The organism is Citrobacter sp. wls708 (genome assembly GCF_005281255.1).
Lineage (GTDB): Bacteria > Pseudomonadota > Gammaproteobacteria > Enterobacterales > Enterobacteriaceae > Citrobacter > Citrobacter werkmanii.
In genome coordinates, this window is the sequence record NZ_SZXE01000002.1 from 173,014 (window position 1) to 227,891 (window position 54,878).

A 54,878-nucleotide genomic window follows, 5' to 3' on the forward strand; every position below is an offset into this window, starting at 1 on the left:
CCCTAAAAATTACGCTCGTCTGGAAGTTGGTTACCGGGAAAAAGCCCTTAAGCTCTTCCCCTGGGTCTGCGGACGCTGTTCCCGCGAGTTTGTCTATTCAAATTTGCGCGAGTTGACGGTACACCATATCGATCACGATCACTCCAATAACCCGGAAGATGGTAGCAACTGGGAAATGTTGTGCCTGTATTGTCACGATCACGAGCATTCTAAATATACAGAAGCGGACCAGTATGGTTCAACGGTGGTTGCCGGAGAAGATGCGCAGAAGGCTGTTGGCGAAGCGAAATATAATCCGTTTGCCGAACTGAAGGCTATGATGAACAAAAAATAACAGCGACTGCGGGCCCGACATCATGACTGCCGGGCCAGGATTATCAGGATTTGAACGTTGCTATAGGCTCAGGCGTAATACCAAATTCAACCTTTAGCTGCTGCTTGCTCTTCATCACCATCTCACCGTTGGTATCAATCGTCATATGTTGCGCATCAATGTTGTTGCGCGCCTGCCATAACATCACCAGTTGTAAGCTGTTCTCTTTTTGTTCTGCCGTTAGCGCCACGCCATCCGGCCATTTTCCGAGTTCAACGGCGGTAGATAAGCGCTGATAAACTTCCGGCGTCATGCTGTTGATCATCTCATCAAGATTCATGTTAAATCCCCTCTCCGTAGAATAATTTGCTGAATCGTTTCTTCAGCCCTTAATTTGTTCACCGTTTTCGCCATCGGTAAAGTTCAAAGAGGCTGAGTTGACACAGTAGCGCTCACCGGTAGGTTTTGGGCCATCCGGGAAGACGTGTCCCAGGTGCGCATCACAGTTCCCACAGCGGATTTCAATGCGCTGCATACCATGCGAGGTATCTTTTATGTAACGGATAGCCTCTTCGCTGACCGGCTCGTAAAAACTGGGCCAGCCGCAGCCAGAGTCATATTTTGTCTCGGAACGAAATAGCGGTTTATCGCAGATCAAACAGTGGTAGATGCCGTCACGCTTGTTATGCAGCAAACGCCCGGTAAATGGCGGTTCTGTCCCGTGATTCTGCGTCACGTAGAACTGCATTTCTGTTAAATTTTTTTTCAGTTCTTCTGGAGAAGGTTGATTAGCCATTTGCTCACATCTCGCTTTATCTAAACTCACATCGCGAGACAGATTCTAACAAAACATTAACACCGGAGTGCGAACTTTTGTTCTAAACTTGATCCTTGCGAAATGGCAGCCTGCAATTCGTGATCAGAATCACGTTTTTATCTTGATTGCCCTTTAAAATTCGGGCCGCCGACCCCATGTGGTTTCAAGCCCAAAGGAAGAGTGAGGCGAGTCAGTTGCGCAAAGCTTAGGCAGCAGATTGATTTGTCGCAATGATTGACACGATTCCGCTTGACGCTGCGTAAGGTTTTTGTAATTTTACAGGCAACCTTTTATTCACTAACAAATAGCTGGTGGAATATATGACTATCAAAGTAGGTATCAACGGTTTTGGCCGTATCGGTCGCATTGTTTTCCGTGCTGCTCAAGAACGCTCTGACATCGAGATCGTTGCAATCAACGACCTGTTAGACGCTGACTACATGGCTTACATGCTGAAATATGACTCCACTCACGGCCGTTTCAACGGTACCGTTGAAGTGAAAGACGGTCATCTGATCGTAAACGGTAAAAAAATCCGTGTTACCGCTGAACGTGATCCGGCTAACCTGAAATGGGACGAAGTTGGTGTTGACGTAGTAGCTGAAGCTACTGGCCTGTTCCTGACAGATGAAACCGCTCGTAAGCACATCACTGCTGGCGCGAAAAAAGTGGTTCTGACTGGTCCGTCCAAAGATAACACTCCGATGTTTGTTAAAGGCGCTAACTTTGACAAATACGAAGGTCAGGACATCGTTTCTAACGCTTCCTGCACCACTAACTGCCTGGCTCCGCTGGCTAAAGTTATCAACGACAACTTCGGCATCATCGAAGGTCTGATGACTACTGTTCACGCGACCACCGCTACTCAGAAAACCGTTGACGGCCCGTCTCACAAAGACTGGCGCGGCGGCCGCGGCGCATCCCAGAACATCATCCCGTCCTCTACCGGCGCTGCTAAAGCTGTAGGTAAAGTACTGCCAGAACTGAACGGCAAACTGACTGGTATGGCGTTCCGCGTTCCTACTCCGAACGTATCCGTTGTTGACCTGACCGTTCGTCTGGAAAAAGCTGCTTCTTACGAAGAAATTAAGAAAGCAATCAAAGCTGCTTCCGAAGGCCCGATGAAAGGCGTTCTGGGTTACACCGAAGACGACGTAGTATCTACCGATTTCAACGGTGAAGTTTGCACTTCCGTGTTCGATGCTAAAGCAGGTATCGCACTGAACGACAACTTCGTGAAACTGGTATCCTGGTACGACAACGAAACCGGCTACTCCAACAAAGTTCTGGATCTGATTGCTCACATCTCCAAATAAGTTGAGATGAAACAGTAATCTGTAAGAGCGACTATGGTCGCTCTTTTTTTTGCCTGAAGATACCCGTCATACTTCGAGTTGCAGGTGTGTTGGCTACGCTCTCTCACCCGAATCACTTACTACAGTAAGCTCATCGGGGTTCGTTCACTTGCCGCCGTCCTGCAACCCGAATTATTTAGGGTTAAAAAGGATTGCGTAATGATTAATAAAATTTTTGCACTTCCGGTAGTCGAACAAATTGCCCCGGTACTCTCCCGCCGTCAGCTTGATGAGCTTGAGGTCATTGTTGTCGATCACCCGCAGGTTAAAGCCTCTTTTGCGCTGCAGGGCGCACATCTTCTTTCCTGGAAACCAAACGGTGAAGAAGAAGTCCTGTGGTTAAGTAACAATACGCCGTTTAAAACCGGTGTTGCGCTGCGTGGCGGCGTACCGATTTGCTGGCCGTGGTTTGGCCCTGCCGCTCAGCCAGGCCTGCCGTCTCATGGTTTTGCACGTAACCTGCCCTGGACGCTGAAGGCGCATAACGAAGACGAGAAAGGTGTCGTACTGACGTTCGAACTGCAAAGCAGTGCTGAAACGCGTCAGCTTTGGCCGCACGAGTTCTGCCTGCTGGCCCGTTTCAAAGTGGGCGCCACCTGCGAGATGGAGCTGGAAGCGCACGGTGAGTTTGAAACCACCTCCGCGCTGCATACCTATTTCAATGTGGGTGATATTGCGGCGGTAAAAGTCAGCGGTCTTGGCGATCGTCTGATCGATAAAGTGAATAATGCCAAAGAAGACGTACTGGCTGATGGTATCCAGACCTTCCCGGACCGTACCGATCGTGTCTATCTGAATCCGGAAGCGTGCAGCGTCATTCATGATGATGCGCTGAATCGCAATATTGATGTAATCCACCACCACCATCTGAATGTCGTGGGCTGGAACCCAGGCCCGGCGCTGTCTGTCAGCATGGGCGACATGCCGGATGACGGTTACAAAACATTTGTTTGCGTAGAAACGGCTTACGCCACGGCACCGCAGAAAACCACCGAAGAAAAACCGTCTCGTCTGGCACAAACGATTCGTGTTGCTAAGCGCTAAGATCGTGTCAGTTGCCTGATAGTGTTTGCGCCATCAGGCAACTCAGCGCGCCATGCGGCAAATCAGACCATATCCAGCGCCGTTTTACCTTTTGGCGCCGGATATGCCTTATCTAACTGCGTCAGCTCATCGGTAGAGAGCGTTATCTCCAGTGCCGCGGCATTCTGTTCGACATGCGCCACATTCGCGGCTTTCGGAATGGCTATCACCCCCGAAAGACGAATAACCCATGCCAGTAAAATCTGCGCAGCGCTGGCATTGTGGGCGCGCGCAATGTCATTGACCACTGGGTTAGAAAGCAAGTCCCCCCGGAGCCGCCCTGCCTGAGCCAGCGGACTGTAGGCCATAACCGGCATCTGCTGTTGCTGGCACCATGGCAGTAAATCATATTCAATGCCGCGCGATGCTAAATGATAGAGCACCTGATTAGTTGCACAGTGTCGTCCACCTGCAACCTGCCATAATGCCTGCATATCATCGTAATCAAGATTAGAGACGCCCCAGCGGCGGATTTTGCCCTGCGCAATCAGCGTTTCCATAGCGTCGACGGTGTCAGCAAATGAAAAGTCTCCCGTCCAGTGCAACAAATAGAGATCCAGATAATCGGTTTTCAAACGACGCAGGCTGGCTTCGCAGGCGGCAATCGCTTTCTTGCCCGCGGCATTCCATGGATAAACCTTCGAAACTAAAAAAGCGCTATCACGCCGACCTGACAGCGCCTCGCCAACAACCTCTTCCGCTGCACCATCTGCGTACATTTCGGCTGTATCAATCAATCGCAGGCCAAGATCCAGCCCAGCCCGTAACGCGGCGACTTCATCCCGACGTCGGGCTGAATCCTCACCCATGTACCATGTTCCCTGCCCAATCGCAGGAAGCGATACCTGCTCCGTAAACATCACCTGTTTCGCTGTCATCGCACCCTCCTGTGTTAATGCACCACAGTAAAGCAAAACAACAGACATGTGTCCTGTTATGGTGCACAAATTGCACCATCATAGTTTGGCGTGTCGCCCGTTAATGCGATTAAAGTCAAAGGCCCGGGATCTGATGCAGATCCCGGACCTAAATAATGCAAAATTTTCACTAGCCAGCGCTTATTTCAACCGACCTAAATATTTGCCCTCTTTCATGGCGTTAATTTTTCCGTTTTTATAGACAATGACGGAAATCAAACCCGCACTGTAAGTTTGTGCATCGGCATTATTTTCATCATTTGCCGCAGGGTTGCCATTAATATATGCAATACCATCAGCGCCACGTTTAAAGTCCACGCCCAGCTTATTCACATGCACGGATGTGGTTTTGCTGGCGTGCACCGGGGCATTAGCGTCGCTGACCTGAGTTTTGTGTTCATGCTGTAATTGCTGACGATATGCTTCGCTGATAGCATAAGCAGGCGCAGCAGATGAAGCCACCAGCGCAGCGATAATAATCAATTTCTTCATGAGTTAAACCTTAGTATTTATCGTGTTTGTGGTGATGGTCGGGATGGGTGCCATCAGAGCTATACAGATTTTGCGCGTTTTCCAGGGCCTGTTTTTCAGCCGCGGCATTGATTGTCGCCTGACGGTTTTGTTCGGCGATGTAGCAGGCATCGCGGCTGATCCCTTTGTTTTCGCATGCACTCATGCGTGAAGCCTCGCTGGTGCATCCAGCCAGGACCCCGCCCATCACAGCTATCATGATTAACTTTTTCATTATTTATACCAGGTTTTTACTCAAGATATCCCCGTGGCATATCTAAGGCCTTACCACGAGAGTTGCTATCACTACTTTTAAAGTTTAATGAATATCGGCAATAGGATATTTAATGTCAATTTTAATTTTTTCAGACAAATACCTAAAGGATGTAAAATAAAAACAAATGATTAATTTTTTATTTTTTCACCTGAAAGTTAACATTCGAAATAAGCCAAAATAGTTATCAGTTATCTTTATGCCACTTGAGAATAAATACCCCGCGCATCGCGACACAATAAACCACAGTATTATCAATAAATTATGAACCCAGAAAACAACAGACCACAACAATAAATCATTAAGGCATGACGATATTACCTCATGAAAAAAAACAATAGCTATCAGGCTAATCAAATGAGAGGTTTATTTTTAGTAACGGCAAAAGAAATACCTGGTTAAATAATCGTTGCGGCCAGGCGAAACATAAAACCACTATAAAAATGCAATCTCATGTTTTAGATCAATATTCATCCCCACGAAGCATAAAAAAGCCCGCATCTCTGCAGGCTTGTATTTGACACGCAATAGCATCAGAACTTGTAGGTCACACCCACCGAGAAGATGCCAGACCAGGATTTATCGACCATCGGGCTATCCTTCACTTCATCACTCAAACGCACATAACGGCCAGTGCCGTATACGTTCCAGTTGCCAAGGAAGTTATAGCTTGCAGTCAACTCCAGGTATGGATCCCATCCATCGTCAGCGCTGTAGCTTTTCAGACCACTGCGGCGAGACTCGTGATTGGACACGCCATAATAATAGTCGTTGTAGTTTTCGCTGCTGTACTGCACACCGATACCCGGCGTCAAAGTCAGCGCACCGTTAGTGTAACGGTAGAGCCAGGCCAGATCCCAGATAAAGCCGTTGCTATTATCCAGGGTATCACCCGCCAGAGCGGTACGCAGGAAACCATACTGGGTGTTATGTACATACGAGAGGCCAGCCATCAGGCTGCTTTTACGCTTGTCGAGTTGGCGCAAAGCATGGCTGTCGCTGTCACCCGGCTTGAAATGCGTCGGATCATAGTACGCCATGATGGAGAGCTTATCTGCCGTATCATTCCACAGATAGTAGCCGCCACCCAGACCGTGGAACCAGACGTTATCGCCTTCATAGGTGACAACCGGAACGGGATAAACATCGCGGTCATACTGTTTGTACGGGCTGTTAATCACGCCGACACCTGCACCAACAGTCCACTGACTTTCCGCGTGTGCGGTGCTAACTGCGGTTGCGGCAAGCACGCCAAGTGCCAGAAGTTTGAGTTTGGTCACAATCCATAATTCCTTATTCAAATGTGTAGCGGTCAAAGTGTAACCGCCAATACGCTTCAGCCCAACTATTTTACGTATTAGTCCAGGAATGTAACCCCCTAATTTCTCAGCGAGTGATGACATTTTGCTTGCAGGATAGTGAACACCACATGAATCCCGCCCCATTTCTTTACATAAGATGTGCTTTTTTTGCTGATGAGTTATTGATATGCCATTGAAATTCATTTGCGCACCCAGGCAAGTTTTGCAAATGCCATCTACGCTTAATTTTAGAAGGTGTATCACCGAATACGTTGATCTCCTGACCATCAAAATGGCATGAGAGTTGCTTATTTCTTCAGCAGCGACGTCGTTCAGTTTACCTCTTCAGGGGCCTCTACTATTCATATGAACGGCTCTTAACATGTGCTAAAAAACGAAAGGACGGCATACCATGAATATATTCGATCACTATCGCCAGCGTTACGAAGCTGCCAAGGACGAAGAGTTCACGCTGCAGGAGTTTCTTACCACTTGTCGGCAAGATCGCAGTGCTTATGCCAACGCGGCAGAGCGGCTATTAATGGCTATTGGTGAGCCTGTCATGGTTGACACTGCCCACGAACCTCGTCTTTCTCGACTCTTTTCGAATCGGGTAATTGCACGCTATCCCGCTTTCGAAGAGTTTTACGGCATGGAAGATGCCATTGAGCAGATTGTTTCTTATTTGAAACATGCAGCTCAGGGGTTAGAAGAGAAGAAACAGATTCTGTATCTGTTGGGGCCTGTGGGAGGGGGGAAATCATCTCTCGCTGAGCGACTCAAGTCGCTGATGCAGAGAGTTCCGATTTATGTCCTGAGTGCCAATGGCGAACGTAGCCCGGTTAACGATCATCCGTTGTGCCTGTTTAATCCACAGGAAGATGCGCAGATCCTGGAAAAAGAGTATGGGATCCCGCGTCGTTACCTCGGGACGATCATGTCGCCATGGGCGGCGAAACGCCTGCACGAATTTGGCGGGGACATTACAAAATTCCGCGTCGTCAAAGTCTGGCCGTCTATTCTGGAGCAGATCGCTATCGCCAAAACGGAACCTGGCGATGAAAACAACCAGGATATCTCTGCGCTGGTCGGGAAAGTGGATATTCGTAAACTCGAACACCACGCCCAGAACGATCCTGATGCCTACGGTTACTCGGGGGCGTTGTGCCGCGCTAACCAGGGGATTATGGAGTTCGTAGAGATGTTTAAAGCACCGATTAAAGTGCTGCATCCTTTGCTGACCGCCACCCAGGAAGGTAACTACAACGGGACGGAAGGTATCTCTGCCCTGCCGTTTAACGGAATTATTCTTGCCCACTCGAACGAGTCCGAATGGGTGACGTTCCGCAACAACAAAAACAATGAGGCGTTCCTTGACCGTGTTTACATTGTCAAAGTGCCTTATTGCCTGCGGATCTCCGAAGAGATCAAAATTTACGAGAAATTGCTTAATCACAGTGAGCTGACCCATGCGCCTTGCGCGCCAGGCACGCTGGAAACGCTCTCCCGTTTCACCATTCTTTCTCGTCTGAAAGAACCTGAGAACTCGAGCATTTACTCGAAGATGCGCGTTTACGATGGCGAAAGTCTGAAAGATACCGATCCAAAAGCGAAATCCTATCAGGAGTATCGGGATTACGCCGGGGTCGATGAGGGAATGAACGGTCTGTCCACGCGTTTCGCGTTTAAGATCCTCTCTCGCGTCTTTAACTTTGATCATGCCGAAGTCGCGGCGAACCCGGTGCATCTGTTCTACGTCCTGGAACAGCAAATCGAGCGTGAACAGTTCCCTCAGGAGCAGGCAGAACGTTATCTTGAGTTCCTGAAAGGCTACCTGATCCCTAAGTATGCTGAATTTATTGGCAAAGAGATTCAGACAGCTTATCTCGAATCCTATTCCGAATACGGACAGAACATTTTCGACCGTTACGTCACCTATGCGGATTTCTGGATTCAGGATCAGGAGTACCGCGACCCGGATACCGGTCAACTGTTCGATCGCGAGTCGCTGAACGCAGAACTGGAGAAAATTGAGAAGCCAGCGGGTATCAGTAACCCGAAAGACTTCCGTAACGAGATCGTCAACTTTGTTCTGCGCGCCAGAGCGAATAACAGCGGTCGCAATCCAAACTGGACCAGTTACGAAAAACTGCGCACGGTGATTGAGAAGAAAATGTTCTCCAATACCGAGGAGTTGCTGCCGGTTATTTCGTTCAACGCCAAAACCTCGACTGACGAGCAGAAAAAACACGACGATTTTGTCGACCGTATGATGGAAAAAGGCTACACGCGTAAACAGGTGCGTTTACTGTGCGAATGGTATTTGCGCGTACGTAAATCGTCTTAAGAGCATAAATGGCCCGGAAAATTTATTCGTTTACCGGGCCAATATTTCTTCTGTACGCGAAATCATTCAAGAGGTATCAAGGCGGCAAATGAGTGAATTCCCAGGAGCGTACATAAGTACGTGACTGGGTGAGCGAATGCAGCCAACGCGGAGACAACTTGAAGGATGAAGCGTAAGTTGGCAAATGCAGTACGGGGGGCTTATGACCTGGTTTATTGACCGGCGTCTTAACGGCAAAAACAAGAGCACGGTAAACCGCCAGCGCTTCTTACGCCGTTATAAATCGCAAATTAAACAGTCGATCTCCGAGGCCATTAACAAGCGTTCGGTGACTGATGTGGATAGCGGCGAATCTGTCTCTATTCCGACTGATGATATTAGCGAACCGATGTTTCATCAGGGGCGCGGTGGCTTGCGCCATCGTGTGCATCCGGGTAATGACCATTTTGTGCAGAATGACCGTATTGAACGTCCACAGGGCGGAGGCGGCGGTTCGGGAAGCGGGCAAGGCCAGGCGAGTCAGGATGGCGAGGGTCAGGATGAATTCGTCTTCCAGATTTCTAAAGATGAATATCTCGATCTGCTTTTCGAAGATTTAGCACTGCCAAACCTTAAACAGAATCAGCAGCGTCAGCTAACGGAGTACAAAACGCACCGGGCTGGTTTTACCTCTAACGGTGTGCCGGCCAACATCAGCGTGGTGCGCTCCCTGCAAAATTCACTGGCGCGTCGCACGGCAATGACGGCAGGTAAGCGTCGCGAACTGCATGCGCTCGAAGCGGATCTTGAGACCATCGAGAAAAGTGAACCGGCTCAGTTGCTGGAAGAAGAACGGTTACGCAAAGAAATTGCCGAACTACGGGCAAAAATCGAACGCGTGCCGTTTATCGACACCTTTGACTTACGCTACAAGAATTATGAAAAACGGCCCGATCCTTCCAGCCAGGCGGTGATGTTCTGTCTGATGGACGTCTCCGGTTCGATGGATCAGTCGACCAAAGATATGGCAAAGCGTTTTTATATTCTGCTGTATCTGTTCTTAAGCCGCACCTATAAGAACGTGGAAGTGGTTTATATTCGCCACCACACCCAGGCGAAAGAGGTAGATGAGCATGAGTTCTTCTACTCTCAGGAAACCGGGGGAACTATTGTCTCCAGCGCGCTGAAGTTAATGGATGAAGTGGTGAAAGACCGCTACGACCCTGCTCAGTGGAATATCTATGCCGCGCAGGCGTCGGATGGTGATAACTGGGCGGATGATTCACCGTTGTGTCATGAGATTCTGGCGAAAAAACTGTTGCCGGTAGTGCGATATTACAGCTATATCGAAATTACCCGCCGCGCGCACCAGACCTTATGGCGTGAATATGAACATCTACAATCAACCTTTGAAAATTTTGCGATGCAGCATATCCGCGATCAGGATGATATTTATCCGGTATTCCGCGAACTGTTTCATAAGCAAAGTACCACCAGCAATAATTAAGTAACCACTTTCGGCCGAGGCTCAGGCTTCGGCTGATTACATTACCCTGTATCATGATCGTGACATTTTGCAATGGTTTATCCCGCCGCTTCGTTAGAGCGAATGTGGAGCATGTGGTAAAATCGCATCTCTAACCTATGGGCTGTAATTCATTATGAAGTTGCATCATAAAGCGCTCAGGCTCTTTATCTCAGTCAGCGTTGTTGTTTTGACATCTTCTTTTTTAGTTTATGAACTCATTGCCAGCGATAAGGCAATGAATGCCTATATGCGCTATATCAATGAGAAAGCCGACTCCTCCTTTCTCTATGATAAGTACACCAATCAGAGTATTGCAGCCCATCTGATGCGCACATTTTCATCCCCTAAGGGACCCGCATCTGTCGAACAACAAAAAGCGTTCTGCGATGCTTTCGATAGCGTTAACGGTACACATGGGCTCAATCTCACAGCGCATAATTATCTGCCATTACACGGTACGTTGCAGACCACCTCTACGAAATGTAGCGGGCAACTTGAAGACGTATTCCTGTTACCCTCTTTTGACCGGGCGGTGAACGTCAATCGCCTGCAAAAGGATTATGGGCAGGGATTAGGGACGCTGGAGTATAAATTTCGCTACTACGTCGATCTGAAAAATAACTACGTCTATTTCTATGACCTGATCGATTCACGGAAATTTGCGATACACAACTGGACATTTTTGCAAAAAGGCTCGCTGGGAATCGATCAGAATGATATTGACGGTATTTTCACTGGTCGTACGGTGATCTCCAGTATTTATGAGGATAACCTGACCGAGAAAAAGGTGATGAGTTTTTTAACGCCGGTCTACTATGCCGGTAAGCTAAAAGGCGTGGTGATGGTGGATATTAACAAAGAAAATTTAAAAAATATCTTTTATACCAGCGACCGCCCTCTCGTCTGGCGTTTTCTTAACGTGACGCTCTCGGATATCAGCTCAGGAAAAGAGATTATTGTTCACCAAAGTGAGACCCATTTATTCCGCTACGTTCACTACGAAAAGGACATCCCTGGCGGCATACGCGTCACGTTATCTCTTGATTTTATGTACTTTATCGTCTCATCATGGAAAATATTTGCCTTTTATCTTCTGGCAACGATATTGCTGCTGAATATGGTCAGAACTCATTTTCGGTTGTATCACAACGTCACGCGGGAAAATATCAGCGATGCGATGACCGGACTCTATAACCGTAAAATTTTGACGCCGATGCTCGAACAGCGTTTGCAGCAGTTGGTCAACACGGGAACCCTCGTGACCTTTATCGCCATTGATTGCGATAAGCTTAAAGTGATTAATGACACATTGGGGCATAAGGAAGGCGATCGCATTATCACCCTTCTGGCTAAAGCCATTCAAACCTCGATTCGCAAAAGCGACTATGCCATCCGACTCGGCGGGGATGAATTTTGCATTATCCTCATCGATCATCCCAGTGAATTAACGCACCGCGTGCTGGAACGGATTCGCTACAACTTACAAATTATTGCGCAAGATATATCAATCAGCTTCTCTGCCGGGATTTATAATATGCAGCCAAACGACACCATTGATGATGCTTACAAAGCATCGGATGCCCAACTCTATCTGAACAAACAGAAAAAACGCACCGATGCGTAATCATTTTTCAGCCAGGATTTTCATTGTTGTACCAGGAGCAAGTCATGACGGAAGTGAACAAAGGTAACGCAACGCATCAGCGTTTAATTTCGTTATTATCAGAACAAGGCGCGACGTATCGCGTGGTTAGCCATGAAGCCGTCGGCAAATGTGAAGCGGTCTCTGAAATTCGCGGTACTGCACTGGGCCAGGGCGCAAAAGCGCTGGTCTGTAAAGTAAAGGGTAACGGCGTTAATCAGCATGTTCTGGCGATTCTCTCTGCCGACCAGCAGGCCGACCTGAGCCTGTTGGCCGGCCATATCGGTGGGTTGAGAGCGTCGCTCGCCAGCCCGGCGGAAGTCGATGAACTGACGGGTTGCGTATTTGGCGCCATCCCACCATTTAGTTTCCATCCGAATCTCAAACTGGTCGCCGATCCGCTGTTGTTTGAACGTTTTACTGAAATTGCGTTCAATGCCGGAATGCTGGAAAAATCCGTGATCATGGATACTGCTGATTACCTGCGAATTGCACAACCGGAATTAATTTCGTTCCGCCGCGTTCAATAACAGCCGAGTTAGCAGCAAATAACGCCGCATCGTGCATTAGCTCAAAAAAATCATAATTATTAAATAAAGCCTGTTCCGTCACGCGTTTACGCGTACAGTAAGCAGGCTTATTTTTTCTTTTGGCAAGGAAACTACGATGTTTGATGTCACTCTGCTGATCCTCCTCGGACTGGCAGCTCTGGGCTTTGTCAGCCACAACACCACTGTCGCTGTTTCAATTCTGGTGCTGATCATCGTCCGTGTAACCCCTCTGAATACGTTCTTTCCGTGGATTGAAAAACAGGGACTGACCATCGGGATTATTATTCTGACTATCGGCGTAATGGCACCGATCGCCAGCGGAACGCTACCGCCCTCCACGCTCATGCACTCTTTTGTAAACTGGAAATCACTGGTCGCAATTGCCGTCGGCGTGGTTGTCTCCTGGCTTGGCGGGCGCGGCGTCACGCTGATGGGCAGCCAGCCCCAGCTTGTAGCCGGTTTACTGGTCGGTACGGTGCTGGGCGTGGCGCTGTTTCGCGGCGTACCGGTGGGGCCGCTTATTGCGGCAGGTCTGGTCTCGTTGATTGTTGGGAAGCAGTAGCAAGTCAGCTCAGATAACGGCCAGGGGTCTGCCCCAGGCCTTTTTTGAACATCGTGATAAATGCGGTGGTTGAATCATAACCGAGCATTTGCGCGACCTGCTGCACATTATGACCATCGATCAGCGCCTGCAGCGCCAGAATCAACTGCAGCTGATGACGCCAGCGGCGAAAGCTCAATCCCGTTTCCTTGACGACCAGCCGGGCAAGGTTGCGCTCACTCATCGCAAATACGTCGGCCCACTGCCCCAGCGTCTGCCATTGGGCTGGCTCTCGCGCCATTGTCGCGACCATTCTGCGGATTTTCGGATGATCGGAAACCGGTAACTGCAGTTGCTCCTGCGGCTGCTGCGGGAGTTCATCAAACAACACCTGCGTCAGTCGCTGAGTTGACGGTTCCAGTCGTTGGTCGTCCGTTTTCGACGCCAGCGAGAGAATGAGCTCCCGGCACAAGGGAGATATCTTTAGCGTACAACAACGCTCAGGCATCACGACGGCATGAGGTTCAATAAACAAGAAACACAATTGTGCGCCTACGGTTACATAGTTACTGTGCGGAATTTCACCAGGGATCCACACCGCATATTGGGGAGGTACCATCCACATGGCATTTTCGACCTCGCAGGTAATCGCGCCATGCAAAGCCAGAATCAACTGCCCCTTACGATGCTGATGCAGCGGACTAAAGAGTTCATCTTCCCGGGCCTGAATGCAGAACGCCACCGCGGCATCATGGTGAAGGTCAGGTTCATACCCATCCAATCTTAGTCCCAACATAAGAATGTCCGATTTTAGCGATAAACTGTCATTTTAGCTTGATTCACTCATGGCGTAAAAACGCTAAGGTATCGCCTCGCCTGACAAGATGAGAAAAAAATGATAAATACGCCTTCCTCCCGCGGTAAAAACGCTGCTTTGCTGATCGCGGGTATCCTGATGATTGCCACCACGCTGCGCGTTACCTTTACCGGCGCCGCCCCGCTGTTAGATGCAATTCGTGCCGACTACGGTCTGAGCACTGCCCAAACGGGACTCTTGACCACCCTTCCGCTGCTGGCCTTCGCGCTGGTATCCCCTCTGGCCGCAGCCGTTGCGCGCCGCTGGGGCATCGAACGCAGCCTGTTTGCCGCTATGCTGCTGATTTGCGCAGGTATTACGATACGCTCGCTGCCCTCACCGGGATTGCTGTTTAGCGGCACCGCCATCATCGGGTGCGGAATAGCCCTGGGAAATGTCCTGTTGCCAGGGCTGATTAAGCGTGATTATGCCCAGCATGTGGCAAAACTTACTGGCGCTTACTCGCTGACCATGGGCGCAGCGGCGGCGCTGGGTTCAGCCATGGTTGTTCCGCTGGCGTTAAATGGATTTGGCTGGCGCGGCGCACTGATGGTACTGATGGTTTTTCCGCTGCTGGCGCTGGTTATCTGGTTGCCCCAGTGTCGTCAGACGGGCAATGCCAGCCTGAGTAACTCACGCGCATTACATTCCCGTGCTATCTGGCGCTCCGGCCTCGCCTGGCAGGTGACCCTGTTTCTGGGAATCAACTCGCTTATCTATTACGTGATCATCGGCTGGTTGCCCGCCATTTTAATCAGCCACGGCTACAGCGAGGCGCAGGCCGGTTCGTTGCACGGTTTACTGCAACTGGCGACCGCCGCGCCAGGGTTATTGATTCCCCTCGTCCTGAACAGATTTAAGGATCAGCGTGCCATCGCCGCCCTGGTTTCAGTAATGTGCGCCGTTGGCGCGGCGGGATTTGCCATAATGCCCGACCAGGCTTTACTGTGGACCATTCTGTTTGGCTTTGGCTCAGGTGCGACCATGATCCTCGGCTTGACCTTCATTGGCCTGCGCGCAAGTTCCGCACATCAGGCCGCGGCGTTGTCCGGAATGGCGCAGTCTGTCGGCTATTTACTGGCCGCCTGCGGGCCGCCCTTGATGGGTAAAATTCACGACCTCAACGGTAGCTGGCTGATTCCATTAGCGGGTGTAGCCGTGTTAGCGATGCTGATGGCCGTGTTTGGTCTGTGCGCTGGGCGCGATCGGGAGATCGCGAACGCATAATGTAGCGGGCAGGTGAGCTAACGTCCTGCCCGGCATTTTATCCCCGCGCCGCGCGGAGCATCGCCTGGACTAACGGCACGGGTTTTCCCGCCAGCGCGCCACGTTCATGTTGAAAGAGTGTGCCAACAAAGAAAGGATGCGTTACCAGTTCAATGGCGCGAATATCCCCGGCGTCATCCCAACCGGTCACCCGGAGATCGCCGCTCTCAAGCTCGGTGGCAAAAGCGTCCGACACACCATAGTTGCAGTGATACCCCTCCGTGATAGCATCGCGTCCATAGGCTTTCGCAATCAGCGTATTGGCCCGGAGCTCAATATCATCCGTTTTTTCAACCAACGAGCAGGTCAACGGCGCGATCACCATTCGCCCAGCGGTATCCGTTTCAGCATGCGCGGCATCACTCCAGCCCAGCACGTTTCGGGCATACTCCAGTATGGCGTGTTGGAAACCACCACAGGTGCCTAAAAATGGAATGCTGTTCTCGCGTGCGTAGCGTATCGCAATCAGCGCCCCTTCCGGGTGTCGATAGGGGCTGCCTGGCACGACCCAGATGGCATCATAGCCAATCAGGTCTTCACGGCTATTGATATCAGAAGTGGTTAGCCAGTCATAATCAGCCACCAACTCCAGCACGGCAGCAGCATCATCAATGGCAAGGGGAATCGCCTGGTGCGCCACAATATCGGGGTTGTAATCGCCCACCAGCGCAATGCGAAGCGTATCTTTTATCGGGGAAATGTCCATTAAGGTTTCCTTATGTCCAGACAATAAGGGACAACATAAGGAGCCTCAGCCTACCGACTTTTCATCGGTATCACAATCCCTTAAATTGGGAGTCCAGGCTGGCAAAATGCTATAATGGTCACGTTTTAGGATCTTATTTAACCGTCATAAAAATGATGCTAAATACCAACGCGGCGGCTTAATGGAGCGGATGAAAAGATGAATATTCAGTGTAAACGCGTGTATGACCCGGCAGAAACAAGCGATGGTTATCGCGTTCTGGTCGATCGGTTGTGGCCACGGGGGATAAAAAAGACCGACCTTGCTTTCAATGAATGGAATAAAGCGCTGACGCCGTCATCAGATTTACGTAAAGCATTCCACGCAGAGCTGATTGATTTTTCTCACTTCTCCCAGCAGTACCGTAGCGAACTGGCCCAACAGCAGCAGGAAGGGAAGCGCCTCGCAGAAATTGCCCGGCAGCAAACCTTAACGCTACTGTATGCGGCGAAGAATACTCAGCAAAACCACGCGCTGGTGCTGGCTGAATGGCTACGTCAATGCTAACAGCGGATCACTTCCCCGCTTCTCTACGCCAGAGTTCCCATTCATCTATCACTTCCCCTCCGGGGAGTTTGCAGTCAGACCTTACCCCTTGCGGAGTCTGCACCGCAATCAGCGAGCCGCCCTTTTGTTCGCAATACACCGATGCCGGATTTGCCATGCCAATTTTCGGCGGCATTGGCGCTTCCGGTTGTGGGGTACTACACCCTGCCAGCACCAGCATGCCGGGCAAAATAACAGACGCCAGTTTCATATCAACTCCTGCTAAGAACGTTATCCGGCAAGATTACCCCGACTCCTCATATATCTCCATGTTTTACCACCGGGCTTCAATTTTATGTTTACATTTTAACCGGGAGCACGTGTTTCATCTTTCACCTTGATGTTCTATCATGCGGGCAACGCCAGCCTTGTCATTATTCAGGAGTATTTACACCTCATGTCGGACATGATCCTCGCCAGAGTCTCACAATCCTTAGCCACGGAGCAGTCTGTTGAGAGTCTGGTTCGGCAACTTCTGGAGATGCTGGAGGTGGTGACAGAGATGGAATCAACCTATTTAACCAAGGTCGATTTAGATGCTCGCCTGCAGCATATTTTGTACGCGCGCAATAGCAAACAAATGCAGATCCCGGAAGGGCTGTCCGTCCCGTGGGATGAGACGCTATGCAAACGCGCCATCGAAGATAACTGTCTGTATAGCGACAACGTGCCCGCACGCTGGCCGGAATGCAGCGCAGCCCGCGCGCTGGAAATCACTACGTTTCTCAGCACGCCTGTTCATCTTCCGGACGGAACGTTTTACGGTACGCTCTGTGCCACCAGTCGCCGCCAGCAGGCATTGAGCGAGCGAGGTGAACAGGTGCTGAATCTGTTTGCCGGCCTGATCGCCCAGTCTATTCAAAAAGAGTCGCTGGTCGCTCAGTTACGCGAAGCCAACGCCGCGCTGATTGCGTATTCCTACACCGATGCGCTGACCGGGTTACCGAACCGGCGCTCGATTTTTGAAAATGTTGAAACCCTATTTTCGCTTGCCCGACATCTCCGGCAGAAGGTCGTCGTTGCCTATATTGATTTGGATGATTTCAAACTGATTAATGACCGCTTTGGTCATGAAGTTGGCGACCAGTTCCTGATCCAGATCGGACAGCGCCTGCTCCACGAATGCAGCGACAATGATATCCTTGGTCGACTGGGCGGTGACGAATTTTTAGTCGTTAGCCTGTCGCCGGAAGATGAAAGCGATCGGTACGAGCGCCTGCAAAAGGTGAAAAATCAGCTGCAACAGCGCATTTGCGGCGACTATCACTTGGGCAGCGTCCATCTGTTTTATCCTGGCGCCAGCCTGGGCGTGGTGGAAATTGATCCGCATGAGACCGATGTAAACTGTGCGCTCCACATGGCAGACAGCGCAATGTACAAAGATAAAAAGCGACAGGATAAAACCACTTTTGTCGTACATTAAGCCCTGCTATGCTGGCTCGTCTTTAAATAACTCTGGCAGATAATCCTATGCGACTCGGTATTATTTTCCCCGTCATTATTTTCATTTCCGCTGTCGTTTTCTTATCCTGGTTTTTTGTTGGCGGCTACGCTGCGCCGGGTGCATAACGATGAAAAAAACAACGCTCATTATGATTGGCGTGGCTATCATCGTGGTTCTGGGAACGGAACTGGGCTGGTGGTAACTAATAAAAAGGCCACATATCAGTGGCCTTTCATCTCTGTATATTGAGTTAGCTTTTGATCTTTCTGTAGATAAACAGCACCACGATCGCGCCGATAACCGCTACGACGAAACTGCCGAAGTTGAAACCATCAACTTTGCCAAAGCCAAAGAAGGTACTGATCCAGCCGCCAACCACCGCACCAACAACCCCCAAGATAATGGTCATAAAGAATCCGCCGCCATCTTTACCCGGCATAATCCATTTTGCCAAAATCCCCGCGATAAGACCGAAAATCACCCATGAAATAATGCCCATTATTTTCCTCACTTATGTTTTTAAGTTAACGATTGACTCGTTGTATAAAAGCATAGCATAGCGCTGAAAAATTATAATTTGTGATCGGCATCACCTGTAATTTTCATCTTTTTCTGATGTTTCATAGAGTTAGACCAACGACAAAACGGTGATATTTATGACGCTTCTCGTCAATAGTGACGAATCGACAGTCATTCCTCTCTGCTCTCTGGGCAGCCCCCCTGCCAATGCTGGGTTTTCATTTTTGGCATGCTTTATGCTTTAACAACCCGTCACTACGACACATCGTAGCCCGTGATATCTATTCACGTGGCTTCGTCTACAATTCGCGCTATTTCAGCATTTAACAGGTCTGTTATTGATGAAAAAAATCACCAGTGTATGCCCATACTGTGGGGCCGGGTGCAAGCTCAAGCTTGTTGTTGAAAATAACAAAATCATCCGCGCCGAAGCCGCTGAGGGTGTAACGAACCAAAATCAGCTATGCCTGAAAGGCTATTATGGTTGGGACTTTCTGAACGACACCCGCCTTCTGACTCCCCGTCTGACTCGCCCGATGATCCGTTATGAAAAAGGTGGAAAATTCACTCCCGTTAGCTGGGATGAGGCCATTCGTTACACCGCTAAACGCTTATCTGAAATCAAAAATACCTATGGTCCTCGCGCCATCATGACGACAGGTTCCTCCCGGGGAACAGGCAATGAGACCAACTACGTGATGCAAAAATTCGCCCGTGGGGTGCTCAATACCAACAATGTCGACTGCTGTGCCCGCGTCTGTCACGGCCCTTCCGTTGCGGGTCTACAGGAAACGCTGGGCAATGGCGCAATGAGCAACTCCATCAGCGACATTGAAAACTCAAAATGCCTGCTCATCTTTGGTTATAACTGCGCGGACTCACACCCCATAGTGGCCCGTCGGGTGATTAAAGCTCGTCAGAACGGCGCGAAAATCATTGTTTGCGACCCTCGCCGTATTGAAACCGCCCGTATCGCCGATCAGTATTTGCAGTTAAAAAATGGCTGCAACATGGCGCTGGTCAACGCTTTTGGCCATGTGCTTATTGAAGAGCAGCTTTACGATCGCGAGTACGTGCATAAACATGCCGAAGGTCTGGAAACATACTGGGAAACCGTTAAGGACTATGCCCCTGAAGCCGTAGAACATTTAACAGGCGTCCCTGCACAACAGGTTCGTCAGGCGATGCGTACATTTGCCGCGGCGCCATCGGCAACCGTGATGTGGGGGATGGGCGTCACGCAGTTTGGCCAGGCCGTTGATGTGGTGCGTGGACTGTCGAGCCTGGCCTTACTGACCGGGAATCTGGGACGTCCAAACGTCGGCGTTGGCCCGGTACGCGGGCAAAATAACGTGCAGGGCGCATGTGATATGGGCGTACTGCCTAACCAGTTTCCGGGGTATCAGGACGTGACCGATTTTGCCGTCAGGGAGAAATTCGCCACCGCCTGGGGGATTGACGTTAATCAGATGGATGACAAGGTCGGAACGCGCATCACCGAAGTTCCGCATCTGGCGATTGAGGGCAAAATAAAAGCCTACTACATCATGGGTGAGGATCCGCTGCAAACCGAGGCTGATTTGGGGCTGGTCCGGGAAGGATTTAACGCGCTCGATTTTATCGTCGTGCAGGATATCTTCATGACCAAAACGGCAGAGATGGCCGACGTCCTGTTGCCTGCAACATCATGGGGCGAACACGGCGGTGTCTTTACCTGCGCCGATCGTGGCTTCCAGCGTTTTGAGAAAGCGATTGAACCCCACGGGGATGTTAAACGTGACTGGGAAATTATCAGTCTGTTGGCCAGCGAAATGGGCTATCCGATGCAGTATCAAAATAATCAGCAAATCTGGGATGAGATGCGCAAACTGTGCCCGCTATTCTATGGCGTGACCTATGAGAAAATGGGTGAGATGGGCCATGTTCAGTGGCCTTGTCCGGATCTCGATCACCCGGGCACACCGTATCTTTACGCACACAGCCAATTTGATACCGCGAATGGCAAAGGCAAACTGTTTGCCGCTCCGTGGCGCGCTCCTGCTGAAGTCCCTGATGAGAACTATCCGCTGGTGTTGTGTACCGTGCGCGAGGTCGGACACTACTCCTGCCGCTCCATGACCGGCAACTGCGCGGCATTACAGGCGCTGGCTGATGAGCCAGGGTATGTTCAAATCAACACCGATGATGCAGAAAAACTGGGTATCCGTCATCGTGACCTGGTGTGGGTAAGCTCGCGCCGAGGCAAGGTCATCAGCCGTGCGGATGTCTCCGAGCGTATTAATGCCGGCACAGTGTATATGACCTATCAATGGTGGATTGGCGCGTGTAATGAGTTAACACAGGATAACCTTGATCCGATCTCGAAAACGCCGGAAACCAAATATTGTGCTGTCAAAATTGAGCACATTACCGATCAGGGATGGGCGGAGAAGTATGCCGCACAAACGTACAGCGAAATGAAATCACGCTTGTGTGAGGCCATTGCGTAAATTATCGCCCTGACCGCCTGAGTCTGGCCTTCCAGACTCAGGCCTTTTCCAACTACTTCGCCAGATGTGGTTCACTGAAGCAAATAGCGGCAGACTCATGCTGTTTATCCCGCTGCATAAAACCGAGGTTCATCAGAAACAATCCCACCATAAACGGCAGTTCGTACAATTCTTCAATCAAATCGCCGTAACTGGCGTTATGCAAAAAGACAGGCGCCAGCAGGCGATGATGCTCCACTGTATCGGAAATCAAAAATGCGCAGACGGTGATCGCCAGTAGCCACAGCGGTAGCGGTTCATTACGCAAGCGCCGGGCAATATCCTGGCGTAAGTGCTTCGACAGCAGGACCGGCAGAATAATCATCGCAATTAACACGACTGAGATAGCTCTGAACAGCAGTTTAGGATGCTCCGGGAAGTAATCACGGCCCCAACTGGTGCTTCGGCCCAGTAATACCAGCCACCATACCGCCGCCCAAAGCCAAAATTGCTTCTCGCCTGCAGGACGCGATAAAGGCCGGATGTAGCAGAAAGTAAATACAGCACCAAACAATAACCATAGCGCCTGGCCATTTTCAATCCATGTGACAACCGCGCCATTGAGCAGAGGAAGATGCCAGTTTGCGGTGAACGGGATCGCGACGAGGACCAGTCCAAGAATGAATGCGGATAATGTAAGTCGGGTATTCAATTTCATAAGCGCGAAGTTCTGTATTGTTACTATTTCACGATCATAACCCCTATGAATGATCAACTATTAGCAAACGATGCGAATTTCTTAAGGTATTCTTAAGAAATCTTTTTCCGGACTGCGATCTATCCGGCGCAAATAAAAAACCGCCCTGCGTTATCAAAATGCAGTGCGGTTTTCAAGTTAAGAATCAATCAGTTCAAACGGTATCAGAAGTGAAAGCACTACCATCCGCAGACTTCATGCTCATTTTCGGTATCGTATGAACGGACGGTATTGACCAGGTCTTTGACCACTTCTGCCGCGACATCCGGAACCAATAATGTCATCGGCGCTTCGGTCTCGTAATCAACAGACACACCGTTGCTGTTATTGGTTACTGTGACGGTATAAGTTGCTTTGCCCATGATTTACTCCTTGCCAGTGCGCACGACTTTTCGTTGATTTGCACTCTCCATCAGTACTTCCGGGGCAACGAAAAAATCGATATTAAAGTAAGTGTCGTCGGTCATCACTTCGATGTTATGCCATTTTTCCGGCGGAAAAACGCCAAACTGACCGGCCTCAATAACCATCACCTCTACTGGCTCTGGGCTGTGTTCATCTGCGTAGCCGAGATATTTGACCGCCCCCTGCATAACTGACAGTCGAGGATAAACCCCGGCACGGGTGCCTTTATCAAGGTGGCGTTCGAAAATTCCGGCAGGTGCAGTTTGTTTGTTCCAGAACGGAGTTGAGCGTGTATGGATATGATTCTGTGGAATTTGAAGCATCTTTCTTCCCTTTTCCAGTCGACAACCAGCGAGTCTTATTGAACCGCTGCTGTGTACAGAGTACGCCTCAAAACATACATTTAAAATACCATTTATTGGTTATAACCATTAGCTGATATGTGTGGGGAAGAAAAGCTTAATATTGAAGCCCGCCATATTCAGCGGGCCAATGATTACGACTGAAGCGTCGCCAGACGGGCAGCAAAACCAACGAAAATCAGACCGATAAGGGAGTTACCCACCTTAGCCAACTTCTTCTTGGTACGAATGTACTGGGTCACAAACGCGCCGGAAAAAATAAGGAAACTCAGGTAGAAAAAGCTCACTATCTCAAGCGTTATAGCCAGAATAAAGAATGACAGCCCTGAGTGCGGCGCATTGACATCAATGAACTGCACGAAGAACGAAACATAAAACAGAATTGCTTTCGGATTAGTCAGGCTCAGAATTAAGGCGCGCTTAAAAATGGCGCCAAACGGGACTTCCTCAGCAGCGGCGTCGCTTGCCTTTGATTTCAGTGTGGCGTACAGGATCTTCGCACCGAGATACAGCAGATAAAAAGCGCCGAGATAACGAACGATATTAAATAAAACAGGCGTGGTTTTGATCAAGGCGGCAACACCGGCATAGGCCAAAAACATCAACACAGCATCACCGATAAACACACCGCTTGCGGCGAGATAACCGCCCTTCACTCCCCGACCAACGCTATTCTTCAACACAAATATCGTATTTGGCCCGGGAACCAGCACGATAAAAATAGCCCCCACCAGATATGTCCAGTAATTCAGAACTCCATACTCTGCAAACACGTTAACCTCTTCCTGAAAAAACACATGCACTTGCTGCAAGACAATATGCTAACGAATGCGCAAGGGGATGGAAAGAGAAGGTTGTTAATTAAAATACCCGCCACCGGCGGCGGGTATGTACCGTTAACTTAGGCCGGATTAATGGTGCAGCATCTCATCCACCACCTCTTCGCCTTTCAACTGATAAGGATAGTAGGTAGGCCAGTTCTCCATTTCTTCGAGCAAGGCTGCCTGCGAGGTATTTCCCATAAAAATATGGAAGTGGCTTGACTTGCGCGGAGCAATGATATGATCGCTGAACTGAACGTATTTAGGCGCTTTGCTATCAGCAGCTTTACACTCAAACAAATAACGTACACCTTTCTTGCCTGATTTATAGTGCAAGATTTTATATCCGGCATAATCGTATTTGCATGATGTAACCTGATTACCGGTATGAAATTCCATCACACCATTTTCAATGCCGATGGTGTCTACGTTAGTTGCATAGCCTTGACGGTAATAATCTTTAATCTGTTCTGCCGTTTTGCTTTTATCTTTCTCCGCTTTCTTTTTGAATACCGGATCAAGTTCGCCACTGACCAGATACGGATAGACAGATTGCCACATGCCATCCCAGTCAGTCAGCGCTCTGTTCTGTACCTGATTATCATCAAACACGCCTTCTGACGCCTTTTGTTCTGTTTCACTCATCGGAACACCATGGGAATGGTGACCGTGAGCCAAAACCTGACCACTGACCAAAATCATCCCCAGAGCGATTGTCAGTTTTTTAAAATGAATAGCCAAAATTTCACCCTCAAATCGTTTGCGAGTGAAATGTTATAATATAACATTACAATTTAATCAACGCCGTAACTTACCGGAACGGGGAAAATCACGGCGTGAGTAGCGCTCGCGTGCAAATCTGATCAAGCAGCGCCTGCTGATGGCTGATAATCAGTATGCCTAACGATCGACGCTGGCACTCTTCGAGCAGCAGCCCCCAGATATCTCTTTGAATGGAAGGATCGAGCTGGGCGGTAATCTCATCGGCAATAAGAAAACGGGTCCGCGGGTCCAGCGCGCGAAGTATGGCGATTCGCGCCAGTTCACCACCAGAAAGCTGTCCGGGGCGACGGGTTAGCCACTCCGGCTTGATATGCAGACGGGTAAGGATTTCCGCGTCGGGCCGCCAGGCGTCATGAACCGCATCGCCGGTGCTACGCCGTGGGTTAAAAGTTAATTCCGGATGCTGCGGTACCAGTTGCACCGGACAATATTGATGCATCGGTAGCGGCTGGTCATCGATAAGAATGTCGCCCGAGGTCGGCTTTTGCCAGCCCGCCAGCACACGTCCCAACGTCGTTTTGCCGGTTCCGCTGGGCGCACAAATCCCAATACGTTCACCGGGGTGCAATGAGAAAGAAAGGTTTTGCCACAGCACCTTCCCTCCCTGGCGAATCACGACATCACGACAGCACAGCATCGCGCACTCCAAACAATTGATTTCTCTCAGGCAGAGCCCGCCATTGACGTTGCAGATGCTCGCTAATTTCCCCGCGCAACAGCTGTTCACGACTAACGTTATCCGACACGCTTCCCTGATACAGCGCGACGATGCGATCCGCATGCTGGGCCGCCAGCGTGAGATCGTGCGTCACCCATAAAACACCAGCCCCTTGCTCACATAAACCACGCAACTGCTCAAGCAGTTGATTAGCCAATGGCGCATCAAGCCAGGCGGTAATTTCGTCAGCCAGAATATAGCGGGCCTGACTCAGCGACGCGTGACAGGCCAGAACACGTTTCGCCATACCGCCTGAAAGCTGACGTGGGAAGGCATCTAATACGCTGGTTTCCAGTTGACTACGCTGGAGCAATTTTTCTATTTTTCCGGCATTCCAGGTTTGGCCGGAGAGCTGACTTGCTCTGCGCAAATGCTTTTCAATTGAGAGCAGCGGGTTCAGGGCCTGAACGCCTTGCGGGACATAGCTGAAGGTATTGCCCCGACATTCGCGGATGTCATGACTGTTCAGCATTTTGCCATCAAGGGTTATGGCGCCGTGCAGACGCAAATTTTCCGGTAACAGATCGAGCAGACATTGCAGGAGCAGACTTTTCCCCTCACCACTTCCCCCAACTAAGGCCACCATCTGACCGGGCGCAACGTCGAAAGAGATATTCTGCAACATCGGAGACCATTTTCTCGCCCCGAACCAACGATAACGCGCTACGTCCAGCGAGACCTGTCTTAAACTCAACATATGTCACCTCGCAACCATAAACGATGCACTGCCCTCGCGAGCTGATCGAATAACATCACCAGGCTGAATAACATCAGCCCCGGAAACAACACTAACCACCAGTCCCCATGACTGATAAACCTCAGCGCATCCGCCAGCAGCAGCCCCAGCGACGGTTCATGCGGCGCCAGTCCAAAACCGAGGAAACTCAACGCCGCGCTGTGCAGCACCGCATGGGGGAACATCAGCAATGTCCCCGTGAGCCATTGAGGTAATAATGCCGGTAAATAGTGATGTCGCCAGCAGTAAAAATGACCATGTCCCAGACGCCATGTCAGCGTCAGATAATCGCTATGGGCAACGCGCTCGGCCTCTGCACGCAGAATCAGTGCGAGGCGCGGCCAGTGGGTTAGCGCTACTGCCATGATCACCCCACTTTTCCCACCGCCCAGCGTAAAACAAATCAAAATAAGCAGCAGCAGATGCGGCATCGACAGCATGGCATCAGTTATCAGACGCATAAGCACGTCCAGACGTGGATGCAGGCGCGACAACGCCGCCATCATTAACGCAATGAAGCCGCTGCACAAGGCTGCGCCAATACCAATTTGCAGACTGGTTAACGCCCCCTGAAAGCAACGCACCCACAGATCGCGACCGAGGTTATCGGTGCCAAACCAGTACAGCGCATCAGGGGGCAGATGACGGGCAAGCAGATTCACATTCAACGGGTTATCCAGCGTGGCCGCGCCATAAACCGCAATGAATAGCAGACAACTAAAAGAGAGCACCAGACGAATAAGCGTCGGCGTCGGATTATAGAGCATCGGGTCGCTCCAGAGCACGGTTCAACACGTGAACAAACCAGGTAGAAAGTGAATTGCCAATAAAAACCAGCACGGTGCTAAACAAGACGATCCCCATCAGTAACGGTAGATCGCCCCGCAAGCCGGCATCAATAGTCGCCTGCCCAAGTCCTGGATAAGCAAAGACCTTTTCTGCCAGCAGCGCGCCCCCCAACAGTTCTCCCAGCGAGGCGAACTGCAGGCACAGCGCGGGCGTGATAGCGTGGCGCAGAACCTGATGGCGTAACAGTGACCAACCTTTGTCGCCCTGAGAGCGCGCAAAACGGACAAATTCGCTCTTCATTACGCTGGCGATACTTTCCCGCGTATGAAGCGTAATCTGCCCCAGCCCCAGTAAACTTAGCGCGCAAACGGGAAGCACCAGATGGCGCAGACGCTCGGTTAGTGTCGCCATATCGCTGTTGTTGCCCGGCTCCCACGCACAGCAGACCGGGAATATCGGCCAACGAACGGCAAATAACGCCAGCAGCAGCATGCCAATCCAGAAGGTCGGTAACGAGGAAAGCAGATAGCTGAGGCGACAAATTGCTTTGTCCGGCCAGCGATTCAGGTAGCGTCCGGCGACAAATCCCATTGCCGTCCCCACTATACCGGAGAGCAGCCATGCGCCGCTAAGCAGCGCAAACGAGGTAGCAAAGCGCTCTTTGATCACGCTGGCAACCGGCGCATTAAACAACATCGAGTAGCCGAGATCGCCCTGCAATACCCGTATAAACCAGTTACCAAAACGCTCCCACAGCGGCTGATCCAATCCCCAGCGTGCGGCGATACGTGCATATTGTTCCGGTGGCACGTGCAGGAGATCGTTGCCAATATAAGCACGAATCGGATCGACCGGAGAAAAGCTGAGCAGCACAAAAGTGCCAGCTGCAACCAGCACTAATAACACCATCAGCCGGAGAAAATGGCCCACTACAGACTTCATCAACGGCAGGTCCAGGTCCATTCATCCAGATTATTGAGCAGTGACCAGCTCCCGTGAATTTCCGGTGCGCCTTTGCCTAAGTCAATACATGGATTTGCCAGGTAAGTGTGCTGAATATTCAATAACCATGCCCATGCGGCATCGCCCTGTACACCAGCGCCTTGCTTGCCATCCCACTCAACCTGTTGCCAGAAAGGCAGCGCTTTTTGCCAGTCCGGTGCATCAAGAGCCTGTTTGAGATGCTCTTCAACGACAGAATTACTGTAGTAACCGGGGTTATAATACTCCACGCCCGCAGCCTGATTGCTGTAATGATGGAACAGCTCCATGGGATCCAGGCTTCCCCAGCCAAACAGCGTCGGGTTGGCATGCATATGACGCTCAACGGTTTCCCAGCTTCCGGATTGCAATGATACCTGGATACCCACAGGCTCCAGCATCGCACGTACGGCTTCGGCTAAATCCCGACGCGTACTGTCACCGCTGGCATACCATAAAGTCAGGCGCGCCTCTTTGCCATCTTTCACTCGTACACCGTCTTTACCCACTTTCCAGCCGGCGTCTTCCAGAATCGTCCGTGCTTTTTCGCTGTCGCCATCTTTGAACGCGACTGACTGCCCCTGCCATGGCAGGCCCTGAACCGCGCTATAGGCGGGGATCGCATGACCTTCCATAACCTGATCGGCGAGCTGCTTACGATCAATGGCGTAATTGATGGCGCGTCTGATCGCGACATCGGCTGTGATATCGTTACCAATTGGATAACCATTGGCGTCTTTTTTACCTGCAGGAATCATTGGGAACACAATGCCCCGATTCTCCACGCTGTCACGCACCCACAGTTTCAAATTCTGCTGCTGAGGGGCGACCGCCATCGAAGGCGCAATACGTACTAATCCCAGTTGCCCACTGCGTGCTGCGGCATAAGCGTTATCTTCATCAAGGAAAACAAACACCAGCTTACTGAAATCATTTTTCTTACCGGCATACCAGGGATTAGCCTCCACAATCAGCTGCTGCCCAGGCTGGAAACTCACCAACCGATAAGGACCTGCGCCAATCGGATTTTTGGCGAATGTTTTTTCGTTATAAAGCTTTGCCGGAACAATCCCTAAAGATCCCAGCACATTCACAAAGGTGCTTTGCGGCCTGCTCAGCGTCACTTCGACCGTGCGGTTATCTTTCAAAGTGGCATGAGCGAAGTTCCCCATGTCAATTTTTCCACCACTTTTTGCTGCTTTGTTATAAGTGAACACAACATCTTCAGCGGTTAGCGGCGACCCATCAGAAAATTTAAGGTCAGGTTTTAACGTCAGCGTCCAGGTTTTGCCGTCAGCACTGGTCACCACCTTCTCCGTCAGCAGGTTTCCCCAGCTCATATCTGCATTTTGTTTTAATAACGGCGCATGCAAAAGCAAATAGCTGCCATGACTCCATCCCAACATTGGGTCAAACCCTTCCGTTGGCTCCGGTCCAATCGCCAGTTTTAACGTCTGACCTGCGCCCGCATTCTGCGCGGCGAGGAGTGGTGAGGTTAATGCGAGAGTTAATGCACACGTCAGGAGTGCCAGCTTGCCTTTGATCATTATTTTATCCAGATTTGCGTTATGTTTATGCCGCTTAACGATGCATTGTCGTTAAGCAGTCTCCTGGGAAAGGGATTATGGCGAAGAGAATTGGCGAAAAAAATGATGCGGCGCAGAAAAGTATGACGATTTTCTAAAATTATCATACTTTTTTCTGATACTCCGTTATGAGTACGATGTGAACCCCAGAAATTGTTTAAAATTCAACCATTCATTCAATAACATATTAATTCAATTCTAATAATTACCATTAAGACTATTGTCTTAACCACCATTCCCTTACGCTAAATCAATGACAATTTATGTATATTTATTCAAGAAAAACACCAGAAATGACAAGTTATGTAAATCTATAATGATAATTATTTGTATTATCATTTTCATCAATTATCTTACTGCCTTTGAATTTTAACAAAGGAAGTTTGACTATGCGTTTAAAACCGATTGCCTCTGTCGTTCTGTCCTGTATGGGTTTTACCAGCCCCCTGGTTTTTGCCGAAGATGTCATGGTCGTCACCGCCTCCGGTTACGAAAAGAAAATTACCAATGCAGCAGCCAGTGTTTCCGTGATTTCGCAGCAAGAGTTACAAACCAATAAATATAATGATTTAGGTGAAGCCCTGCGTTCAGTAGAGGGCGTGGATGTCGAAAGCAGCACCGGTAAAACCGGTGGTCTGGAGATCAGCATCCGTGGCATGCCTGCGAGCTATACCCTGATACTGATTGACGGTATTCGTCAAAACGGCAGCAGCGATGTAACGCCAAACGGCTTCTCTGCCATGAATACCAGCTTTATGCCCCCGCTGGCGGCAATCGATCATATCGAAGTGATCCGCGGCCCAATGTCGACGCTGTATGGCTCCGACGCAATCGGTGGCGTGGTGAACATCATTACCAAAAAAAGTACCGATAAATGGAGCACCTCCATCAATACCGGCGTTAACCTGCAAGAGAGTAATAAATGGGGTAACAGTACGGTGGCCAACTTTTGGTCCAGCGGTCCGTTAATCGCAGGCGTGCTGGATATGCAGGTTCGCGGGAGCACAACGCAGCGCCAGGGCTCAAGCGTCACCTCTTTGAGCGATACCGCCTCTACTCGCGTACCCTATCCAACTGAATCTGAGAACTATAATATCGGCACGCGCCTGGACTGGAAAACCAATGAGAACAACACGTTGTGGTTAGATCTCGACTCTGCCAGACAGCGCTATGACAATGACGATGGACAGTTGGGCAACCTGACGGGAGGTTATGATAAAACGCTGCGCTATGAGCGCAACAAAGTGACTCTCGGCCACGATACCGCTTTAACGTTCGGCACCTGGAAATCTTCCCTCGGCTGGAATGAAACCGAGAACAAAGGCCGACAACTGGTCTCCTCCGCGCTCACGCCGGAAAACGCGGGCCGTGCCGGTGATGCGCGAGAACTCAAGAACACTAACGTCATTCTGGACTCGGTGCTGCTGACGCCATTAGGTGACTCACACCTGTTAACCCTTGGTGGGGAATACTGGGATGCGCGAATGAAAGACGGTGTCGTACTGGCCAATACCGGCGAGACGTTCCACCAAAAAACGTGGGCTGCCTATGCGGAAGATGAATGGCATATTCTAGACTCACTGGCGTTAACCGCAGGTACACGTTATGAACATAATGATGTCTTTGGCGGCCACCTGAGTCCTCGCGCCTATATGGTTTGGGATGTCTCCGATGAGTGGACGCTCAAAGGCGGTGTTACTACAGGTTATAAAGCGCCCTCACTCAGCCAGTTGCATAACGGCATTAGCGGCGTAACTGCGCAAGGAACTGTTAATACTGTCGGTAACCCTGACCTCAAGCCGGAAGAAAGTATCAGCTACGAAACCGGGCTATATTATGAAAACGAGGCCGGACTGAACGCCAACGTTACCGGCTTCTATACCGAATATAAAAATAAAATTGTCTCGTATTCTATCGATGATAATACCAACAGCTATACCAATAGCGGTAAGGCAAGGACCGATGGTATTGAATTCGCCAGCACCTTCCCTCTCTGGTCGGACGTACTGAGTTTATCTCTTAACTATACCTACACACAGAGCAAGCAAAAAGATGGTGATAATAAAGGCGCACCGTTGAGCTATACCCCCAAACATATGGCTAACGCCCGCCTGAACTGGCAGGCTACAGAAGATATGAACGCCTGGTTGAGCGCCCGTTATCGCGGTAAGGCGCCACGCTTTACCGAAAATTATGAGAACCTCAGTGCGGTACAAAAGGCGGTGTATGACGACAAAGGCGCGAATTTAAAAGCCTGGACCGTTCTCGATATGGGAATGTCTTATAAGCTGACCAAAGACCTGACGCTGAATACGGCAGTCAATAACGTACTGGATAAAGACTTCAGCGAAGTTAAACTGTATCAGGTTGGTCGCAATAGCACCTACGCAGGTGACTACTATCAGACTGCACAATCCACTACCGGCTACGTAAATCCGGGTCGTAACTACTGGGTTTCGTTAAACTATCAGTTCTAATTGTAAAATGTTTTATTGGCAGGACTATCTCTGATAGTCCTATTCTCGCGTACATGAATTCGATATTCCCGTCTAAACAACATTAACACACCCCTATTTTTGTGCGTGCTTAATGTTGATATTAATAAAATGTGAGTTGATACCGTAAGTTATCAACAATGACCTACAAAGCATAAACAAAAAATTTATCTATTATTTATCTAACTAAATAATAGATAAACAGCCAGCACAATACTGTCATGCATAAACGCTGGTCGGATATGTACCAGCGACATTAAAGAAGATCATTTTCTCACTATCCAACAGTTGAGAATGGTAAAAATGAAAAAGTTAATGATTGCGATTATTGCTGCAACAGCTTTATCCGGTTGCGCTCAGCAAACCTTTAAAATCAACAACGGTATTGCAGAAAAACCCACACAGGAAACCAGACAGAATTTTTTTATTAATGGTATTGGCCAGTCACAAACCATCGATGCAGCTTCTGTTTGCGGCGGTGCAGACAAGGTTGTTCGCACTGAAGTTCAGGAGTCGGGTATGGATGTTTTCTTGCGCATCATCACGATTGGCATCTATACCCCTCGTGAAGCCAGAGTGTATTGTTCTAAGTGATATTTTAAGCAGGTATTTTCAGGAATACCTGCTTAACTTAATTGATGGTTAATAATATTGAACATTACTGAGAGATGATAGTATCGAGTCAATATACGCCTTAATAAAACATAAGAAAAATTAAACAATCAGTACAGAAAAACGCCCTCCTGCATCATTAAGTACATTGCCAAAACAATAGCTCCGGCGATACCGCCTAAAAACAGAACAGCGGCAATTGCTAGTTGGTCGCGGTTTGTGTACTTACCGTTACTACGCACATCCAATTTTTTCTTATGTACTACCTTCACTCCACGATTTGAATCGCGTGCCCTGGTAAATGCTATATCTGTCATGCTGTTATCCGTTTGCTGTATGTAAAAATGCAAATAACCACCACATGACTAAGGATATGTTTTTTGAATAACGCGATCTGAGATTTATCTCACGATAAAGAAAAACACAGGATTTCTACGACTGATCCCCCCATTCTCATCTTTATCAACAAGATTTCTCCCGTTTTATTCGACAAAAACCTTCACTTTGGGTTTTGAAAGCAGAATAAGGATAAACTCAGTAAAAGTGACCGGTTTATAGAAGTAGTATCCTTGCAGAAAAACAATGTTGTTTTTGTTAAGATAATCAAGCTGCGCTTTCGTTTCTACTCCTTCTGCAACAATGCTTAAAGACAGCTTACGCGCCAGATCGAGTACACAATCTAAAATTCGGGTTGAGTCAGGAAGATCATTTACCCGTCCCACAAAACTCTGATCGATCTTGATATAATCAATGTGCAGATCATGCAAGTAAGAAAGTCCAGAATAACCTGTACCAAAATCATCTAACGCAATGACAAAACCATTTTCATGTAGCGTATTAAGCCTCTGCACAAGATCATCATCCACATGCAATGGTTCTCGTTCAGTCACTTCGATCACCAAATTTAGATCATCACGACTGAAACTACCTCTGTAGCGCAGGCACTCCTCCACAAACGCAGGGGAAGTAATATGGGATGCGCTGAAGTTAATTCCGACATGGAAACCGGATGGTAATTTGCTGGCGATGGAGTTCATATTCGCAGAGACCTGCTTCATCAAGTTTTGAGTAAGCGGTACTATCAGACCTGATTTTTCGGCAACCGGAATAAAAGAGGCAGGAGAGATATATCCAGCCCTTGGGTGCTTCCATCTTGCCAGCACCTCAACACCGCGTAACGTTCCATCGCGACCATTTACGATTGGTTGATAAAAAGGCACTATCTCCCCTTTATCTATCGCTCGGCGCAACGTTTCTTCAGGGGTATCGTTCTTATTCAAATATTTATCGATAGCATACGCTACAGCTGCCGAGATCAGCAGGATGAAAATCAGTATTCCCAGACCATTAGTGACAAGCCTTTTTAAGCTAAATAATGGAGGCTGATCGAAAATAATGCTGAAGGGATACTTTGCAGAATCCACCTGACCAGACTGCCGCGCGTTCGCCTTGATGACTTTCACTTCCGCCGATGAACCAAGTACTTTGTCGCCCACCCGCAACGAATAGGACAGCCCTTTTATTGGGACATTCAATGCGCCCCGGATATGCACTCCACTTATTGTGATAATGATACTACTTGTTTGAAAATGAGTTTGGTAAAGCAGAACAGGTATCTCATTCACCGTATATTGCGCAGGGGCCAGCAGCAAATTTGTATCAGGTATGACGGGTATTTGCTTCAGCAGGATCCGATTACCAGGCAGTGAGGTGCACCAAACCTTCCCTTGCCGAATAATAATCAACGTTCGTAGATGAGGCCGAAGCGCGGCTTCAGTTCCGAGCTGATATTGGCTCTCCAGATCGCATTTCTTCTCAGCGATGCGCTTAGCTGTGCCCGTTGCCTGGAAAGCTTCATTAAGTATGTTGTCCATATTTTTCACAGCATATCGAGCGCCCCCCAAAGCTTCCTGCGATGAGGAATACCAAAGCTGCATATTGAGAATAAAAACGCCGATTACGAACAGACATATCGCAGCAAATATCGGTAACAGTGCTTTGCGCATTCTTATATCCTGTGGCGAAAAATGAACACGTAAAACGAACGTTGACTGGGTCAAGTTTGTCTCTACAGAGCATGGTAGACAGCAACATAAATCGCCATGGAACCAATCACATTTTTTAAATCACATCATAACGTATTGATTAATAGTAAATAATCATTGAACATTTTCAGTGCAATACCAGTATTGCACCACATTTAATTTGCTATCATATGTAGGCGTAACGAGGAGGTGAGCCAATGAAAATTTTTATTACTGACGATGGCGGAAATCTGATCCCTGTCGATGGAAAAAGCGTCGTCATCGAACTTAATAATGGCAAAACGATTGAGATAGCCGAGGAATACGGCAGAGACGACATTCCGGAAGGGATCAATCTTTGGGGAGGACGGGAACCGTCTCCTTCACTTCCTTTTGAGGAAATCAAAGCCAGAACTGAAAGCCTCGGCGTTTACCCATTAGCAGCCAATGCTCTACACGTTTTCCCGTACAAAATCTCGTCGAAAAATTGAATCCTGACAAACTCGCAGTGAACACCAATCAACTATCCGATCGTGTTACCCGAAGCAGACATAACAAAACCCTAATCTCTTAATGAAAATAAGGATTTGTTAAGCTTAATACGATACGGTTGTGGTGGCGTATCATTCGAGGAAAAATAATGAACAGATTCTCAAGACTTCAGATTCGCTTGCACTGGTTAACTCTGGTGTTAATCGCGATAACCTATGCCGCAATGGAATTTCGCGGTTGGTTTCCCAAAGGCAGTACCCTCTATCTGTTGATGAAAGAAACACACTATAATGCAGGGGTATTTGTCTGGTGTTTAATGATAATACGTTTAATTCTCAAACATAAGTATGACGATCCAGCGATCGTACCTACGCCACCCCAGTGGCAGAGGATATCAGCCAAATTAATGCATATCATGCTCTATGTCTCTTTTCTGGCGCTACCGTTATTAGGTATCTTGACGATGGCTTACGGCGGAAAGAGTTGGTATTTTTTAGGGCTAAACATTCCCGCTTTCTTTCATAGCAACGGTGAAATAAAGGCCGTCGTAAAAACTATTCATGAAACTTTGGCAAATGTAGGGTATTTCCTGATTGCAGCCCATGCTGGCGCGGCATTATTTCACCACGCCATACAGAAGGACAATACCCTTTTGCGAATGATGCCTGAGCATAAACACCTGAAATGATAATCTTAGAAACATAGGCACTAAAACACCAAGAAAGCATTAGTTTATTTATTAGTCATCATAATGCTTATGTTTCTTTCTCTCTCCTCATTACATTATCATCGCCAGGCGACGTCAATTCGTATTGACGTCGCCCCTTGTATATCAGATAAAAACACAGTATAAGTACTGTATGTTTATACAGATAAAGGAAAGTAACAATGTTCGTGGAACTCGTTTATGACAAAAGGAATTTTGATGGTCTGCCAGGCGCAAAAGAGATCATTCTGGGCGAATTGAGAAAGAGAGTGCAGCGGATCTTTCCAGATGCTGATGTCCGGGTTAAACCGATGCTGACTCTACCAGCGATCAACACTGACGCCAGTAAGCACGAGAAAGAACAGATTAGTCGCACTGTTCAGGAAATGTTTGAAGAAGCCGATATGTGGCTGCTTTCAGATTAAACGCCTTAATTCACTGCCGGAGAAGTACAATCTGCGCGGTTGGTAACAATTATTTATCATTTTACATAGCACATTATGCTTCCTGCTTCATATTGATACTGTTAGAATACCACATTACTACAGATGTAAAAAATATATTTCCCATAATCAAATAGTTATTGGATTGAAAAACGGACTACATAAAAATGAATTCATCTATTACCATTGTTACAGCATTTTTCGATATCGGGAGGGGAAACTGGACCAGCGAAAAAGGCTTTGCACCTTATTTAGAGCGAAAATCAGAAACTTATATCGAATATTTTAAGAACCTTTCAACCCTTGAAAATGAAATGATCATTTTCACTTCCAGTGATTTAAAACCCAAAATTGAAAAAATAAGAGAAGGCAAACCTACCACCGTTGTAACGCTTGACATCAACAAAAAATTTAGAAATATTAAAAAAATAATTAATGATATTCAGAGCAGCGATGAGTTCAAATCAAAAATTGAAGAACGTCAACTACGGAATCCTGAGTATTGGTCCGCCGATTATGTTTTAGTTTGTAATCTCAAAACTTTCTTTATAAAAAAAGCCATTGATCTCAAATTAATTAATAGTGAAATGATCGCATGGGTCGATTTTGGCTATTGTCGTACACAAGAAATGACAAGAGGGTTATCACAATGGAGCTATCCATTTGATAAAAATAAAATAAATCTTTTTACCATCAAAAGATGGCTTAATCCCAAAAGTATTAATCAGGTTTACGATTACATGATTAAAAACCGCTCATTCATTATAGGCGGGGCTATTGTTGCAACTCAGGAAAATTGGCTGAAATTTTACAACCTTGTTTGTCGCTGCCAAATACAAACCTTAAAACATAAGATTGTAGATGATGATCAAGGTATATTTATCATGTGTTATTATTATAAACCAGAGTTAATGAAATTAAATTATCTCGGTAAAAATAGATGGCTGTACTTATTCAGAATGTTTGGAAAAAAAGATTTAAAGACATTATTATTAAGAAGTAAAGTCTTAATTCGCGGAAAATAAAACCTCTAGACATGATTAATATCGGTAGCAAATAACCGCACTATGATATAAACGCTGACTTTAGCCAGCGTTTATTATTGTGATTAAACCTCAAATAGCATATTTTCTAATAACATTTATGTATATTTTTAGATAACAAAATAAAGTCAACATCAATTAATTACATGAATATATTGAAATTACTGGAAAAATATCCCAGGCATAAAAAACGGGAAACTCTCGGCTCCCGTTCTCACACCACCCAGAATCTGGATTACATGTTTTCGATGATCGCATAACCAAACTCTGAACATTTCAGCAGCTTAGCTGCCGTCCATCAGACGTTCAAAGTCATAGGTTACGGTCGTTGATTGCGCCGTCCATACCTTTAACGATCAGGTCAGCCGCTTCGACCCAACCCATATGGCGCAGCATGATATTGCTAAATATCATAGCAATTATTTAATATAGGTTGAAATTATCATTTTTTCTGTTATCAAAAACAACCCGCAACTACTTTTACAACTCATTGATTATCAAAAATTTGATTTTAGTTTGGGGAAGCATTTTCGCCAAGAATCCATGTTTTTTCACACCAGTACTTTCAACACACTTCCATTAATGGCAGACCTCGATGGTAAGATTTCACTGTCGCTGACGTCTACTATGAGCGAAGGGCGGTAATTAAAGATTCGAACACGACATAAATTATCACTCTGCTCGGTTCTGTTTATCAGTCATGATCAATTAACAGTCAGTCGCAATGCTAATTCTTGCGGGTAGGGATCAAAGTAATTCTGCGTCAGCAGATAATCGTCCGGGTATTCCGCCAGATAATGTTTCAGCAACGTCATCGGGGCCAGGATGGGCAGTAGTCCTGCGCGGTAATGAAGGATCACCTCGCGCAACTCGCCGCGCTGACGCATTGTTAACTGATTACGGAAGTATCCCTGAATGTGCATAAGCACGTTTGTGTGGTTTTTACGTGAGGCGGGTTTCTTCAGAATTGTCATTAAGTTATCCCGGTAGACCGCAAAGAAAGCCTCCAGATCCTCCCATTCATGCAGTGATGCGACAAATGGGCCAATTTGCCTATACCCGGCCTGATGGTGAGCCAGCAATTGCAATTTATAACGGCTATGAAAATCCAGTAGAGCCCGCCGCGTCAGGCCATTTTTGCGCAGCATATTGAGCTCATGTAGCGCGAAAACCCTTTCGACGAAGTTTTCGCGTAGGACCGGATCGTGCAGTCGCCCGTCTTCTTCTACCGGTAGCCACGGATATTTCTCCATCAGCGCGGCGGTAAACAGTCCCACCCCGTCTTTACGCCCGCGATTGCCTTTATCGTCATATAAGCGCACACGTTCCATGCCACAACTGGGGGATTTTGCACAGACGATAAAACCGGACAGTGTGTCCAGCCCTGCCAGATACCGCTGGCAGAAGTCAGCCATTTCGTCGGTCACGTCTTCGTGAGGTGCGTGACTGAAACGCATGCGAATATCCCCGACAGTCGTTTGCACCAGGCGCAGCGCTGGCCGAGGGACAGGCAAACCTATCGCCATCTCCGGGCAAACAGGCTGGAAAGTCACCCACTGGGCTAGTTTCTCCATCGCAAATTCTGCCCGTTTATGCCCGCCGTCAAAGCGGACGGCAGATCCCGTTAAACAGCCGCTGATCCCAACGATGGGTTGCATTTTCATGACCTCTTCCTCACTATCGCGTTTTACGGGAGAAGAAAAGCGTCACCGTACCGACGGTGAGGCCAAATTTCTTCATCTCCGTTTTATTAAACAGATGGTTAGCATCCTGCATGTACATCCAGTCGTCAAAATTCAGCAACCAGGTTCTGCCGCTGGCTTTCACATTCATGCTGTAATGCCAGTTGAACGCGTTGCCCGCTGCTTGCCCCTTCGCCACGCCTTCAATGTCACCGGCAGTACCTTCGTAACGATCGGCGCTAACTTTACGGATATGCCATACCCGCTGCTGTTTCTCTCCATCGTCGTACACAAAGCGTTCGTTGAGGGTCAATGTGTCTCCCACCACATCGCCGTTAATATCGACATGGAAGCGACGAAGCTGTTTACCGCTGCGGTCCTGAATCATCCCCCATGCTTGCGTTTCTCCCTGAAAATACTGAAAGATATCCAGCGTCGGCTGCTGTTGCCGATAGTCGGCAATTTCAGCGCTACAACCAGCCACCTGCATCAGCAAGGGCAGGCTCAGGGCCAATAAACGTTTCATTTTTCACCTCCAGTAAGCTGCTGACGCAGCTCAGGATATTGCGTGCGGGAACCCAGCCAGACAGAGAGAAAGTTTTCGCTGAACGCCGCCGACTGCGGTGGGCCAAGCGGGATAAAGTGCCTTTGAGCCGCCGAAGCGCGATACCAAAACTTCCCCTGCTTATCTTGCAATACAAAAGCCAGTTGCGTACCTGGCGCGACGTCTGGCCATATCTCACTCAACATGCGAAGCCAGGACTCACTCTGCGCTTCCCGCCCGAGAATACCCTGCGCTCGCCACTGATCGCGGGTGGCATTAACCAGTTCTTGCCGTTCAATATTGCGCTGATAGGTGATAATCAGTGCTTGATCCTCTTTCAGCCCGCGATAGCGCCCATCCGGCGTGCGCAGTTGTGAGGTATAGATCGTGAATGGTCCCCAGGAGAGCGTCGCATCGCCGACTATCCGCCAGCTTAACCAGTCAGCGGCACTGGCAAAAGGCGCCGTCGCCATAACGCCCAGCAGTATCAATAAGGCAGGTTTCATTAGTGTTTCCCCATGAAAATATGAAAAAACAGCATCAACACCAGCCAGCCCGTCGCCATTAAGCCAACAACAATAAATGTTGGTTCCAGAAAAGTAATGGCCCCCAAACGCTCTCCTATCACATAGGCGATCGGCCCACCACCGGTGGCCATTATGACCAGCAGCCATCCCGGCAAGGTAGTCGAGCAGGTAAGGTGCGTCCACAGGACAGCGAACATGAGCCAAAGCGCAACCATCCATAACGGCAACAATGCTTCGCCGTGAAAATTAATCAACCCCGTCAACGCCCACAGCGCATCCAGACCACTACCCACCGCTGCCAGCATTAACGCGTACAGACGTTGCGCAGACGGTAGCAAGAAGCAGGCCAGAATAGCCAGCCCAAGCCATAACGCCAGGCCGCGCTCACGAAATAACACCACCATGAGCCAGTACAGATCGAACCCGACAGCCAGGATAAAGACCTGTAAATGGCGGTTCATGGACGTTCCGCCGTCAGTTGCACCACGCTGATCGTGCGGGCGTTAAAACCGGCTTCGCAGTAGCCGAAGTAGTACAGCCACATACGGCGAAAACGCTCATCAAATCCCAGTTTTTCAATGTCATGCCAGGCGTGAACAAATCCTTGTCGCCAGTGCGCAAGCGTCCGGGCGTAGTCGGGCCCCATATCGAACAGATTACGAACCACAAAGTCAGTATGCTTTGTCATCAGGCCGCTCATCGCGGTGATACTGGGTAAAAAGCCCCCTGGAAAGATATAGCGCTGAATAAAATCAACGCCTTTGCTGTATTCGCGATAGCGCTGATCCTGAATGGTAATGGCCTGAATCGCCAGTTTTCCCCCACGACGCAGTCGCGCCTGGCAGGTACGGAAAAACGTCGGCAGATAACGCTGACCAACCGCTTCGATCATTTCAACCGACACCAGTTTGTCGAATTCCCCGGTCAGGTCGCGGTAGTCGCACAGCAGGACGTTGACTCTCTCCTGTAAACCTGCGCGGGCAATCCGCGCTTTCGCCCAGGCAAACTGTTCCTGAGACAGGGTCGTGGTGGTTACACGGCAACCGTAATGGCGGGCGGCGTATTCCGCCATCGCCCCCCAACCAGTACCAATCTCCAGCAGGTGGTCATTCGCGGTCAGTGCCAGTTGCTCGCAAAGCCGCGCCATTTTGGCCTGCTGAGCCTGCGCTAAAGACTGCTCGGGGCGGGTGAATAAGGCGCTGGAATAGAGTAAATCCTCATCAAGAAAGTGCGCGTAAAATGCATTGCCGAGATCATAATGCGCGGCAATGTTTTCTCTTGCTTGTTGCCGATGGTTGCGACGCGTCCAGTGACGCAAACGCTCGGCGGGTCGGCCAAGCAGGCGAAAACCGCTTTCCAGGCGTCCCAGTAGGGTGCTGTTAAGCGCAAATATTTGCAGTAGCGGCGTGAGCTGTTGCGTTTCCCACTCTCCGTCCATCCAGGCCTCAGCCGCTGCAAGACTTCCGCCTTTCAGCACCCGCCAGTACACCCTGGGCGAGAGAATATGTACTTCAGCGCGTAATTCAGCTGAAACATCACCAAAGTGTAAGGTCTGCTCCCCTTCCCGCACCGTGACTGAACCCTGGCGAAGGCCGCTCAGCATGCGGAAAAGAAGCCAACGCGCCACACGCAGGTTGCGCGGAACATCAGGTTCAAGCGCAAAGACGGGATCGGTCATGATCGTTCACTCCTGCTGACGGGATGGTTGTAGAGAGGGACTCGCTTGAGCCACAGGCGTAGCGCCTGCCAGTAAATCGCGAACACCGTTTTCAGCGTCATTAACGGCAGTCGTAGCAGCAACGCGCGTAAACTCACCTGCGTCAACGGCTCGCGTTTGAGCATCAGGCTGGCATCAAAAATCTTCTCTGTCTGGTGGTTTTCGATATGCATATGCAGCGTTTTACCCGGCGGGTTAAATCGCCAGTGATAGACCATATCCATCGGGTTAAACGGCGATACATGGAACGCTTTTTCCAACGGACGCTTTTCCTGTGCATCTACAGCGTAGTAATGTCGCTCATTCCATGGCGTATTGCGGACTTCCGCCAGTACCCAGCGCAGACGCTGTGAACGGTCATAGCAGTAGTAAAAATTGACCGGGTTAAAATGAAAACCGAAATAGCGCAGCTGTGTCAGAAGCATTACACGCCCCCCGGGATGTTCGCCCGTCAGGCAGGCAAGCTTATTCAACACGCTCTCTCTTAACGGTGTCCCCAGCGGGTAATCCGCATCATGAAAAGCGGTCGCGGCGAAGCGATTACGTTTCACGCCCACGCCCGGAAGCTGTCCGAGCTCATCTAAATCGAGCCACGCCATAAACACCTGATAACTAAACTGGTGTGTTGCTGGCTGGAGGCGGCGATGGCGCAAAACACCGTGGTACAGGCAGCTGTTCATCTTAGCCCCCCTCTCCTGCGGCAATGCCGTGTACTACATCGAGCGCGCTGCGCACGCCATCCTCATGAAAGCCGTTGTACCAATAAGCCCCGCAGAACCAGGTCCGACGCAGGCCGTTGATCTCATTGCGGCGCGCCTGCGCGCGCCAGCTGTCGGGATTAAACAATGGGTGCTCGTAGACAAAGCGTCGCCAGACGTATCGCTCGTCAATAGGGGTGTCCGGGTTGAGGGTCACGCAGAATAGCGGGCTTCCTTCGGGTAATCCCTGGAGAATATTCATGTTATAGGTGACGCAGGCGCTGGCGCGATCTTGCCCACTCAGGCGGTAATTCCAGCTTGCCCACGCGCGTTCGCGTACCGGTAACCAGCGGCGATCGCTATGCAATACGACCTCGTTACGCTGCCAGCTAATTGCGCCCAGCACGTCGAGTTCTGCGGGGGTGGCATCACCAAGCACGACCAGAGCCTGCGAAGAATGACAAGCGAAGATCACCTGATCAAACGTCTGTACTGATCCTGCCAACTGGATTTTGACGCCGCTGTCGTGACGAATAACCTGCTGAACAGGCGCATTGAGGTGCAATGCCAGACGTTCACCCAGCTTCGCCAGCATAACGCGAATGTACTCGCGCGATCCGCCTGGCACCACGTACCACTGCGGACGATGCCAGATATCCAGCAGGCCGTGGTGTTCAAAGAAGTGTAAGAACAGCGGCAACGGAAAACGGCGCATCTCCTGTAGCGAAGATGACCAGATAGCTGCGCCCATCGGCAGAATATAATGACGCGCAAAGAACGCGCTGAAATGGTGCTGGTCGAGGAAGTTCTGTAGCGTGGCGTTTGCATCGACATCATTCAATGCCCGTTTAGCCAGACGATTAAAACGGACAATCTCTTTCAGCATTCCCCAAAATGCGGGTTTGAGCAGGTTCTGACGTTGGGCGAACAAGGAAGTCAGCGTATGACCGCTGTACTCCATACCGCTTTGCGTATTATGCACCGAAAAACTCATCTGCGTTTTTTGCCCCTGGATACCGAGTTCACTCAGCAAGCCCATAAAACGCGGATAAGTTCGGTCGTTGTAGACGATAAAGCCGCTATCAATCGCGAAATTCCCCTGTGGAGTCGCTATATCTACCGTCGCAGTATGGCCGCCCGGGGTCGACGCCGCTTCAAAAAGCGTCACCTGATGATGTCCGGCCAGACGCCAGGCGCAGGTTAATCCGGCAATACCACTGCCAATGATAGCAATTTTCATGAACGCACCATCCTGCGCAGCAACGCGCGCTGGAGACTCTCAGGCAGCCCGGCCAACAGACGCAGCAACACGCCAAAACCTGTCGGGAAGGCAATACTATTTTTTCCTTTCGCCAGGCCACGGCGAATAGCCTTCACCGCCTGCTCTACACTCACCTGCCCGGGCATAGGAAAATCGTTTTTACGGGTAAGCGGGGTATCAACAAATCCTGGCGAAACGACGGTCACGGCAATCCCCTTTGGCTCCCAGTCCAGACGCAAACTATTGGCAAACCAGGTCAGCGCGGCTTTAGACGCACCATAGGCTTCCGCCCGTGGGAACGGCAGCCAGTGCGCCATCGAACTGACCAGCACCACGCGGTTACCGGAAGTTAACTGCGGCTGAAGCGCTGCCAGGCAGTTGATGGGGCCCTGATAATTCGCCGCCATCACCCGTTCAACCTTCTCTGCATCTATCCAGCCGTGGTCGAGATATTCGCAAGTTCCGGCACAGAGAATAACCAGTTCGGGTTTGCAGTCCGCCAACGCCTGGCGACAGGCGTCCCTGTCTGTCATATCGAACAGCCGTACTGTGATGTTGGCGTGGGATTGGCGCAGTTGTTCCAGCCTTTCGGGATTGCGGCCACAGGCAATCACGTGACAGCCGTCATCGGCCCATGATTTTGCAAGCCCGGCGCCAATCCCAGAACTTGCGCCAGTAATGAGGACAGTCATCATGCGCGCACCCTCCTTTTAACGTGGCGAACGGCCCAACCCAACAGCGGCAGATGCTCATAGAGCATCTCACCGGCATCGTAATAATCACGCTGGCGAAAAATCTTCTCACCATGTGTCTCGACCATTGAACATCCCGGCAAAGATCGTATTTCTCCGCCAGCAATACGCGGATGCGACCAGTACATTGTCCACGTCACGGCAAACCGCCCGGTCTCACACAGTGGAGGGTCAATGGCAAAACGGCAGGCGTTCACATTCGCCAGGAGATGCGAGAAATAGCGCTGAATGGCAAACAGCCCGTTATGTTCCCCGAAGGGATCGACAAGTACCGCGTGCACGTCGTACAACCCGGCAAGCGCGGGGACGGGCTGGCGATCCAAACTGGCGTAGTAATCCACAAACCTGTCGATAACGGATGGCGGTGCGCGCATAGCTCTTACCCTTGTGTGAACCACATTACGTAGACGGTATAATTAAAACTTACACAAACACTTTAATTTGTCCAAGTTTATACTAAAAAATAATTATAAATTCATTTAATTCAACAAATTAAAATTTAGTATTTTTGAGAGGATTTATTCGTAAGCCACTAAGGTAGTGGCCAATCAACACACAAGAAAGGTAATGACAGAGGATTAAAGCGGGATCACTTCGAGGGAGTTGACCTGCTGTTGCCAGAGGTCTATCTGTTTTTTGCGCGCTACGGTGAGTTTGCCGGACGTCACCAACAGCCATTTGCGATCGGGGAAAATTTCAGGCGCAAGCATCGCGGGCGGTACAGGAAGCACATCAATGCGATGTCCCTGTCCAGTGCGACCAAGCGCTTCAAGCCAGATCTCGCAGGGGTCGGTAAGATGCCAGCCTGTAATCAGGTAGTTATCGCCCGGCGCACGCTTATCCCCTTCCAGGCAAAACGAGGTGTAAGAAATAATAATACCATCGAGGATTTCACGCAGCGTCATGATAGCCGGCACGTTAGCTGATACCTGGCTTCGCAGAGGGCGCAGCACCTCGCTCACCAGTTCAGGGCGGGGATATTCGCGGCCGGCATCATAAATAAGCTGGCGCAGAGATTCTATTTTCCCTTCGTTCAGGCGCTGCAGCATACTCTCTTGCAGAGCGAGCCAGTTATTCGTTCGCCGGGCACCAGGGCGGGACAGCAACGGTTTAACCTGGCTTATCGGTACGCCTTTTTTCACCCAATCGAGAATTTTAAGCGCCTGTTGGATATCGTCATCGCTATACAACCGGTGCCCACCATCCGTACGCTGTGGTTTGAGAAGTCCATAACGACGTTGCCAGGCGCGCAGCGTTGTGGCGGTTATTCCACAAAGCCGCGCAAATTCACCGATGGAATAGGACATACAGAGCACCGAATAACCAAGAATACTTTCAATATACTACGAACCACGAGCAACAATCACTTTCAGAAAGAAGATATAAAACACAAGGGATTGATATCCAGAAATCATTGGAACATAAATCAAGAGAAATGACAGACAAATATCACGACGACAGGGGTAAGGATTGGACAGTTGTCGAAGTAAAAACAGGGTGAGCACGCCTGGTTTTGGGGAAACGTTTTGGGGAAACAATGTTGCAGGCATAAAAAACGGGAACCTCTCGGCTCCCGTTTTAACACAACCCAGAATCTGGATTACATGTTTTCGATGATCGCGTCACCAAACTCTGAACATTTCAGCAGCTTAGCGCCGTCCATCAGACGTTCGAAATCATAAGTTACGGTCTTGGCATTGATTGCGCCTTCCATACCTTTAACAATCAGGTCAGCCGCTTCAACCCAACCCATGTGGCGCAGCATCATTTCAGCAGACAGAATGATAGAACCTGGGTTCACTTTATCCTGGCCTGCGTACTTCGGCGCAGTACCATGAGTGGCTTCGAACAGCGCACATTCGTCACCGATGTTCGCGCCCGGCGCGATACCAATACCACCCACCTGTGCTGCCAGCGCATCAGAGATGTAGTCGCCGTTCAGGTTCATACACGCAATCACATCATACTCAGCAGGGCGCAGCAGGATCTGTTGCAGGAATGCATCGGCGATAACGTCCTTAACCACGATTTCTTTGCCGGATTTCGGGTTCTTGATTTTCACCCACGGGCCGCCATCGATCAATTCACCACCGAATTCTTCACGCGCTAACTGGTAACCCCAGTCTTTGAACGCGCCTTCAGTGAACTTCATGATGTTACCTTTATGTACCAGGGTAACAGAATCGCGATCGTTCGCGATGGCGTATTCAATCGCCGCACGAACCAGACGCTTAGTCCCTTCTTCAGAACACGGCTTGATACCAATGCCGCAATGTTCCGGGAAGCGAATTTTCTTCACGCCCATTTCTTCGCGCAGGAATTTAATCACTTTCTCAGCGTCTGCGGAGTCCGCTTTCCACTCGATACCCGCATAGATATCTTCGGAGTTTTCACGGAAGATAACCATGTCGGTCAGTTCAGGGTGTTTTACCGGGCTTGGCGTCCCCTGGTAATAACGCACCGGGCGCAGGCAGACATACAGGTCAAGTTCCTGACGCAGAGCAACGTTCAGAGAGCGAATACCGCCGCCAACTGGCGTGGTCAGAGGGCCTTTGATGGCAACACGATACTCACGAATTAGATCAAGGGTTTCAGCAGGCAGCCAGACGTCCTGACCATAAACCTGAGTGGATTTCTCGCCGGTGTAGATTTCCATCCAGGAGATTTTACGCTCGCCTTTATAGGCTTTCTTGACAGCAGCATCGACAACTTTGATCATCGGTGGGGTTACATCAACGCCGATACCGTCGCCTTCAATGAACGGGATAATCGGATTTTCAGGAACGTTGAGTTTGCCGTTTTGCAGGGTGATCTTCTTACCTTCCGCCGGAACAACTACTTTGCTTTCCATTCACCTCTCCTTCGAGCGCTTCTGGTTTGCTCGTCTGTCATCGCGCTGCATGTGCATTGGCGTCCTGCTGCACGACTGCGTTAGAGCAATTTTTTGTTAATGATTTGTAATGAGCGTGTCAATACTACCCTATTGTTCGTCGCCATGAAAGACACTCGTTCTTAGGCTATAATGCGGCAATTGATATAATCTGAAAATACCATGCAAAAAACTTCTTTTAGAAATCACCAAGTTAAGCGATTCAGCTCACGACAAGTCACTAAACAGCGTAAAGAAAACCAGCCAAAACGCGTGGTTTTGTTCAATAAACCCTACGATGTTTTGCCACAATTTACTGACGAAGCCGGACGCAAAACGTTAAAAGATTTTATTCCCGTGCAAGGCGTGTATGCTGCGGGTCGTTTGGATCGGGACAGTGAAGGGCTTTTAGTGCTGACCAACGATGGCGCATTACAGGCGCGGTTAACGCAGCCCGGCAAGCGCACGGGGAAAATTTATTATGTTCAGGTTGAGGGAGAACCTACGCCCGAAGCGCTGGAAGCCCTGCGCACTGGCGTAACGCTCAACGATGGCCCTACACTGCCCGCAGGAATTCAAATGGTAGAAGAACCTGCCTGGCTGTGGCCGAGAAACCCGCCCATTCGTGAACGGAAGAATATTCCCACCAGTTGGCTAAAAGTCACCTTATATGAAGGCCGCAACCGTCAGGTACGTCGGATGACGGCGCATGTTGGGTTTCCTACGCTGCGCCTCATACGCTATGCCATGGGCGATTACACAGTGGAAAATCTCGCTAACGGCGAATGGCGGGATGCAACTGTATAAGGAAGCTGTATGTTCAAACCACACGTCACGGTCGCCTGCATTGTGCATGCAGAAGATAAATTTTTAGTGGTTGAGGAAACCATCAACGGCAAAGCTTTGTGGAATCAGCCTGCCGGGCACCTGGAAGCGGACGAAACTCTGGTGCAGGCCGCCGCTCGTGAGCTATGGGAAGAGACAGGCATCAACGCACAACCGCAGCACTTCATTCGAATGCATCAATGGATTGCGCCGGACAAAACGCCCTTTTTACGTTTTCTGTTTTCTATCGAACTTGCCAATATGTGCGCTACTGAACCTCATGACAGTGATATAGATTGCTGTCGCTGGGTCAGCGCAGAAGAGATTCTTTCAGCGCCAAATCTGCGTTCGCCGCTGGTTGCCGAGAGCATTCTCTGTTACCAGAGTGGAGAGCGCTATCCGCTGGCAACGATCGGCGAATTTAACTGGCCGTTTACAGAGGGTGTCAAGTAAAGGGCTGCGTGCTAGAATATGCCGCCTTGAAGTTCAATGTCGTGAGTATTCCTATGTCTGAAAGCCCAAAAAAAGTGATCGTCGGCATGTCCGGCGGTGTCGATTCTTCCGTATCAGCCTGGTTGTTGCAACAACAGGGTTATCAGGTAGAAGGCCTGTTCATGAAGAACTGGGAAGAGGACGATGGCGAGGAATATTGCACAGCGGCTGCCGACCTCGCGGATGCGCAGGCTGTTTGCGACAAACTCGGCATTGAACTGCATACCGTTAACTTTGCTGCAGAATACTGGGACAACGTCTTTGAACTGTTCCTGGAAGAGTACAAAGCGGGTCGTACGCCGAACCCGGATATTCTGTGCAATAAAGAAATCAAATTTAAAGCCTTCCTTGAGTTTGCCGCCGAAGATTTAGGTGCCGATTACATCGCCACCGGTCACTACGTACGCCGCGCGGATGTCGACGGAAAAAGCCGCCTGCTGCGAGGGCTCGATGGCAATAAAGACCAGAGCTATTTCCTCTACACGCTCGGCCATGAGCAAATCGCGCAAAGCCTGTTCCCGGTTGGCGAACTGGAAAAACCACAGGTGCGTAAAATTGCCGAAGATCTCGGACTAATTACGGCCAAGAAAAAAGACTCCACCGGTATCTGTTTCATCGGCGAACGCAAGTTCCGCGAGTTTCTTGGTCGCTACCTGCCGGCTCAGCCAGGTAAAATCATCACCGTTGACGGTGAAGAGATTGGCCAGCACCAGGGGCTGATGTACCACACTCTGGGCCAACGTAAAGGTCTGGGCATTGGCGGTACAAAAGAAGGGACGGAAGATCCATGGTATGTGGTGGATAAAGACGTTGAGAACAACATTCTGGTTGTCGCTCAGGGTCACGAACACCCACGTCTGATGTCCGTTGGTCTGGTGGCGCAACAGCTGCATTGGGTCGATCGCGAACCGTTCACCGGCACCATGCGCTGCACGGTGAAAACCCGTTATCGTCAGACCGACATTCCGTGCACCGTTAAAGCGCTGGATGCTGAACGTATTGAAGTCATTTTCGACGAACCTGTCGCGGCGGTAACGCCGGGTCAGTCGGCTGTCTTTTACAATGGCGAAGTCTGCCTCGGCGGCGGAATTATCGAACAACGCCTGCCTTTGCCGGTCTAATTATTTACACATTTGATACAAGGAAGCAGTGAACGTGGCAAAGAACTATTATGACATCACCCTCGCCCTGGCAGGTATATGCCAGTCGGCACGCCTGGTGCAAGAACTGGCGCACCAGGGGCATTGTGATGCCGATGCGTTACACGTTTCGCTCAACAGTATCATCGACATGAACCCCAGCTCTACGCTGGGGGTTTTTGGCGGGAGTGAAGCTAACCTGCGACTTGGCCTTGAAACGTTGCTCGGCGTGCTCAACGCCAGCAGTCGTCAGGGGCTAAATGCGGAACTCACCCGCTACACGTTAAGCCTGATGGTACTGGAGCGTAAGCTGTCAGCTGCCAAAGGCGCTATGGACACGCTGGGAGACCGTATCAACGGCTTGCAGCGCCAGTTGGACCATTTTGATTTGCAGTCAGAAACGCTGATGAGCGCAATGGCCGGCATTTATGTTGACGTCATCAGCCCACTCGGCCCGCGTATTCAGGTTACGGGTTCTCCTGCCATCCTTCAGAGCCCGCAGGTTCAGGCCAAAGTACGCGCTTCGCTACTGGCTGGCATTCGTGCAGCAGTGCTCTGGCATCAGGTTGGTGGAGGCCGTCTGCAACTCATGTTTTCTCGTAATCGCCTGACGACTCAGGCAAAACAAATTCTTGCTCATTTAACCCCGGAGTTGTGATCTATGGAATTATCCTCACTGACCGCCGTTTCCCCTGTCGATGGACGCTACGGCGATAAAGTCAGCGCGCTGCGCGGGATTTTCAGCGAATACGGTTTGCTGAAATTCCGTGTACAGGTTGAAGTACGCTGGCTGCAAAAACTGGCCGCGCACGCAGCGATCAAGGAAGTTCCTGCTTTTGCTGCCGACGCAATCGGTTTCCTTGATGCGATCGTCGCTAACTTCAATGAAGAAGATGCTGCGCGCATCAAAACCATTGAGCGTACGACCAACCATGATGTGAAGGCAGTTGAGTATTTCCTGAAAGAAAAAGTGGCTGATATCCCGGAGCTGCATGCCGTTTCCGAGTTTATTCACTTCGCGTGTACGTCAGAAGACATCAACAACCTGTCTCACGCGCTGATGCTGAAAACCGCTCGCGACGAAGTGGTCCTGCCGTACTGGCGTAAGCTTATCGACGCAGTGAAAGATCTGTCCGTACAGTATCGCGATATCCCTCTGCTCTCCCGTACCCACGGCCAACCCGCCACCCCATCCACGCTGGGCAAAGAAATGGCGAACGTGGCCTACCGTATGGAGCGCCAGTACCGCCAGCTTAACCAGGTCGAAATTCTCGGTAAAATCAACGGCGCCGTCGGTAACTATAACGCCCACATCGCCGCTTACCCGGAAGTTGACTGGCATCAGTTCAGCGAAGAGTTTGTTACGTCGCTGGGCATCCAGTGGAACCCTTACACCACGCAGATTGAACCGCACGACTACATTGCCGAGCTGTTTGATTGCATCGCCCGTTTCAACACTATCCTGATTGACTTTGACCGCGATGTCTGGGGTTACGTGGCGCTGAACCATTTCAAACAGAAAACTATCGCCGGTGAGATCGGTTCCTCCACCATGCCGCACAAGGTTAACCCAATCGATTTCGAAAATTCCGAAGGTAACCTGGGTCTGTCTAACGCGGTTCTGCAACACCTGGCGAGCAAACTGCCGGTTTCCCGCTGGCAGCGCGACCTGACGGACTCTACCGTTCTGCGCAACCTGGGTGTCGGTATTGGCTATGCGCTGATCGCGTATCAGTCCACGCTGAAGGGCGTGAGCAAACTGGAAGTCAATCGCGAGCATCTGCTTGATGAACTGGACCATAACTGGGAAGTGCTGGCCGAACCTATTCAGACCGTAATGCGTCGCTATGGCATTGAAAAACCGTACGAGAAGCTGAAAGAGCTGACGCGCGGTAAACGCGTTGACGCCGAAGGTATGAAACAGTTTATCGATGGCCTGGCCCTGCCGGAAGACGAGAAAACTCGCCTGAAAGCGATGACACCAGCCAACTATATTGGTCGCGCCATCACCATGGTTGATGAACTGAAGTAATCTGGTTTGTGCCGGACGGCGGTTTCGTCAGTTCCGGCCTCCAGTTGATGTTATATTGAAGCCGGATAAGCGTCAGCGCCTTCCGGCTTTTTAGCCAGTGATAGCCTCCCTTCCCCCGGTTTATTAAATGTTTATCCCCACGGACACATAATCAGCGTTAAACTATTCATACCGTTCAGATAGGGAGTAACGATGATGCGCGTACTGGTTGTCGAGGATAATGCTTTATTACGCCACCACCTCAAGGTTCAGTTACAGGATTTAGGGCATCAGGTGGATGATGCAGAAGATGCTAAGGAAGCAGACTATTACCTTAATGAACATCTGCCGGATATCGCGATCGTTGATTTAGGGCTCCCGGATGAAGATGGCTTGTCGTTGATCCGCCGCTGGCGCAGCAATGATGTTTCACTCCCCATTCTGGTATTAACCGCCCGTGAAGGCTGGCAGGACAAGGTGGAAGTGCTCAGCGCCGGCGCCGACGATTACGTCACAAAACCGTTTCACATTGAAGAAGTGGCTGCGCGCATGCAGGCGTTGATGCGTCGCAACAGCGGTCTGGCATCGCAGATTATCTCCCTTCCTCCTTTTCAGGTGGACCTCTCTCGCCGCGAGTTATCCGTCAATGATGAAGTTATCAAGCTCACGGCGTTCGAATACACCATAATGGAAACACTCATCCGCAATAACGGCAAAGTGGTCAGTAAAGATTCGCTCATGCTGCAGCTTTATCCGGATGCCGAGCTGCGTGAAAGTCATACTATTGATGTTCTGATGGGACGTCTGCGCAAAAAAATACAGGCGCAATATCCTGACGACGTCATCACCACCGTGCGTGGCCAGGGATATCTTTTTGAATTGCGCTAATGAATAAACTATTGCGTCATTTTTTCCCGTTATCGCTACGGCTACGTTTTTTACTGGCAACCGCTGGCGTGGTGTTGGTGCTCTCACTGGCCTACGGCATCGTTGCCCTGGTGGGTTATAGCGTCAGCTTTGATAAAACCACGTTTCGCCTGTTGCGCGGCGAGAGCAATCTGTTCTATACCCTGGCGAAATGGGATAACGGTAAAATTAATGTCGAGTTGCCCGAAAATCTCGACATGCAAAGCCCCACAATGTCGCTGATTTATGATGAAAACGGCAAGTTGCTGTGGGCGCAGCGCAACGTCCCGTGGTTGACCCAGAGTATTCAACCCGACTGGCTTAAAACGAACGGTTTTCATGAAATTGAGGCCAATGTCGACGCCACCAGCACATTGCTGGGTGCAGATCACTCCGCACAGCAGCAGTTAAAAGAAGTCAGAGAAGACGACGACGACGCTGAAATGACCCACTCGGTAGCGGTAAATGTCTACCCAGCCACCGCCAGAATGCCACAACTGACCATTGTGGTTGTCGATACCATTCCTATTGAGTTAAAGCGCTCGTATATGGTCTGGAGCTGGTTTATTTATGTGCTGGTCGCTAATCTGTTGTTAGTCATCCCACTATTATGGGTGGCCGCCTGGTGGAGCCTGCGGCCTATTGAATCGCTGGCGCGTGAAGTTCGTGAGCTTGAAGAACATCATCGTGAGATGCTGAATCCCGCCACCACGCGTGAACTGACCAGTCTGGTCCGCAACCTCAACCGGCTGTTGAAAAGCGAACGTGAGCGCTACGACAAATACCGCACCACGTTAACCGATCTCACGCATAGCCTGAAGACACCGCTGGCCGTATTGCAAAGTACGATGCGCTCGATGCGTAACGAAAAAATGAACGTAAGCGACGCGGAGCCCATCATGCTCGAGCAAATCAGTCGTATTTCCCAGCAGATAGGCTATTACCTGCATCGCGCCAGCATGCGTGGCAGTAGCGCCCTTCTCAGCCGGGAACTGCATCCGGTCGCGCCGTTGCTGGATAAACTTACTTCGGCGCTGAATAAGGTGTATCAGCGTAAAGGCGTTAACATTAATCTCGACATCTCACCTGAAATCAGCTTTGTAGGCGAGCAGAACGATTTTGTCGAAGTGATGGGTAACGTGCTGGATAACGCCTGTAAATACTGTCTGGAGTTCGTCGAGATTTCAGCGCGACTATCAGAGGATCAACTGCATATTCTGGTTGAAGATGATGGCCCCGGCATTCCGCATAGCAAACGCGAAGTGGTGTTTGACCGCGGACAACGTGTCGATACGCTACGACCAGGACAAGGTGTCGGGCTGGCGGTAGCGCGTGAAATCACCGAACAGTATGACGGGCAGATTATTGCAGGTGACAGCCTGTTGGGCGGCGCGCGCATGGAAGTTATTTTTGGTCGCCAGCAGCCGGGGCAGAAAGACGAGTAATCGTCGCATGTAATAAATATGTACTGACTTCACGCTTGAGGTTAAGTATCCGTTATAATCGGTTGCAGATACCAGCCTGCGGATGCTCATTATGGAATACCAACTCACACTTAACTGGCCCGATTTTCTGGAACGCCACTGGCAAAAACGCCCGGTGGTCTTAAAACGCGGGTTTAACAACTTTATTGACCCACTCTCTCCTGACGAACTGGCTGGACTGGCAATGGAAAGCGAAGTCGACAGCCGACTCGTCAGCCACCAGGACGGTAAATGGCAGGTTAGCCACGGTCCGTTCGAAAGCTATGACCATCTTGGCGAAAACAACTGGTCGCTACTGGTGCAGGCGGTCAATCACTGGCATGAGCCAACCGCGGCGCTGATGCGTCCGTTTCGCGAGCTGCCGGACTGGCGTATTGACGATCTGATGATCTCCTTCTCCGTACCCGGCGGCGGCGTTGGACCGCATCTGGATCAGTACGATGTGTTTATTATTCAGGGTACCGGGCGTCGTCGCTGGCGTGTGGGCGAAAAACTACAGTTGAAGCAGCACTGCCCTCACCCGGATCTGCTGCAGGTCGACCCGTTTGAAGCCATCATTGATGAAGAGCTGGAACCCGGCGATATTCTGTATATTCCGCCAGGGTTCCCACACGAAGGCTACGCGCTGGAAAACGCCATGAACTATTCGGTGGGCTTCCGTGCGCCAAACACTCGCGAACTGATTAGCGGATTTGCCGATTACGTTTTGCAGCGTGAACTGGGCAGCACGTATTACAGCGATCCGGATCTTCCGCCCCGCGATCATCCGGCTGACGTTCTGCCGCAGGAGATGGACAAGCTGCGCGAAATGATGCTGGGGCTGATTAATCAACCTGAACATTTCCAACAATGGTTTGGTGAGTTTATTTCTCAATCTCGTCATGAACTGGATATTGCCCCGCCAGAGCCGCCGTATCAGCCTGACGAAATCTACGATGCCCTGAAGCAAGGGGATGTATTAGTGCGTCTGGGTGGATTGCGTGTATTGCGCATCGGCGACGATATCTACGCCAATGGTGAGAAAATTGACTCGCCGCATCGTCCTGCCCTTGAAGCCCTTGCCAGTCATATCGTACTGACGGCCGAGAATTTTGAGGATGCGCTGGAAGATCCATCCTTCCTTGCCATGCTGGCCGCACTGGTTAACAGCGGGTATTGGTTCTTCGAAGGGTAAATCATTGTGACTGCGCCGGATGGCGCTGCGCTTATCCGGCCT

The 54,878-nt window shown here is 49.8% G+C and carries 60 protein-coding genes and 3 pseudogenes (1 of these 63 running past the window's edge); 29 read left to right on the forward strand and 34 right to left on the reverse strand.

Features of this window, described 5'->3' with window-relative positions; translation table 11 throughout:
* On the forward strand, positions 1-334 hold the 3' portion of the coding sequence (gene yajD / locus FDW97_RS01405; protein WP_137350555.1) for an HNH nuclease YajD. Its footprint begins 11 nt before the window's first position; 334 of the gene's 345 nt are visible here — the last part of the coding sequence; its start codon lies off the left edge, out of view; its stop codon occupies positions 332-334.
* 43 nt (positions 335-377) lie between these two features.
* Here yajD and FDW97_RS01410 read toward each other — a convergent pair whose 3' ends face one another.
* Positions 378-653, reverse strand: a complete 276-nt coding sequence (locus tag FDW97_RS01410) for a YeaC family protein (protein ID WP_003030693.1) — start codon at positions 651-653, stop codon at positions 378-380.
* A 42-nt stretch (positions 654-695) separates the two neighbouring features.
* The gene (gene msrB / locus FDW97_RS01415) at positions 696-1,109 is read right to left on the reverse strand and encodes a peptide-methionine (R)-S-oxide reductase MsrB (RefSeq protein ID WP_006684886.1); all 414 of its coding nucleotides are present in this window, start codon (positions 1,107-1,109) and stop codon (positions 696-698) included.
* Positions 1,110-1,450: 341 nt separating this feature from the next.
* On the opposite strand from msrB, the gene gapA reads away from it, so the two are divergent.
* Positions 1,451-2,446 (forward strand): glyceraldehyde-3-phosphate dehydrogenase, encoded by a 996-nt coding sequence (gapA, locus tag FDW97_RS01420; RefSeq protein WP_003030697.1) that lies wholly within the window; start codon positions 1,451-1,453, stop codon positions 2,444-2,446.
* A gap of 198 nt (positions 2,447-2,644) precedes the next feature.
* Positions 2,645-3,529: a D-hexose-6-phosphate mutarotase gene (locus FDW97_RS01425; RefSeq protein ID WP_038640060.1), complete on the forward strand. Its 885-nt coding sequence runs from the start codon at positions 2,645-2,647 to the stop codon at positions 3,527-3,529.
* A gap of 62 nt (positions 3,530-3,591) precedes the next feature.
* On the opposite strand, the gene FDW97_RS01430 is transcribed toward FDW97_RS01425, so the two are convergent.
* The 4 genes from FDW97_RS01430 to FDW97_RS01445 form a co-directional block, all read right to left on the reverse strand.
* Positions 3,592-4,446 (reverse strand): aldo/keto reductase, encoded by an 855-nt coding sequence (locus tag FDW97_RS01430; protein ID WP_137350556.1) that lies wholly within the window; start codon positions 4,444-4,446, stop codon positions 3,592-3,594.
* A 180-nt stretch (positions 4,447-4,626) separates the two neighbouring features.
* A complete protein-coding gene (locus FDW97_RS01435) occupies positions 4,627-4,977 on the reverse strand; it encodes a hypothetical protein (RefSeq protein WP_042308899.1) in 351 nt (116 codons plus the stop codon).
* A 10-nt stretch (positions 4,978-4,987) separates the two neighbouring features.
* Entirely contained in the window at positions 4,988-5,230 is a 243-nt protein-coding gene (locus FDW97_RS01440) for a hypothetical protein (protein ID WP_038640050.1), read from the reverse strand.
* Between the two features lie 572 nt (positions 5,231-5,802).
* Entirely contained in the window at positions 5,803-6,549 is a 747-nt protein-coding gene (locus tag FDW97_RS01445; protein WP_038640047.1) for a MipA/OmpV family protein, read from the reverse strand.
* A 433-nt stretch (positions 6,550-6,982) separates the two neighbouring features.
* On the opposite strand from FDW97_RS01445, the gene yeaG reads away from it, so the two are divergent.
* From yeaG to FDW97_RS01470, 5 genes are all read left to right on the forward strand, one after another.
* A complete protein-coding gene (gene yeaG, locus FDW97_RS01450; RefSeq protein ID WP_038640044.1) occupies positions 6,983-8,917 on the forward strand; it encodes a protein kinase YeaG in 1,935 nt (644 codons plus the stop codon).
* Between the two features lie 202 nt (positions 8,918-9,119).
* Entirely contained in the window at positions 9,120-10,403 is a 1,284-nt protein-coding gene (locus FDW97_RS01455) for a YeaH/YhbH family protein (RefSeq protein WP_085049522.1), read from the forward strand.
* A 154-nt stretch (positions 10,404-10,557) separates the two neighbouring features.
* Positions 10,558-12,048 carry a diguanylate cyclase DgcJ gene (dgcJ, locus tag FDW97_RS01460; protein ID WP_087857702.1) on the forward strand — a complete coding sequence of 497 codons (1,491 nt, stop codon included), beginning with the start codon at positions 10,558-10,560 and terminating at the stop codon, positions 12,046-12,048.
* Positions 12,049-12,092: 44 nt separating this feature from the next.
* A complete protein-coding gene (locus FDW97_RS01465) occupies positions 12,093-12,596 on the forward strand; it encodes a YbaK/prolyl-tRNA synthetase associated domain-containing protein (RefSeq protein ID WP_038640035.1) in 504 nt (167 codons plus the stop codon).
* Positions 12,597-12,732: 136 nt separating this feature from the next.
* Positions 12,733-13,179 (forward strand): DUF441 domain-containing protein, encoded by a 447-nt coding sequence (locus FDW97_RS01470; RefSeq protein WP_137350557.1) that lies wholly within the window; start codon positions 12,733-12,735, stop codon positions 13,177-13,179.
* Here FDW97_RS01470 and FDW97_RS01475 read toward each other — a convergent pair.
* Positions 13,162-13,954: pseudogene (locus FDW97_RS01475) on the reverse strand (helix-turn-helix transcriptional regulator); the annotation flags it as partial. The gene FDW97_RS01470 and the pseudogene FDW97_RS01475 overlap by 18 nt on opposite strands.
* A gap of 99 nt (positions 13,955-14,053) precedes the next feature.
* Between FDW97_RS01475 and FDW97_RS01480 the strand changes: the two are divergent.
* Positions 14,054-15,241 carry a CynX/NimT family MFS transporter gene (locus tag FDW97_RS01480; protein WP_085049525.1) on the forward strand — a complete coding sequence of 396 codons (1,188 nt, stop codon included), beginning with the start codon at positions 14,054-14,056 and terminating at the stop codon, positions 15,239-15,241.
* Positions 15,242-15,278: 37 nt separating this feature from the next.
* On the opposite strand, the gene FDW97_RS01485 is transcribed toward FDW97_RS01480, so the two are convergent.
* Positions 15,279-15,986: a CTP synthase gene (locus FDW97_RS01485; RefSeq protein ID WP_085049526.1), complete on the reverse strand. Its 708-nt coding sequence runs from the start codon at positions 15,984-15,986 to the stop codon at positions 15,279-15,281.
* Positions 15,987-16,184: 198 nt separating this feature from the next.
* Here FDW97_RS01485 and FDW97_RS01490 point away from each other — a divergent pair, with 198 nt between their 5' ends.
* Positions 16,185-16,532 (forward strand): DUF488 domain-containing protein, encoded by a 348-nt coding sequence (locus FDW97_RS01490; RefSeq protein ID WP_038640022.1) that lies wholly within the window; start codon positions 16,185-16,187, stop codon positions 16,530-16,532.
* A 7-nt stretch (positions 16,533-16,539) separates the two neighbouring features.
* Here FDW97_RS01490 and FDW97_RS01495 read toward each other — a convergent pair whose 3' ends face one another.
* Entirely contained in the window at positions 16,540-16,782 is a 243-nt protein-coding gene (locus FDW97_RS01495) for a DUF333 domain-containing protein (protein WP_085049527.1), read from the reverse strand.
* Positions 16,783-16,968: 186 nt separating this feature from the next.
* On the opposite strand from FDW97_RS01495, the gene FDW97_RS01500 reads away from it, so the two are divergent.
* The 3 genes from FDW97_RS01500 to yoaJ are packed head-to-tail and all read left to right on the forward strand — an operon-like array spanning position 16,969 to position 18,217.
* Entirely contained in the window at positions 16,969-17,994 is a 1,026-nt protein-coding gene (locus tag FDW97_RS01500; protein WP_085049563.1) for a sensor domain-containing diguanylate cyclase, read from the forward strand.
* 47 nt (positions 17,995-18,041) lie between these two features.
* A complete protein-coding gene (locus FDW97_RS01505) occupies positions 18,042-18,140 on the forward strand; it encodes a YoaK family small membrane protein (RefSeq protein WP_038640017.1) in 99 nt (32 codons plus the stop codon).
* A gap of 2 nt (positions 18,141-18,142) precedes the next feature.
* Entirely contained in the window at positions 18,143-18,217 is a 75-nt protein-coding gene (yoaJ, locus tag FDW97_RS01510) for a protein YoaJ (protein ID WP_099530266.1), read from the forward strand.
* Positions 18,218-18,265: 48 nt separating this feature from the next.
* On the opposite strand, the gene FDW97_RS01515 is transcribed toward yoaJ, so the two are convergent.
* On the reverse strand, positions 18,266-18,514 hold the full coding sequence (locus FDW97_RS01515; RefSeq protein ID WP_005120370.1) for a GlsB/YeaQ/YmgE family stress response membrane protein: 249 nt from the start codon (positions 18,512-18,514) through the stop codon (positions 18,266-18,268).
* 361 nt (positions 18,515-18,875) lie between these two features.
* Here FDW97_RS01515 and fdhF point away from each other — a divergent pair, with 361 nt between their 5' ends.
* Positions 18,876-21,023, forward strand: a complete 2,148-nt coding sequence (gene fdhF, locus FDW97_RS01520) for a formate dehydrogenase subunit alpha (RefSeq protein ID WP_085049528.1) — start codon at positions 18,876-18,878, stop codon at positions 21,021-21,023.
* A gap of 52 nt (positions 21,024-21,075) precedes the next feature.
* Here fdhF and FDW97_RS01525 read toward each other — a convergent pair whose 3' ends face one another.
* The 10 genes from FDW97_RS01525 to FDW97_RS01570 form a co-directional block, all read right to left on the reverse strand.
* Positions 21,076-21,720, reverse strand: coding sequence for a hypothetical protein (locus FDW97_RS01525; RefSeq protein WP_085049529.1), 645 nt, complete (start codon positions 21,718-21,720; stop codon positions 21,076-21,078).
* Positions 21,721-21,938: 218 nt separating this feature from the next.
* Complete coding sequence (locus FDW97_RS01530; protein ID WP_003832433.1) at positions 21,939-22,121, reverse strand: DUF1869 domain-containing protein; 183 nt, start codon at positions 22,119-22,121, stop codon at positions 21,939-21,941.
* A gap of 3 nt (positions 22,122-22,124) precedes the next feature.
* Positions 22,125-22,487 carry a DUF1971 domain-containing protein YeaR gene (gene yeaR, locus FDW97_RS01535; protein WP_038640001.1) on the reverse strand — a complete coding sequence of 121 codons (363 nt, stop codon included), beginning with the start codon at positions 22,485-22,487 and terminating at the stop codon, positions 22,125-22,127.
* Between the two features lie 173 nt (positions 22,488-22,660).
* The gene (gene leuE, locus FDW97_RS01540; RefSeq protein WP_032940118.1) at positions 22,661-23,299 is read right to left on the reverse strand and encodes a leucine efflux protein LeuE; all 639 of its coding nucleotides are present in this window, start codon (positions 23,297-23,299) and stop codon (positions 22,661-22,663) included.
* Between the two features lie 138 nt (positions 23,300-23,437).
* Positions 23,438-24,088 (reverse strand): metal-binding protein ZinT, encoded by a 651-nt coding sequence (zinT, locus tag FDW97_RS01545; protein ID WP_137350559.1) that lies wholly within the window; start codon positions 24,086-24,088, stop codon positions 23,438-23,440.
* 88 nt (positions 24,089-24,176) lie between these two features.
* A complete protein-coding gene (locus FDW97_RS01550) occupies positions 24,177-24,767 on the reverse strand; it encodes an ATP-binding cassette domain-containing protein (protein WP_121528939.1) in 591 nt (196 codons plus the stop codon).
* The gene (locus tag FDW97_RS01555; protein ID WP_087857710.1) at positions 24,751-25,545 is read right to left on the reverse strand and encodes an ATP-binding cassette domain-containing protein; all 795 of its coding nucleotides are present in this window, start codon (positions 25,543-25,545) and stop codon (positions 24,751-24,753) included. The genes FDW97_RS01550 and FDW97_RS01555 overlap by 17 nt, the downstream gene beginning before the upstream one ends.
* Entirely contained in the window at positions 25,539-26,351 is an 813-nt protein-coding gene (locus tag FDW97_RS01560) for an ABC transporter permease (protein WP_069324310.1), read from the reverse strand. Before FDW97_RS01560 ends, FDW97_RS01555 begins: the two co-directional genes overlap by 7 nt.
* Entirely contained in the window at positions 26,341-27,315 is a 975-nt protein-coding gene (locus tag FDW97_RS01565) for an ABC transporter permease (RefSeq protein WP_069324329.1), read from the reverse strand. Before FDW97_RS01565 ends, FDW97_RS01560 begins: the two co-directional genes overlap by 11 nt.
* Positions 27,315-28,901, reverse strand: coding sequence for an ABC transporter substrate-binding protein (locus FDW97_RS01570; protein WP_137350560.1), 1,587 nt, complete (start codon positions 28,899-28,901; stop codon positions 27,315-27,317). Before FDW97_RS01570 ends, FDW97_RS01565 begins: the two co-directional genes overlap by 1 nt.
* Before the next feature lie 428 nt (positions 28,902-29,329).
* On the opposite strand from FDW97_RS01570, the gene FDW97_RS01575 reads away from it, so the two are divergent.
* Together FDW97_RS01575 and FDW97_RS01580 are read left to right on the forward strand one after the other, a co-directional pair.
* Complete coding sequence (locus FDW97_RS01575; protein WP_038639972.1) at positions 29,330-31,417, forward strand: TonB-dependent receptor; 2,088 nt, start codon at positions 29,330-29,332, stop codon at positions 31,415-31,417.
* Positions 31,418-31,738: 321 nt separating this feature from the next.
* Positions 31,739-32,029, forward strand: coding sequence for a Bor family protein (locus FDW97_RS01580; protein WP_038643122.1), 291 nt, complete (start codon positions 31,739-31,741; stop codon positions 32,027-32,029).
* A gap of 128 nt (positions 32,030-32,157) precedes the next feature.
* Here FDW97_RS01580 and FDW97_RS01585 read toward each other — a convergent pair whose 3' ends face one another.
* Together FDW97_RS01585 and FDW97_RS01590 are read right to left on the reverse strand one after the other, a co-directional pair.
* On the reverse strand, positions 32,158-32,364 hold the full coding sequence (locus tag FDW97_RS01585) for a hypothetical protein (RefSeq protein ID WP_038639967.1): 207 nt from the start codon (positions 32,362-32,364) through the stop codon (positions 32,158-32,160).
* Between the two features lie 165 nt (positions 32,365-32,529).
* On the reverse strand, positions 32,530-34,053 hold the full coding sequence (locus FDW97_RS01590) for an EAL domain-containing protein (RefSeq protein ID WP_085049535.1): 1,524 nt from the start codon (positions 34,051-34,053) through the stop codon (positions 32,530-32,532).
* Positions 34,054-34,289: 236 nt separating this feature from the next.
* On the opposite strand from FDW97_RS01590, the gene FDW97_RS01595 reads away from it, so the two are divergent.
* The 4 genes from FDW97_RS01595 (at position 34,290) to yibB (ending at position 36,737) form a co-directional block, all read left to right on the forward strand.
* Positions 34,290-34,562 (forward strand): hypothetical protein, encoded by a 273-nt coding sequence (locus FDW97_RS01595; RefSeq protein ID WP_085049536.1) that lies wholly within the window; start codon positions 34,290-34,292, stop codon positions 34,560-34,562.
* A 149-nt stretch (positions 34,563-34,711) separates the two neighbouring features.
* Positions 34,712-35,251 carry a cytochrome b gene (locus FDW97_RS01600; RefSeq protein WP_087857715.1) on the forward strand — a complete coding sequence of 180 codons (540 nt, stop codon included), beginning with the start codon at positions 34,712-34,714 and terminating at the stop codon, positions 35,249-35,251.
* Positions 35,252-35,451: 200 nt separating this feature from the next.
* A complete protein-coding gene (locus tag FDW97_RS01605) occupies positions 35,452-35,694 on the forward strand; it encodes a DinI-like family protein (protein ID WP_085049538.1) in 243 nt (80 codons plus the stop codon).
* Positions 35,695-35,879: 185 nt separating this feature from the next.
* On the forward strand, positions 35,880-36,737 hold the full coding sequence (gene yibB, locus FDW97_RS01610; RefSeq protein WP_137350561.1) for a protein YibB: 858 nt from the start codon (positions 35,880-35,882) through the stop codon (positions 36,735-36,737).
* A gap of 253 nt (positions 36,738-36,990) precedes the next feature.
* On the opposite strand, the pseudogene FDW97_RS01615 reads toward yibB, so the two are convergent.
* From FDW97_RS01615 to FDW97_RS01665, 11 genes and pseudogenes are all read right to left on the reverse strand, one after another.
* Positions 36,991-37,154, reverse strand: a pseudogene (locus tag FDW97_RS01615) (NADP-dependent isocitrate dehydrogenase); the annotation flags it as partial.
* A 305-nt stretch (positions 37,155-37,459) separates the two neighbouring features.
* Positions 37,460-38,419: a DUF523 and DUF1722 domain-containing protein gene (locus FDW97_RS01620; RefSeq protein ID WP_038639952.1), complete on the reverse strand. Its 960-nt coding sequence runs from the start codon at positions 38,417-38,419 to the stop codon at positions 37,460-37,462.
* 13 nt (positions 38,420-38,432) lie between these two features.
* Positions 38,433-38,963 carry a DUF3833 domain-containing protein gene (locus FDW97_RS01625; protein ID WP_042308962.1) on the reverse strand — a complete coding sequence of 177 codons (531 nt, stop codon included), beginning with the start codon at positions 38,961-38,963 and terminating at the stop codon, positions 38,433-38,435.
* On the reverse strand, positions 38,960-39,487 hold the full coding sequence (locus FDW97_RS01630) for a hypothetical protein (RefSeq protein WP_137350562.1): 528 nt from the start codon (positions 39,485-39,487) through the stop codon (positions 38,960-38,962). The genes FDW97_RS01625 and FDW97_RS01630 overlap by 4 nt, the downstream gene beginning before the upstream one ends.
* Positions 39,487-39,969: a DUF2878 domain-containing protein gene (locus FDW97_RS01635; RefSeq protein WP_137350563.1), complete on the reverse strand. Its 483-nt coding sequence runs from the start codon at positions 39,967-39,969 to the stop codon at positions 39,487-39,489. Before FDW97_RS01635 ends, FDW97_RS01630 begins: the two co-directional genes overlap by 1 nt.
* A complete protein-coding gene (locus FDW97_RS01640) occupies positions 39,966-41,186 on the reverse strand; it encodes a cyclopropane-fatty-acyl-phospholipid synthase family protein (protein WP_137350564.1) in 1,221 nt (406 codons plus the stop codon). The genes FDW97_RS01635 and FDW97_RS01640 overlap by 4 nt, the downstream gene beginning before the upstream one ends.
* The gene (locus FDW97_RS01645) at positions 41,183-41,905 is read right to left on the reverse strand and encodes a DUF1365 domain-containing protein (RefSeq protein ID WP_137350565.1); all 723 of its coding nucleotides are present in this window, start codon (positions 41,903-41,905) and stop codon (positions 41,183-41,185) included. Before FDW97_RS01645 ends, FDW97_RS01640 begins: the two co-directional genes overlap by 4 nt.
* A 1-nt stretch (position 41,906) precedes the next feature.
* Positions 41,907-43,163: an NAD(P)/FAD-dependent oxidoreductase gene (locus FDW97_RS01650; protein WP_137350566.1), complete on the reverse strand. Its 1,257-nt coding sequence runs from the start codon at positions 43,161-43,163 to the stop codon at positions 41,907-41,909.
* Positions 43,160-43,879, reverse strand: coding sequence for an SDR family NAD(P)-dependent oxidoreductase (locus tag FDW97_RS01655; protein WP_137350567.1), 720 nt, complete (start codon positions 43,877-43,879; stop codon positions 43,160-43,162). The genes FDW97_RS01650 and FDW97_RS01655 overlap by 4 nt, the downstream gene beginning before the upstream one ends.
* The gene (locus tag FDW97_RS01660; RefSeq protein WP_038639921.1) at positions 43,876-44,310 is read right to left on the reverse strand and encodes a nuclear transport factor 2 family protein; all 435 of its coding nucleotides are present in this window, start codon (positions 44,308-44,310) and stop codon (positions 43,876-43,878) included. Before FDW97_RS01660 ends, FDW97_RS01655 begins: the two co-directional genes overlap by 4 nt.
* A gap of 204 nt (positions 44,311-44,514) precedes the next feature.
* Positions 44,515-45,243 (reverse strand): MerR family transcriptional regulator, encoded by a 729-nt coding sequence (locus FDW97_RS01665; protein WP_121528924.1) that lies wholly within the window; start codon positions 45,241-45,243, stop codon positions 44,515-44,517.
* Positions 45,244-45,281: 38 nt separating this feature from the next.
* Here FDW97_RS01665 and FDW97_RS23560 point away from each other — a divergent pair.
* Positions 45,282-45,437 (forward strand): annotated as a pseudogene (locus tag FDW97_RS23560) (integrase); the annotation flags it as partial.
* A gap of 99 nt (positions 45,438-45,536) precedes the next feature.
* Here FDW97_RS23560 and icd read toward each other — a convergent pair.
* On the reverse strand, positions 45,537-46,787 hold the full coding sequence (gene icd, locus FDW97_RS01675; RefSeq protein ID WP_038639915.1) for an NADP-dependent isocitrate dehydrogenase: 1,251 nt from the start codon (positions 46,785-46,787) through the stop codon (positions 45,537-45,539).
* Positions 46,788-46,988: 201 nt separating this feature from the next.
* Here icd and rluE point away from each other — a divergent pair, with 201 nt between their 5' ends.
* The 8 genes from rluE to roxA all read left to right on the forward strand — a co-directional run bounded on the left by rluE (position 46,989) and on the right by roxA (position 54,836).
* Entirely contained in the window at positions 46,989-47,612 is a 624-nt protein-coding gene (rluE, locus tag FDW97_RS01680; protein WP_137350568.1) for a 23S rRNA pseudouridine(2457) synthase RluE, read from the forward strand.
* A gap of 9 nt (positions 47,613-47,621) precedes the next feature.
* On the forward strand, positions 47,622-48,083 hold the full coding sequence (locus FDW97_RS01685; protein ID WP_038639907.1) for an NUDIX hydrolase: 462 nt from the start codon (positions 47,622-47,624) through the stop codon (positions 48,081-48,083).
* A 53-nt stretch (positions 48,084-48,136) separates the two neighbouring features.
* The gene (mnmA, locus tag FDW97_RS01690) at positions 48,137-49,243 is read left to right on the forward strand and encodes a tRNA 2-thiouridine(34) synthase MnmA (RefSeq protein WP_003832402.1); all 1,107 of its coding nucleotides are present in this window, start codon (positions 48,137-48,139) and stop codon (positions 49,241-49,243) included.
* Positions 49,244-49,277: 34 nt separating this feature from the next.
* Positions 49,278-49,919 (forward strand): high frequency lysogenization protein HflD, encoded by a 642-nt coding sequence (gene hflD / locus FDW97_RS01695; RefSeq protein WP_032940122.1) that lies wholly within the window; start codon positions 49,278-49,280, stop codon positions 49,917-49,919.
* A gap of 3 nt (positions 49,920-49,922) precedes the next feature.
* Positions 49,923-51,293, forward strand: coding sequence for an adenylosuccinate lyase (gene purB / locus FDW97_RS01700; protein WP_038639900.1), 1,371 nt, complete (start codon positions 49,923-49,925; stop codon positions 51,291-51,293).
* Positions 51,294-51,488: 195 nt separating this feature from the next.
* Positions 51,489-52,160 carry a two-component system response regulator PhoP gene (gene phoP / locus FDW97_RS01705; protein WP_042309337.1) on the forward strand — a complete coding sequence of 224 codons (672 nt, stop codon included), beginning with the start codon at positions 51,489-51,491 and terminating at the stop codon, positions 52,158-52,160.
* Positions 52,160-53,623: a two-component system sensor histidine kinase PhoQ gene (phoQ, locus tag FDW97_RS01710; RefSeq protein WP_069323350.1), complete on the forward strand. Its 1,464-nt coding sequence runs from the start codon at positions 52,160-52,162 to the stop codon at positions 53,621-53,623. Before phoP ends, phoQ begins: the two co-directional genes overlap by 1 nt.
* A gap of 91 nt (positions 53,624-53,714) precedes the next feature.
* Positions 53,715-54,836, forward strand: coding sequence for a [50S ribosomal protein L16]-arginine 3-hydroxylase (roxA, locus tag FDW97_RS01715; RefSeq protein ID WP_038639870.1), 1,122 nt, complete (start codon positions 53,715-53,717; stop codon positions 54,834-54,836).
* Positions 54,837-54,878 lie beyond the last annotated feature (42 nt).

Coding starts and splice junctions, on each gene's coding strand:
- FDW97_RS01410 (WP_003030693.1), bottom strand. CDS start 653: ATGAATCTTGATGAGATGATCAACAGCATGACGCCGGAAGTTTATCAG.
- msrB (WP_006684886.1), bottom strand. CDS start 1,109: ATGGCTAATCAACCTTCTCCAGAAGAACTGAAAAAAAATTTAACAGAA.
- gapA (WP_003030697.1), top strand. CDS start 1,451: ATGACTATCAAAGTAGGTATCAACGGTTTTGGCCGTATCGGTCGCATT.
- FDW97_RS01425 (WP_038640060.1), top strand. CDS start 2,645: ATGATTAATAAAATTTTTGCACTTCCGGTAGTCGAACAAATTGCCCCG.
- FDW97_RS01430 (WP_137350556.1), bottom strand. CDS start 4,446: ATGACAGCGAAACAGGTGATGTTTACGGAGCAGGTATCGCTTCCTGCG.
- FDW97_RS01435 (WP_042308899.1), bottom strand. CDS start 4,977: ATGAAGAAATTGATTATTATCGCTGCGCTGGTGGCTTCATCTGCTGCG.
- FDW97_RS01440 (WP_038640050.1), bottom strand. CDS start 5,230: ATGAAAAAGTTAATCATGATAGCTGTGATGGGCGGGGTCCTGGCTGGA.
- yeaG (WP_038640044.1), top strand. CDS start 6,983: ATGAATATATTCGATCACTATCGCCAGCGTTACGAAGCTGCCAAGGAC.
- FDW97_RS01455 (WP_085049522.1), top strand. CDS start 9,120: ATGACCTGGTTTATTGACCGGCGTCTTAACGGCAAAAACAAGAGCACG.
- dgcJ (WP_087857702.1), top strand. CDS start 10,558: ATGAAGTTGCATCATAAAGCGCTCAGGCTCTTTATCTCAGTCAGCGTT.
- FDW97_RS01465 (WP_038640035.1), top strand. CDS start 12,093: ATGACGGAAGTGAACAAAGGTAACGCAACGCATCAGCGTTTAATTTCG.
- FDW97_RS01470 (WP_137350557.1), top strand. CDS start 12,733: ATGTTTGATGTCACTCTGCTGATCCTCCTCGGACTGGCAGCTCTGGGC.
- FDW97_RS01480 (WP_085049525.1), top strand. CDS start 14,054: ATGATAAATACGCCTTCCTCCCGCGGTAAAAACGCTGCTTTGCTGATC.
- FDW97_RS01485 (WP_085049526.1), bottom strand. CDS start 15,986: ATGGACATTTCCCCGATAAAAGATACGCTTCGCATTGCGCTGGTGGGC.
- FDW97_RS01490 (WP_038640022.1), top strand. CDS start 16,185: ATGAATATTCAGTGTAAACGCGTGTATGACCCGGCAGAAACAAGCGAT.
- FDW97_RS01495 (WP_085049527.1), bottom strand. CDS start 16,782: ATGAAACTGGCGTCTGTTATTTTGCCCGGCATGCTGGTGCTGGCAGGG.
- FDW97_RS01500 (WP_085049563.1), top strand. CDS start 16,969: ATGTCGGACATGATCCTCGCCAGAGTCTCACAATCCTTAGCCACGGAG.
- FDW97_RS01505 (WP_038640017.1), top strand. CDS start 18,042: ATGCGACTCGGTATTATTTTCCCCGTCATTATTTTCATTTCCGCTGTC.
- FDW97_RS01515 (WP_005120370.1), bottom strand. CDS start 18,514: ATGGGCATTATTTCATGGGTGATTTTCGGTCTTATCGCGGGGATTTTG.
- fdhF (WP_085049528.1), top strand. CDS start 18,876: ATGAAAAAAATCACCAGTGTATGCCCATACTGTGGGGCCGGGTGCAAG.
- FDW97_RS01525 (WP_085049529.1), bottom strand. CDS start 21,720: ATGAAATTGAATACCCGACTTACATTATCCGCATTCATTCTTGGACTG.
- FDW97_RS01530 (WP_003832433.1), bottom strand. CDS start 22,121: ATGGGCAAAGCAACTTATACCGTCACAGTAACCAATAACAGCAACGGT.
- yeaR (WP_038640001.1), bottom strand. CDS start 22,487: ATGCTTCAAATTCCACAGAATCATATCCATACACGCTCAACTCCGTTC.
- FDW97_RS01550 (WP_121528939.1), bottom strand. CDS start 24,767: ATGCTGTGCTGTCGTGATGTCGTGATTCGCCAGGGAGGGAAGGTGCTG.
- FDW97_RS01555 (WP_087857710.1), bottom strand. CDS start 25,545: ATGTTGAGTTTAAGACAGGTCTCGCTGGACGTAGCGCGTTATCGTTGG.
- FDW97_RS01560 (WP_069324310.1), bottom strand. CDS start 26,351: ATGCTCTATAATCCGACGCCGACGCTTATTCGTCTGGTGCTCTCTTTT.
- FDW97_RS01565 (WP_069324329.1), bottom strand. CDS start 27,315: ATGAAGTCTGTAGTGGGCCATTTTCTCCGGCTGATGGTGTTATTAGTG.
- FDW97_RS01570 (WP_137350560.1), bottom strand. CDS start 28,901: ATGATCAAAGGCAAGCTGGCACTCCTGACGTGTGCATTAACTCTCGCA.
- FDW97_RS01575 (WP_038639972.1), top strand. CDS start 29,330: ATGCGTTTAAAACCGATTGCCTCTGTCGTTCTGTCCTGTATGGGTTTT.
- FDW97_RS01580 (WP_038643122.1), top strand. CDS start 31,739: ATGAAAAAGTTAATGATTGCGATTATTGCTGCAACAGCTTTATCCGGT.
- FDW97_RS01585 (WP_038639967.1), bottom strand. CDS start 32,364: ATGACAGATATAGCATTTACCAGGGCACGCGATTCAAATCGTGGAGTG.
- FDW97_RS01590 (WP_085049535.1), bottom strand. CDS start 34,053: ATGCGCAAAGCACTGTTACCGATATTTGCTGCGATATGTCTGTTCGTA.
- FDW97_RS01595 (WP_085049536.1), top strand. CDS start 34,290: ATGAAAATTTTTATTACTGACGATGGCGGAAATCTGATCCCTGTCGAT.
- FDW97_RS01600 (WP_087857715.1), top strand. CDS start 34,712: ATGAACAGATTCTCAAGACTTCAGATTCGCTTGCACTGGTTAACTCTG.
- FDW97_RS01605 (WP_085049538.1), top strand. CDS start 35,452: ATGTTCGTGGAACTCGTTTATGACAAAAGGAATTTTGATGGTCTGCCA.
- yibB (WP_137350561.1), top strand. CDS start 35,880: ATGAATTCATCTATTACCATTGTTACAGCATTTTTCGATATCGGGAGG.
- FDW97_RS01620 (WP_038639952.1), bottom strand. CDS start 38,419: ATGAAAATGCAACCCATCGTTGGGATCAGCGGCTGTTTAACGGGATCT.
- FDW97_RS01625 (WP_042308962.1), bottom strand. CDS start 38,963: ATGAAACGTTTATTGGCCCTGAGCCTGCCCTTGCTGATGCAGGTGGCT.
- FDW97_RS01630 (WP_137350562.1), bottom strand. CDS start 39,487: ATGAAACCTGCCTTATTGATACTGCTGGGCGTTATGGCGACGGCGCCT.
- FDW97_RS01635 (WP_137350563.1), bottom strand. CDS start 39,969: ATGAACCGCCATTTACAGGTCTTTATCCTGGCTGTCGGGTTCGATCTG.
- FDW97_RS01640 (WP_137350564.1), bottom strand. CDS start 41,186: ATGACCGATCCCGTCTTTGCGCTTGAACCTGATGTTCCGCGCAACCTG.
- FDW97_RS01645 (WP_137350565.1), bottom strand. CDS start 41,905: ATGAACAGCTGCCTGTACCACGGTGTTTTGCGCCATCGCCGCCTCCAG.
- FDW97_RS01650 (WP_137350566.1), bottom strand. CDS start 43,163: ATGAAAATTGCTATCATTGGCAGTGGTATTGCCGGATTAACCTGCGCC.
- FDW97_RS01655 (WP_137350567.1), bottom strand. CDS start 43,879: ATGATGACTGTCCTCATTACTGGCGCAAGTTCTGGGATTGGCGCCGGG.
- FDW97_RS01660 (WP_038639921.1), bottom strand. CDS start 44,310: ATGCGCGCACCGCCATCCGTTATCGACAGGTTTGTGGATTACTACGCC.
- FDW97_RS01665 (WP_121528924.1), bottom strand. CDS start 45,243: ATGTCCTATTCCATCGGTGAATTTGCGCGGCTTTGTGGAATAACCGCC.
- icd (WP_038639915.1), bottom strand. CDS start 46,787: ATGGAAAGCAAAGTAGTTGTTCCGGCGGAAGGTAAGAAGATCACCCTG.
- rluE (WP_137350568.1), top strand. CDS start 46,989: ATGCAAAAAACTTCTTTTAGAAATCACCAAGTTAAGCGATTCAGCTCA.
- FDW97_RS01685 (WP_038639907.1), top strand. CDS start 47,622: ATGTTCAAACCACACGTCACGGTCGCCTGCATTGTGCATGCAGAAGAT.
- mnmA (WP_003832402.1), top strand. CDS start 48,137: ATGTCTGAAAGCCCAAAAAAAGTGATCGTCGGCATGTCCGGCGGTGTC.
- purB (WP_038639900.1), top strand. CDS start 49,923: ATGGAATTATCCTCACTGACCGCCGTTTCCCCTGTCGATGGACGCTAC.
- phoP (WP_042309337.1), top strand. CDS start 51,489: ATGCGCGTACTGGTTGTCGAGGATAATGCTTTATTACGCCACCACCTC.
- phoQ (WP_069323350.1), top strand. CDS start 52,160: ATGAATAAACTATTGCGTCATTTTTTCCCGTTATCGCTACGGCTACGT.
- roxA (WP_038639870.1), top strand. CDS start 53,715: ATGGAATACCAACTCACACTTAACTGGCCCGATTTTCTGGAACGCCAC.